Annotated in this window: 52 protein-coding genes, 1 tRNA gene and 1 pseudogene (1 of these 54 only partly in view); 28 read left to right on the plus strand and 26 right to left on the minus strand. The window is 70.2% G+C overall.

The window, feature by feature from the left end; all coding sequences use genetic code 11:
* The first annotated feature begins 556 nt into the window (after window positions 1–556).
* Window positions 557–919, plus strand: a complete 363-nt coding sequence (locus ACFY2Z_RS36510) for a hypothetical protein (protein ID WP_390748297.1) — start codon at window positions 557–559, stop codon at window positions 917–919.
* A gap of 1,170 nt (window positions 920–2,089) precedes the next feature.
* Here the strand turns inward: ACFY2Z_RS36510 and ACFY2Z_RS36515 are convergent.
* The 4 genes from ACFY2Z_RS36515 to ACFY2Z_RS36530 form a co-directional block, all read right to left on the minus strand.
* On the minus strand, window positions 2,090–2,317 hold the full coding sequence (locus ACFY2Z_RS36515) for an e9imm peptide (protein ID WP_390748298.1): 228 nt from the start codon (window positions 2,315–2,317) through the stop codon (window positions 2,090–2,092).
* Window positions 2,314–2,799: an NUDIX domain-containing protein gene (locus ACFY2Z_RS36520; protein WP_390748299.1), complete on the minus strand. Its 486-nt coding sequence runs from the start codon at window positions 2,797–2,799 to the stop codon at window positions 2,314–2,316. The genes ACFY2Z_RS36515 and ACFY2Z_RS36520 overlap by 4 nt, the downstream gene beginning before the upstream one ends.
* Window positions 2,800–2,818: 19 nt before the next feature.
* The gene (locus ACFY2Z_RS36525) at window positions 2,819–3,778 is read right to left on the minus strand and encodes an XRE family transcriptional regulator (protein ID WP_390748300.1); all 960 of its coding nucleotides are present in this window, start codon (window positions 3,776–3,778) and stop codon (window positions 2,819–2,821) included.
* A 225-nt stretch (window positions 3,779–4,003) separates the two neighbouring features.
* Window positions 4,004–4,078 (minus strand) — tRNA-Val (locus ACFY2Z_RS36530).
* A gap of 172 nt (window positions 4,079–4,250) precedes the next feature.
* Here ACFY2Z_RS36530 and ACFY2Z_RS36535 point away from each other — a divergent pair.
* Both ACFY2Z_RS36535 and ACFY2Z_RS36540 read left to right on the plus strand, forming a co-directional pair.
* Window positions 4,251–5,036, plus strand: a complete 786-nt coding sequence (locus ACFY2Z_RS36535) for a DUF4097 family beta strand repeat-containing protein (RefSeq protein WP_390748301.1) — start codon at window positions 4,251–4,253, stop codon at window positions 5,034–5,036.
* A 97-nt stretch (window positions 5,037–5,133) separates the two neighbouring features.
* On the plus strand, window positions 5,134–6,657 hold the full coding sequence (locus tag ACFY2Z_RS36540) for a hypothetical protein (RefSeq protein WP_390748302.1): 1,524 nt from the start codon (window positions 5,134–5,136) through the stop codon (window positions 6,655–6,657).
* A 68-nt stretch (window positions 6,658–6,725) separates the two neighbouring features.
* Here the strand turns inward: ACFY2Z_RS36540 and ACFY2Z_RS36545 are convergent, their stop codons facing one another.
* From ACFY2Z_RS36545 to ACFY2Z_RS36555, 3 genes are all read right to left on the minus strand, one after another.
* Window positions 6,726–7,847, minus strand: coding sequence for an amidase domain-containing protein (locus ACFY2Z_RS36545; protein ID WP_390748339.1), 1,122 nt, complete (start codon window positions 7,845–7,847; stop codon window positions 6,726–6,728).
* 175 nt (window positions 7,848–8,022) lie between these two features.
* Window positions 8,023–9,306 (minus strand): hypothetical protein, encoded by a 1,284-nt coding sequence (locus tag ACFY2Z_RS36550; protein WP_390748303.1) that lies wholly within the window; start codon window positions 9,304–9,306, stop codon window positions 8,023–8,025.
* A 57-nt stretch (window positions 9,307–9,363) separates the two neighbouring features.
* Window positions 9,364–11,574, minus strand: a complete 2,211-nt coding sequence (locus ACFY2Z_RS36555; protein ID WP_390748340.1) for a transglycosylase domain-containing protein — start codon at window positions 11,572–11,574, stop codon at window positions 9,364–9,366.
* Between the two features lie 539 nt (window positions 11,575–12,113).
* Between ACFY2Z_RS36555 and ACFY2Z_RS36560 the strand changes: the two genes are divergently transcribed.
* A complete protein-coding gene (locus tag ACFY2Z_RS36560; RefSeq protein ID WP_311698302.1) occupies window positions 12,114–12,335 on the plus strand; it encodes a zinc ribbon domain-containing protein in 222 nt (73 codons plus the stop codon).
* Window positions 12,336–12,374: 39 nt separating this feature from the next.
* On the opposite strand, the gene ACFY2Z_RS36565 is transcribed toward ACFY2Z_RS36560, so the two are convergent.
* Genes ACFY2Z_RS36565 through ACFY2Z_RS36575 form a run of 3 tightly spaced genes read right to left on the minus strand, consistent with a single transcriptional unit; the run spans window position 12,375 to window position 16,825 of the window.
* Entirely contained in the window at window positions 12,375–13,187 is an 813-nt protein-coding gene (locus ACFY2Z_RS36565) for an HAD family hydrolase (protein ID WP_390748304.1), read from the minus strand.
* Entirely contained in the window at window positions 13,184–15,658 is a 2,475-nt protein-coding gene (locus tag ACFY2Z_RS36570; protein WP_390748305.1) for a phosphoribosyltransferase, read from the minus strand. Before ACFY2Z_RS36570 ends, ACFY2Z_RS36565 begins: the two co-directional genes overlap by 4 nt.
* A complete protein-coding gene (locus ACFY2Z_RS36575) occupies window positions 15,659–16,825 on the minus strand; it encodes an HpcH/HpaI aldolase/citrate lyase family protein (protein WP_390748306.1) in 1,167 nt (388 codons plus the stop codon).
* Between the two features lie 233 nt (window positions 16,826–17,058).
* Between ACFY2Z_RS36575 and ACFY2Z_RS36580 the strand changes: the two genes are divergently transcribed.
* Entirely contained in the window at window positions 17,059–17,937 is an 879-nt protein-coding gene (locus tag ACFY2Z_RS36580) for a TerD family protein (RefSeq protein ID WP_390748307.1), read from the plus strand.
* A 31-nt stretch (window positions 17,938–17,968) separates the two neighbouring features.
* Here the strand turns inward: ACFY2Z_RS36580 and ACFY2Z_RS36585 are convergent, their stop codons facing one another.
* From ACFY2Z_RS36585 to ACFY2Z_RS36610, 6 genes are all read right to left on the minus strand, one after another.
* Complete coding sequence (locus ACFY2Z_RS36585) at window positions 17,969–18,700, minus strand: Tellurium resistance (RefSeq protein ID WP_390748308.1); 732 nt, start codon at window positions 18,698–18,700, stop codon at window positions 17,969–17,971.
* A gap of 173 nt (window positions 18,701–18,873) precedes the next feature.
* Entirely contained in the window at window positions 18,874–20,022 is a 1,149-nt protein-coding gene (locus ACFY2Z_RS36590; protein WP_311698296.1) for a DUF475 domain-containing protein, read from the minus strand.
* Between the two features lie 51 nt (window positions 20,023–20,073).
* Window positions 20,074–20,649 (minus strand): TerD family protein, encoded by a 576-nt coding sequence (locus ACFY2Z_RS36595; RefSeq protein ID WP_311698295.1) that lies wholly within the window; start codon window positions 20,647–20,649, stop codon window positions 20,074–20,076.
* Window positions 20,650–21,235: 586 nt separating this feature from the next.
* The gene (locus ACFY2Z_RS36600) at window positions 21,236–21,811 is read right to left on the minus strand and encodes a TerD family protein (RefSeq protein WP_311698294.1); all 576 of its coding nucleotides are present in this window, start codon (window positions 21,809–21,811) and stop codon (window positions 21,236–21,238) included.
* A 113-nt stretch (window positions 21,812–21,924) separates the two neighbouring features.
* Window positions 21,925–22,383: a peroxiredoxin gene (locus ACFY2Z_RS36605; protein WP_311698293.1), complete on the minus strand. Its 459-nt coding sequence runs from the start codon at window positions 22,381–22,383 to the stop codon at window positions 21,925–21,927.
* A 193-nt stretch (window positions 22,384–22,576) separates the two neighbouring features.
* Complete coding sequence (locus ACFY2Z_RS36610; protein WP_355907456.1) at window positions 22,577–23,014, minus strand: DUF3052 domain-containing protein; 438 nt, start codon at window positions 23,012–23,014, stop codon at window positions 22,577–22,579.
* A 427-nt stretch (window positions 23,015–23,441) separates the two neighbouring features.
* On the opposite strand from ACFY2Z_RS36610, the gene aceE reads away from it, so the two are divergent.
* Window positions 23,442–26,189 (plus strand): pyruvate dehydrogenase (acetyl-transferring), homodimeric type, encoded by a 2,748-nt coding sequence (gene aceE, locus ACFY2Z_RS36615; RefSeq protein WP_390748309.1) that lies wholly within the window; start codon window positions 23,442–23,444, stop codon window positions 26,187–26,189.
* 69 nt (window positions 26,190–26,258) lie between these two features.
* Window positions 26,259–26,393: pseudogene (locus ACFY2Z_RS36620) on the plus strand (two pore domain potassium channel family protein); the annotation flags it as partial.
* Between the two features lie 145 nt (window positions 26,394–26,538).
* Here ACFY2Z_RS36620 and ACFY2Z_RS36625 read toward each other — a convergent pair.
* Together ACFY2Z_RS36625 and ACFY2Z_RS36630 are read right to left on the minus strand one after the other, a co-directional pair.
* Window positions 26,539–26,877: a small hydrophobic protein gene (locus ACFY2Z_RS36625; protein WP_390748310.1), complete on the minus strand. Its 339-nt coding sequence runs from the start codon at window positions 26,875–26,877 to the stop codon at window positions 26,539–26,541.
* Between the two features lie 237 nt (window positions 26,878–27,114).
* Entirely contained in the window at window positions 27,115–28,743 is a 1,629-nt protein-coding gene (locus tag ACFY2Z_RS36630) for an MFS transporter (RefSeq protein ID WP_390748311.1), read from the minus strand.
* Window positions 28,744–28,855: 112 nt separating this feature from the next.
* Here ACFY2Z_RS36630 and ACFY2Z_RS36635 point away from each other — a divergent pair, with 112 nt between their 5' ends.
* The 3 genes from ACFY2Z_RS36635 (at window position 28,856) to ACFY2Z_RS36645 (ending at window position 31,887) form a co-directional block, all read left to right on the plus strand.
* The gene (locus ACFY2Z_RS36635; RefSeq protein ID WP_390748312.1) at window positions 28,856–29,497 is read left to right on the plus strand and encodes a TetR family transcriptional regulator; all 642 of its coding nucleotides are present in this window, start codon (window positions 28,856–28,858) and stop codon (window positions 29,495–29,497) included.
* A 239-nt stretch (window positions 29,498–29,736) separates the two neighbouring features.
* Window positions 29,737–30,954: an alpha/beta hydrolase gene (locus tag ACFY2Z_RS36640; RefSeq protein ID WP_390748313.1), complete on the plus strand. Its 1,218-nt coding sequence runs from the start codon at window positions 29,737–29,739 to the stop codon at window positions 30,952–30,954.
* Window positions 30,955–31,020: 66 nt separating this feature from the next.
* Complete coding sequence (locus ACFY2Z_RS36645) at window positions 31,021–31,887, plus strand: DUF4429 domain-containing protein (protein WP_390748314.1); 867 nt, start codon at window positions 31,021–31,023, stop codon at window positions 31,885–31,887.
* A 16-nt stretch (window positions 31,888–31,903) separates the two neighbouring features.
* Here the strand turns inward: ACFY2Z_RS36645 and ACFY2Z_RS36650 are convergent, their stop codons facing one another.
* Both ACFY2Z_RS36650 and ACFY2Z_RS36655 read right to left on the minus strand, forming a co-directional pair.
* Entirely contained in the window at window positions 31,904–32,920 is a 1,017-nt protein-coding gene (locus ACFY2Z_RS36650; RefSeq protein WP_390748315.1) for an aldo/keto reductase, read from the minus strand.
* Window positions 32,917–33,393, minus strand: coding sequence for a MerR family transcriptional regulator (locus tag ACFY2Z_RS36655; RefSeq protein WP_390748316.1), 477 nt, complete (start codon window positions 33,391–33,393; stop codon window positions 32,917–32,919). The genes ACFY2Z_RS36650 and ACFY2Z_RS36655 overlap by 4 nt, the downstream gene beginning before the upstream one ends.
* A gap of 95 nt (window positions 33,394–33,488) precedes the next feature.
* Between ACFY2Z_RS36655 and ACFY2Z_RS36660 the strand changes: the two genes are divergently transcribed.
* A complete protein-coding gene (locus tag ACFY2Z_RS36660; protein WP_390748317.1) occupies window positions 33,489–33,959 on the plus strand; it encodes a GNAT family N-acetyltransferase in 471 nt (156 codons plus the stop codon).
* 19 nt (window positions 33,960–33,978) lie between these two features.
* Window positions 33,979–34,800, plus strand: coding sequence for a serine hydrolase domain-containing protein (locus ACFY2Z_RS36665; protein WP_390748318.1), 822 nt, complete (start codon window positions 33,979–33,981; stop codon window positions 34,798–34,800).
* 82 nt (window positions 34,801–34,882) lie between these two features.
* Here the strand turns inward: ACFY2Z_RS36665 and ACFY2Z_RS36670 are convergent, their stop codons facing one another.
* Window positions 34,883–35,539, minus strand: coding sequence for a pirin family protein (locus ACFY2Z_RS36670; RefSeq protein ID WP_390748341.1), 657 nt, complete (start codon window positions 35,537–35,539; stop codon window positions 34,883–34,885).
* Between the two features lie 85 nt (window positions 35,540–35,624).
* On the opposite strand from ACFY2Z_RS36670, the gene fasR reads away from it, so the two are divergent.
* The 5 genes from fasR (at window position 35,625) to fabF (ending at window position 40,627) form a co-directional block, all read left to right on the plus strand.
* Window positions 35,625–36,830 carry a fatty acid biosynthesis transcriptional regulator FasR gene (fasR, locus tag ACFY2Z_RS36675; RefSeq protein WP_311698280.1) on the plus strand — a complete coding sequence of 402 codons (1,206 nt, stop codon included), beginning with the start codon at window positions 35,625–35,627 and terminating at the stop codon, window positions 36,828–36,830.
* A gap of 89 nt (window positions 36,831–36,919) precedes the next feature.
* Entirely contained in the window at window positions 36,920–37,834 is a 915-nt protein-coding gene (locus tag ACFY2Z_RS36680) for an ACP S-malonyltransferase (RefSeq protein WP_390748319.1), read from the plus strand.
* Between the two features lie 16 nt (window positions 37,835–37,850).
* Entirely contained in the window at window positions 37,851–38,882 is a 1,032-nt protein-coding gene (locus ACFY2Z_RS36685) for a ketoacyl-ACP synthase III (RefSeq protein ID WP_390748320.1), read from the plus strand.
* Between the two features lie 103 nt (window positions 38,883–38,985).
* Entirely contained in the window at window positions 38,986–39,234 is a 249-nt protein-coding gene (locus tag ACFY2Z_RS36690) for an acyl carrier protein (protein WP_043440034.1), read from the plus strand.
* A gap of 121 nt (window positions 39,235–39,355) precedes the next feature.
* On the plus strand, window positions 39,356–40,627 hold the full coding sequence (gene fabF, locus ACFY2Z_RS36695; protein ID WP_390748321.1) for a beta-ketoacyl-ACP synthase II: 1,272 nt from the start codon (window positions 39,356–39,358) through the stop codon (window positions 40,625–40,627).
* A gap of 119 nt (window positions 40,628–40,746) precedes the next feature.
* Here the strand turns inward: fabF and ACFY2Z_RS36700 are convergent, their stop codons facing one another.
* Window positions 40,747–41,241, minus strand: coding sequence for a DUF3145 domain-containing protein (locus tag ACFY2Z_RS36700; protein WP_390748322.1), 495 nt, complete (start codon window positions 41,239–41,241; stop codon window positions 40,747–40,749).
* Window positions 41,242–41,490: 249 nt separating this feature from the next.
* Here ACFY2Z_RS36700 and ACFY2Z_RS36705 point away from each other — a divergent pair, with 249 nt between their 5' ends.
* Together ACFY2Z_RS36705 and ACFY2Z_RS36710 are read left to right on the plus strand one after the other, a co-directional pair.
* Window positions 41,491–42,393: an SGNH/GDSL hydrolase family protein gene (locus ACFY2Z_RS36705; RefSeq protein WP_390748342.1), complete on the plus strand. Its 903-nt coding sequence runs from the start codon at window positions 41,491–41,493 to the stop codon at window positions 42,391–42,393.
* A 10-nt stretch (window positions 42,394–42,403) separates the two neighbouring features.
* Entirely contained in the window at window positions 42,404–43,375 is a 972-nt protein-coding gene (locus ACFY2Z_RS36710) for an aldose epimerase family protein (protein ID WP_390748323.1), read from the plus strand.
* A gap of 293 nt (window positions 43,376–43,668) precedes the next feature.
* Here ACFY2Z_RS36710 and ACFY2Z_RS36715 read toward each other — a convergent pair whose 3' ends face one another.
* Window positions 43,669–43,854, minus strand: coding sequence for a hypothetical protein (locus tag ACFY2Z_RS36715; protein WP_390748324.1), 186 nt, complete (start codon window positions 43,852–43,854; stop codon window positions 43,669–43,671).
* A gap of 33 nt (window positions 43,855–43,887) precedes the next feature.
* On the opposite strand from ACFY2Z_RS36715, the gene ACFY2Z_RS36720 reads away from it, so the two are divergent.
* On the plus strand, window positions 43,888–45,150 hold the full coding sequence (locus ACFY2Z_RS36720; protein WP_390748325.1) for a pyroglutamyl peptidase: 1,263 nt from the start codon (window positions 43,888–43,890) through the stop codon (window positions 45,148–45,150).
* On the opposite strand, the gene ACFY2Z_RS36725 is transcribed toward ACFY2Z_RS36720, so the two are convergent.
* Together ACFY2Z_RS36725 and ACFY2Z_RS36730 are read right to left on the minus strand one after the other, a co-directional pair.
* On the minus strand, window positions 45,137–45,940 hold the full coding sequence (locus ACFY2Z_RS36725) for an EI24 domain-containing protein (RefSeq protein WP_390748326.1): 804 nt from the start codon (window positions 45,938–45,940) through the stop codon (window positions 45,137–45,139). The two genes, ACFY2Z_RS36720 and ACFY2Z_RS36725, sit on opposite strands and share 14 nt — an antisense overlap.
* A 132-nt stretch (window positions 45,941–46,072) precedes the next feature.
* Window positions 46,073–47,095: an NADP-dependent oxidoreductase gene (locus ACFY2Z_RS36730; RefSeq protein ID WP_390748327.1), complete on the minus strand. Its 1,023-nt coding sequence runs from the start codon at window positions 47,093–47,095 to the stop codon at window positions 46,073–46,075.
* A gap of 105 nt (window positions 47,096–47,200) precedes the next feature.
* Here ACFY2Z_RS36730 and ACFY2Z_RS36735 point away from each other — a divergent pair, with 105 nt between their 5' ends.
* Window positions 47,201–47,653: a MarR family winged helix-turn-helix transcriptional regulator gene (locus ACFY2Z_RS36735; protein WP_390748328.1), complete on the plus strand. Its 453-nt coding sequence runs from the start codon at window positions 47,201–47,203 to the stop codon at window positions 47,651–47,653.
* A gap of 69 nt (window positions 47,654–47,722) precedes the next feature.
* Here the strand turns inward: ACFY2Z_RS36735 and ACFY2Z_RS36740 are convergent, their stop codons facing one another.
* Window positions 47,723–48,505, minus strand: a complete 783-nt coding sequence (locus ACFY2Z_RS36740) for a hypothetical protein (RefSeq protein WP_390748329.1) — start codon at window positions 48,503–48,505, stop codon at window positions 47,723–47,725.
* A 201-nt stretch (window positions 48,506–48,706) separates the two neighbouring features.
* On the opposite strand from ACFY2Z_RS36740, the gene ACFY2Z_RS36745 reads away from it, so the two are divergent.
* The 7 genes from ACFY2Z_RS36745 to ACFY2Z_RS36775 all read left to right on the plus strand — a co-directional run.
* Entirely contained in the window at window positions 48,707–49,864 is a 1,158-nt protein-coding gene (locus ACFY2Z_RS36745) for a mandelate racemase/muconate lactonizing enzyme family protein (protein WP_390748330.1), read from the plus strand.
* Window positions 49,861–50,865, plus strand: a complete 1,005-nt coding sequence (locus tag ACFY2Z_RS36750) for a zinc-binding dehydrogenase (RefSeq protein WP_390748331.1) — start codon at window positions 49,861–49,863, stop codon at window positions 50,863–50,865. Before ACFY2Z_RS36745 ends, ACFY2Z_RS36750 begins: the two co-directional genes overlap by 4 nt.
* Before the next feature lie 129 nt (window positions 50,866–50,994).
* The gene (locus tag ACFY2Z_RS36755) at window positions 50,995–51,960 is read left to right on the plus strand and encodes a hypothetical protein (RefSeq protein WP_390748332.1); all 966 of its coding nucleotides are present in this window, start codon (window positions 50,995–50,997) and stop codon (window positions 51,958–51,960) included.
* A 50-nt stretch (window positions 51,961–52,010) separates the two neighbouring features.
* Window positions 52,011–53,120, plus strand: coding sequence for a multiple monosaccharide ABC transporter substrate-binding protein (gene chvE / locus ACFY2Z_RS36760; RefSeq protein ID WP_390748333.1), 1,110 nt, complete (start codon window positions 52,011–52,013; stop codon window positions 53,118–53,120).
* Window positions 53,121–53,163: 43 nt separating this feature from the next.
* Window positions 53,164–54,714 (plus strand): multiple monosaccharide ABC transporter ATP-binding protein, encoded by a 1,551-nt coding sequence (gene mmsA / locus ACFY2Z_RS36765; protein ID WP_390748334.1) that lies wholly within the window; start codon window positions 53,164–53,166, stop codon window positions 54,712–54,714.
* Complete coding sequence (mmsB, locus tag ACFY2Z_RS36770; RefSeq protein WP_390748335.1) at window positions 54,711–55,955, plus strand: multiple monosaccharide ABC transporter permease; 1,245 nt, start codon at window positions 54,711–54,713, stop codon at window positions 55,953–55,955. Before mmsA ends, mmsB begins: the two co-directional genes overlap by 4 nt.
* Window positions 55,956–56,010: 55 nt before the next feature.
* Window positions 56,011–56,070, plus strand: partial view of an aldose epimerase family protein gene (locus ACFY2Z_RS36775; RefSeq protein ID WP_390748336.1) — the beginning only. 1,095 nt of this gene lie beyond the right edge of the window; only the first 60 of its 1,155 coding nucleotides appear in the window; its start codon is at window positions 56,011–56,013; the stop codon falls past the right edge of the window.

A 56,070-nucleotide genomic window follows, 5' to 3' on the forward strand; every position in this document is an offset into this window, starting at 1 on the left:
ACTCCCGTACCAGTGAAGTCAGGATGATTAAGAGATCACGCAGTGGCCCGCTTTTGATCCGCCGTCCGTGGCCCTCATTTCACCCGTCGACGACAGGCACCACGCCAGTGCCGCGTTGGGCCGTCGAGCACCGCTACCGTCCGCCGTCGTTGCCGTCAGCGCTGCCGTCACTGCCGAACCTGGCGCTGAGCGAGCACCGCTTTAGGAGTTCGCTCCGAGCCTGTTCCGGCCGCGGCCGCCGATGGGGACGATGGCCAAACAGGGGTGCTGGTGTACGCCTTCGTCCGGCATCGTTGATGTCAGCTGTGGATGTCAGGAGTCCTCTGGTGTTCCTCAACTTAACTTCGCTGCTGAGCACCTGCGCCCCTTCACGGTGTGCCGTCTCTGAGCAGGGGCGGGGCTGTCGTCGACTGTCGTCAGTTGTCGCCGACGATCGCCCCCGGACGGCCCACAGACGGCCCGGCTCAGAGCCTCCAAGGCCGCTGACCCAGGGTGCGATCTGCCGGAGAGGGGGCCGATATTCCTCCCCTGACCAGGGGCTATACCATCCCGCGTCATGAGACGATCAGTAACTGCGCTGTTGAGCGCGGCGGTGGCAGTTGTGCTTGCGGGCGGTGGGTACGCCATAGGCGCGGGCGGCCAAGATGGCGCAACCGCGAAATGCGAACAGACCACGCGGGAATTCGCGAAGCGCGCCAACGAGCTCAAAAGGGAGGTGCAGAAAGAAGACGACCGCTGGCAAGTGGTCACAGCGCAGACCGAGATCCTTGCCGGGGTCGTGAAGCAAAACTCGGCCTGTTTTGATGCGGGGACGCGCTCGGCTGCGGAGGTCGTCCAGCGGCTTTCCGGGGGAGCGCAGGACGCGGCCCGGTGTGACCTGATCGGCATCAAGGCCACAGACTGCTCGGTCGAGTCCTGATGACACGAGCCGAACGGCGTGTACGGCGGAGTCCTGTTCGCGGGTGGGGAAGGCGGCAATCCAGCGGGGGGCCACAGACTCCCCGATGACGGACGCCGACCCGGCAGCGATGGCGGCACCCGTGCAAAGGCTTTGAGGTCCGTGCTCATCCTTATCAGGTCGATCACGGCGCCTTCCGCACCCTGTACTTCGCCGGGAAAGCGGCCGGCCGCCGAAGTGCGCCGGAATCCGACCCTGTTCGCGGCTGTTGGTGTCAGCCGCTGGCGTCAGACATCAGTGGCTCACTTGACGGTCGCCCTGGCCAGGGAGTAGCGGCACTGCTCAATCTGCGTTGCCAGCATGACGAGCCTTGGCGAACGTTCCAGCCTGGAGCTGAAGCACCGCACCGAGCACGATGACCCCCAGGGCAATGGTGGAAACAACCATCCCCGCTCCGGAAGAGAAACCGAGGAGTTTAGCTCCGCCGTCCAGGACGAAACCGCCACCCATCGCTATCCGACCCCAACCAGCCCTAGGCGATCGCGCGTACTCTGCGATTCCCCGGCTGCCGGTCAAGGTCAACACGCCCAGGACTACGACAAAGCAGCCGGAGCCCAACATGATCCACGCAGACATGGCACCCCTCCACAGGGAGACTACTGCCCAGGCGCGGCTGCGGCCTGGTGGTGCCGTAAAGCACTGGTACAGCTCGTGCCAAGCCGCACCCGCTTCCCTCCTCAGCCCACCATCCACCCCAGCTCCCATCCCGTCTGCCGTCGGCCCACACACCGTGGAGCGGGCGTGGTTCAGGGCGTCCAGGTGGAGCGCGCCACTGTACGAACGACCTGGACGCCCTGGGCCGCGTCTGCTCGGCTCTGCCTGGGTCGATGGCAGACGGGATGGGAGCCCCCACGCACGCCACCGCTCGCCAGCACCCGCGAACGGCGCCCCCGCCATCCCGGAGCCTGAGCGCCCCCGCCGGAGGCTGTTCTGACCGTGGCCGCTTCTCTGCGGTGATCGACTCATGCCCCGGCTAGCCGCGTGGGCGCGCGTCGGCGCAGCGCGGGCGGAGCGGGCCGAAGGCAGGAGCGTCGCCCGCAGCGGAGCCGGGAGCGCGCCCGGCGGAGCGGAGCGCAGCCGGCTTGATGAAGTAGGGAAAGTCTTACCGCGCTCTGATCACAGAGCGAGTGATCACAGAGCGAACGGCTCGTAGGCCAGTGCTCGGTCCACGACCTTCTGGGCCGTCAGCTGCGGATCGAAGTCCCAGAAGACGTAGTCGCTGATGTGTGGGCAGCCGAGTCCGCGTCTCAGTGCTGCGATGATCTGGGCGGCTTCTGCCTCGTCGGCGTAGTCGGCGTCCATGAGCCGCTGAACGAGGAGGATGCCTTCCTCCCGGCTCATGTTCCGCGGTGTCGTCATGCCGCCTCGCTGCCGGGCTTCTGTCCGTGTTCGAGGTAGATCGGTGCGGCTTCGTTTCGGGCCTCGGCCGCTGCGAGGATACGTCGGGCCAGTCGCGGGATCGTGCGCTCGGCGATCTGCTCCGAAGAGACGAACGCGAAGCTCTTCAGCTCCTCGGGCTGCAAGGTGATCGCTGCCAGGTCGTCCTGGCTGAGCTGGCCGCCGTCGAACAGGTAGAGCACCTTGTCGCCCTCGGCCTCGTTGGGGGCCCAGTCGACCGCGAGCAGGCGCCCGATGGGCGGTGTGATCCCCAGCTCCTCCTGGACCTCACGGATGGCGGCGTGCAATGGGGACTCGCCGGTCTCGACGTACCCGCCGGGGATCTCCCAGTAGTCCTTGTAGGAGGGCTCCACCATGAGGACCCGCCCGGTGGCATCAAAGAAGAGCGCACCCGCTGCCATACGCGGGTGCGCCATCTTTGCTTCGTGTGCATTCGGCGCCATGCAGCCGAGGGTACCCAGCTCAGACGACATGCAGCCTCTTCGCCAGGTCCGCCAGATCGCGGCTCGGCCGGCCTCGCTGGTTCCGGACCCAGGTGAGGACGAGCTCACGTGCCAGGTAATGGCTTCGCACCTGCTCAGGCGCCCAGCTCTCCGCTTCGAGGACCTTGGCCAGTGCGTCGTCCATCCGATTGTGGGCGCTGAGCGCTCGGGCGACTTCGAGGTTGTGCCGGGTCCGGCGCTCGGTCGGCAGGCTGCTCGTGTCGATCTGCGGCCCCAGGTCCGCCGCGATCTGCATGTCCCCCAGCTCTGCGGCCGTGGCCACTCGATGGATAGCTACGTTGGTCGGGCCGAAGGCGGTCCACACGTGATTGGCGTCAGTGCCGAGACGCTGCGCCGCCCGGTCGGCCTCGGCGAGGAACGTCTGAGTCGTGGCGCGGTCCTCCGCGCGGGCCGCTGCCATGGAGCCGGTGAGAAAGAGGGTTCCGTAGATCGACAGGAACTCGGGGCTCGCGTCGCCCAGGCCGGGACGGAGGTACTCCCCTGCGTCTCCGATGAGTTGAGTGGCGGCGTCGAACCGGCCGTTGGACAGCAGGCAGTGAGCCACGGAGCGGAACAGGGAGCCGGTCATCACCGCGTTGCCGGACTGCTGGGCCGCTGCCAGTCCGCGGTCGGCCGCGATCCATGCGAGGTCGGTCTCACCGAGCTTGGTCAGGACCATGGCCGCGCCCTGGTAGGTCATCGCCATCAGCTCGTGCGCCTGCTCGCGTTCCATCTGGCCGAGTACGCCGGTGCCGGCCGAACCGGGCTTGTCTTCCTCGGCGCCCGGGGTGGTGTCCTGCGGCGGAACAACTTCCGACGGATCTGGCTCCGTGCCCTCGCAGCGACCGGCCTCGATGGCGTCCGCTTCCATGATCTGCGGCACACCGGCAACACCCTCCGCGACCGGTGGCGCGACCACCAGGGAGCTGATGCATCGCATGGGCCACTCGTCCGTGCGAGCAGCGCTGATCTATCAGCACCTCGTGAACGGCCGCGACCACCAGATCGCCGACTACGTCGACGGTCAGATCAGGAGGGTGAAGCAGCCCCCTCACGGCCCATCTGGCACGTAAGTGGCACGACGGCTGTGAGCGGCCGGGAAAGGTCAAGGCCCAGGCTTCCGGGTTCTCCCCCGCTGACCTGGGCCTTTGGCATGTCCTGGGACTGGTGGGCGCGGACGGTTTCGAACCGCCGACATCCGCCTTGTAAGGGCGGCGCTCTACCGCTGAGCTACGCGCCCTGGACGAGTCGACAGCCTACCTTGCCCTGGGGGATACCCCGCAAACCCGAATGCGGAGGAGGACCGGGGGATAGCCCCCGCAACGATCCGGTGGTCTGCCGCATCCTCTCGGTGATCGCGGATGCGTACGGTCGTAGTGCATTCGGTTTTCGGCTCTCAGGGGGACAGTGCCATGGCTCGTGCAGTGACGCACAAGGGACCTACGCGGCGTGCTCGGGCGCTCGCCCTCACCGGTCTCGTGGCGACGCTCGTCGCGACGGTGGGCGCGTGTGGGAACGACGCCGGGGACGACCCGCACCCGGACCACCGCTCCTTCGCGCTGCGCGGTCATACGCTCACGGTGGACTCCGACGACTCGGCGCTGGAGATCGTTCCGGCCGACGTGGACAAGGTCGAGGTCACGCGGTGGTTCCGGGGCACCGTCGTGGCCGGGGGGAACCCCCGGGTGACCTGGGCCATGCGGGACGACCGGCTCGTCCTGCGGCTGAGGTGCTCCGGCCTGATCGCGGACTGCTCCGCCAGACATCGGATACAGGTGCCCCGCGGGATCACCGTCCGTGTCGAGGAGGGCGACGGCAGTGTGCGGGCGCAGGGTTTCAAGGAGGCACTGAGCATCCGGACGCGGGACGGTTCGGTGCGGGTGACCGACTCCTCCGGGCCGCTGACGCTGCAGAGCGGCGACGGGTCGGTCAGCGCGACGGGGGTGGGCTCGCGACGTGTGTACGCCACGACGCGGGACGGCTCGGTCCACCTGGAGCTGGGCGCCGTGCCCGACCTGGTGCGGTCGAGCAGCCAGGACGGCTCGGTCACCATCGGGCTGCCGCACGACAGATACCGCGTGACCACAGGCTCCCGGGACGGCTCGGTCCATGTCTCCGTACCGCGCGATCCCGCCAGCTCGCACGTGGTCGAGGTCCGGACGTCGGACGGGTCCGTCACCGTGCGGGAGGCGGGGTAACAGGGCGGGGACAGAGGCCAGGCATTCGGGCACACTGTGAACCGACCGGCCCGTGTGTTCGTCCTCAACCGGTGGGAGAATGACTCCGGCAGGGCGGATGACAGCACGGGAGAGGGATGTGACGGCCACACCATCACGGGCCACACCACCGCAGCCGTGCACGCCTTTTGCGCCAAGCGGGCACCGCCGTCCCGCCCCCGGCGACCCCAGCGGGTCGCCGGCGGGCACCTCGCCGCAGCACATTTCGTCGCCCGTCGGCCGTACGACCACCGTCCGCACCGGCCGCCCCGGCACCGCGCCCACCGCCGTCCGTGACGTCCTTGCTCTGCTCGCCCTCCCCCTCGTCGCCGCTCTGGTGGTTCCCGCGGCGTTCGCCGGGGGCGGGACGCGGCGGTGGTTCGGGGGGCGGGCCGAGGGGCTGCGGGCCGAGGCGCAGGCCGCCAAGGACGCCGCGGCGGCCGCGTTCTACGAGCTCGACACCGCCCAGCGGGATCTGAGGATCTCGATCGAGACCATCACCGCCGTCGACGACTCCCCCGCCGCCCGTCGCGTCCTCGCCGACTTCGAGGCGCTCGGGCAACGCATCGACGAGGTCAGTCACCGGTACATCGAGGCCGTCGACGCGCACGATCTCGACCGCGTCGATCTCGAAGCCTCCGTGGCCTCCCGCGCCCGGGCCGATCTCGTCGCCGCCAAGGACGAACTCGGCCGGGTCAAGCAGGAGCTGGATCGTTTCGGCGAGAGCCTCGGGCCGCTGCTCGGCAAGGCCGAGACCCAGCTGGCCCGGATCGCGCCGGCCGTGGAGCGCGCCCGCCAGGCGCTGCTCGCCGCCAGCAACGCCCTGGACGGCACCCGGACCTCCGGGCTCCGGGCCGACGACCTCGCGGCGCGGCTGGCCGCCCTCGCCCCGGAGCTGACCAAGCTCAACCAGGGCGCGGGAGCGCACGGCGTGGCGGGGACCCTGGAGCGCGCGGAGCGGGTCACGCGGGAGGCCGAGGCGGTACGGGTGGAGGCCGCCCGGCTGCCGGAGCGGGCCGCCGAGATCGATCACCGGCTGGTGTCCCTGCGCACCCGGGCGCAGGCGCTCACCACGCGCGCCGGGCAGGTGGACCCCGTGCTGAGCGAGCTGCGGCGGCGGTTCGCGGCCGCGTGCTGGCAGGACCTCCAGCAGGTGCCGGAGCAGGCCGCCGAGGCCGTGCGGCAGGCGGAGCAGAAGCTGAGGGACGCGCAGTCGGCGCGGGACGCCCAGCGCTGGGCGGACGCGGCATCGCTGCTGTCGACGGTTCGGGCGCTGCTGAACACGACGGACGAGGCCGTGTCCGCCGCCGGGGACCGGCTCACAAGGCTCAACGCCGTGCAGAAGGATCCGCAGCAGGAGATCGAGCGGACCCGCTTCGCGATCCGGGACGCTCAGCGGCTGGCCATGTCGGGCCGGTCGACGCCCGATCCGCGGCATGCCCGCCCGCTGGACGACGCCGTGGCCCGGCTGGAGCGCGCGGTCGCCACGCTGGAGGGCCGTCACCCCGACTACTGGCACTTCCTGACGGAGACCGAGGCGGTGCGGCAGACGGTGGCCGGGGTGGTCACCCAGATCCGGGAGGAGCGGGGGGCCGGTCACTGAGCCCGTCCCGCCGGGGGGAGCGGGGGCCGTCACCGCTCGGGCCCGGCCCCCGCTCCGAAGGGCACCGGTCAGGTCCGGTAGGCGTAGTACGCAGCGTTCGGGTACGACGCGATGATGCTCGCCACCGACCTGTTGTAGGTGTTGGTGGAGTGGTACGTCACGTACGGCACGCCCTGCGGGCTGCGGTAGGTGACGATCATGGAGTGGTCCTTCGACCCGTCCTTGTTGAAGTCCATCTGCAGCACGTCACCGACGTCCGCCTGGTAGACGTTGGCGAGGCTGGTGACCCGCTTCGAGGACAGGGCGAACCACGAGAACTCGTTGACGCCGACGAACGAGTCCGACTGGATCTCGGAGTTGCCGAACCACTTGTGGAAGTCCGTCCCGTCGCCGGGGACGTGCTTCCAGCCGCCCGCCTTCAGGGACTGGCTGACGAAGTTGGTGCAGTCACCGCCGTCGGCCTCCCCGTTGAAGTCGGGGTAGTCGGGGTTGTAGTGGTTCCAGTACTTCTGCGCGTACGCCGCCATGGCCTTGTAGTCGTAGCCGGTGCCGGAGAAGCTCTTCGGCTTCGCGGGCGCGGGCCACGTGGTGGCGGCGCGGGGCGCGTCCGGCGGACCGTCGTCGGTGCGGACCTGCGGCTTCGCGACAGCCGGCTTGGCGACCTGGTTCACCGCGAGGTAGCCGTCGTCGGTGTCTCGGATACCGGTGAGCTGCCAGTCGCCCTGACGGTCGGCCTTGAAGGTCAGCTCGTGGTGGGCCTGGAAGCCGGTGGTCTTCGGCTCGTTGCCCTTGGTCTTCGCGTACGTCAGCGTCGTGGTCTCGGTGACGTCGACCGTGGCGCGTCGGCCCTTGACCTGCGTGGCGTCCAGCTTGACGCTGGTGCTGGCGGCGCTGTACTTCTCGCCCAGCTTCGCGAGGCGGGTCTGGCGGCCGCGCAGCTCCGACAGCGCGGAGTTCTCCTCGTGCGACTGCGTACCGGACAGACGCACCTTGCCGGAGAAGCCGGACGTCAGCTGGTGCCGGCTCTTCTCCTGGCCGCTCTTGGCGTCCACCAGAGCGTTGGTGCGGTCGGTGAAGACCGCGTCGGCCAGCCGCTGGAAGGTGGCCTTGGTCGCCGGGTCCACCGTCGGGTCGTCGGTCACGGCCGCGCCCGCGCTCCAGTTGGGGAGCAGGGCCACTCCCGCGACCACCGAGGCGGCTGCCGCGGTGACTATGGAGGCACGACGCCGGCTACGGCTCAATCTTCTTGATTTCAATGATGTTTCCCCTCTACGCCGGTACACCTACCGGACGACGGCATCTTCGCATGGCGTGTACGCCGGTTGTGAAGGGGGATGCACAAGTGGAACCAAGGGTTTACAGGCGTCACTTGACCACCGACGACCAGTCCGGCGACTGCGCGGGATCCAAGGCGCGCAGGCGTTGCAGGGTCTCCGGCTTCTGAACGTCGAGCCAGTCCGCCAGCTCCCTGAAGGAGACGCACTTGACACCCTTCTTCGTACACACGTTCTTCACGACCTGGTCGACGGCCTTCATATAGATGCCGCCGTTCCAATTCTCGAAGTGGTTACCGATGAACAGCGGCGCGCGGCTGCCGTAGTAGACGCGATTGAAGCCGTTCATGTACGAGTTGACGGCCATCTGCTCCCACTGGGAGTACTTCGAGGGGTCGCCGTGGACCTCGCCGTTGGACTGGTTGTAGAGGAAGTTGAAGTCCATCGACAGCGCCTGGACGTTCTCCGAGTACGGGAGCAACTGGAGCGGGAAGTCCCAGATGCCGTTCTTCTTCGTCGGCCATATCTGGAAGTCGCCCGGGGAGCTGGCGTCGTAGCGCCAGCCGTAGCTCTTGACGGCCTTCAGCAGGTTCGGCTGACCCTCCAGGCAGGGGGCGCGCCCGCCGGTGACCTCCTTCTTGAAGTCGAAGGGCAGGGGCGGGATGTCCTTGTAGCCGGTGTTGGTCTTCCAGTTCTCGACGAAGGAGTAGAACTGGTCGATCTCGCTCTTCCACTCGTCGACGCTCCAGTCGCCGCCGCCCTTGGCGCCGCAGAAGTGGCCGTTGAAGTGGGTGCCGATCTCGTTGCCCTCGTCGTACGCCTTGCGGAGCTGCTCCAACGTGGTGCGGATGTGCTCGTTGGTGGCGTAGTCGATCGCGGCGGCGCCCACCGGGTGCTGCGGCGGGTGGTAGAGGTCCTTCTTGTCCTTGGGCAGCAGATAGATGCCCGTGAGGAAGAACGTCATATGGGCGTCGTACTGCTTCGCCATCTCACGGTAGTGGGAGAAGAGTTGGTCGTCGCCCTGCAGGGCGCCGTCCCAGGAGAACACGACGAACTGGGGCGGTTTCTCACCGGGTTTGAGCGGAACCGCCTTCAACTCGCCCTTCTGCGGGCCGGTGTACGAGGTCGAACCATCCCCGATGATCTGCGTCTTGCCGTCCCACTTGGGCTCGGCGGCCTTGGCACCGGTGCCCTTGCCCTCGTCCTTCCCGGGCCTGGTGGAGGCGGTCGCGGCGGTGCTGTCCGGCCGGGACACCGCGAGGAAGGTGATCGTGACGGAGGCGACGGCGAGGAGGACCGCCAGGGTCACACGGCCGTTGATACGGGAGAAGCGGGACGGGCGTGCTCGGCGGCGACGAGCGTTTCTCGTGGTCATGGGCGGCTCGTTCTGCGAGGAGAGGGGTGGACGCGTGCGGTGTCTCGGTCGTCGGCGTCAGCCGAGCGGTCTCAGGGCGTTCGACCAGATGCCGTAGGGGACGGCGGCGGCGATGCCGTCGAGTCCCTTGAGCGGCAGTGGCTCAAGGCTCTTGGACAGGTCCATGCGGTAGAGGACGACCGCGGTGGACACGGATGCGGTCGTGCCGACGTACCAGGAGGCGGTGTCCTCCGGTGTCGTGCCGGCCTTCCCGGCCACCTCGACCGAGGCGGGGGCCCCGGCCGGGTGGGCCAGCCGGAAGGACTCGTCGAGCGCCTCGGTGACCTGGCGGGCGACCGTGGCGCCGACCGCCCGCTGGGCCTTCGGCGTCTTCAGGGCGACCGTGCCACCGTTGCGCGTGATACGGCGCACCGAGTAGGGCTCGGTGTGCAGACCGTCCGCGGCGAAGGTGGCGTACCCGCTCGCCATACGGATGGCGCTGGGCGTGGAGTTGCCGAGGGACAGCGCGGGAACCTGTGAGCCGATGCTGGAGGAGAGCAGTCCGGACGCCTCCGCGGTCTGTCGCACCTGGGCCAGTCCGGTGTCCATACCGAGCTGCATGAACGGTGTGTTCACGGACCGGGCGAGCGCCTGGCCGAGGGCGATCGGCCCATAGGACTTCTTGCCGTCGTTGTGGGCGGCGACCTTCTTGCCGTTGCGGTCCCAGTACGGCCCCTCGGGCGTGGTGACGGGGACGCCGTCGTTGCCGTCGTACACCGACTCCGGGCTCACCGGGGTCGTGGGCCCGCCACGGGTCTTGTGGACCCCGTGCTCCAGGCCGGCGGCGTAGACGAACGGCAGGAACGCCGAACCGGCCGGTACCGTCGCCGCGTTGGACTCGTTGTAGCCCTGTGTGCGGTGGTCGGGACCGCCGTAGACGGCGAGGATCCGTCCGTCGTCGGCCACCGAGGCGGCGCCGTAGTGGGCGGTCTTCGCCAGGGCGGCATGACTCTGCCCGGCCTGCTTGCGGGCCTTGGTCACGGCGTCCGTGAGCGCGTCCTCCCGCTTGCGGTCGAAGGTCGTGTAGATCTGGTAGCCGCCCAGGTCGAACTGCTGGTCCGAGATGCCTGCGGACTTCTTCGCGTACTGCGAGGCCAGTTCCACCAGATAGTCGCTCTGCTGGCCGGTGTCGTAGAGCGGGTTCTGCTTGAGCGGCTCGGGGAACGTCTTGTACTTCGCCCGCTCGGCCGGCGTCAGCTTGCCGATCTTGACCATGCGGTCGAGGATCCAGGACCAGCGCTCCACGGCCCGGTGGTGGTTCGCCTTGTTCAGCGTGGGGTCGTAGAGGCCGGCACCCTTCAGCAGGGAGGCGAGGAAGGCGGCCTCGCTCGCGTTGAGCTGACTGACGTCCTTGCCGTAGTAGGCCTGGGAGGCGCGCTGGATGCCGTAGGTGCCGCGGCCGAACCAGCTGGTGTTGAGATAGCCCTCGAGGATTTTGTCCTTGCTCATCCGGTTGTCGAGCTTGAGGGCGATCATCGCCTCGGTGAACTTGCGGCTGACCGTCTGGTTCTGGGTCAGATAGACGTTCTTGACGTATTGCTGGGTGATGGTGGAGCCGCCCTGGGTGTCACCCTCGCCGACCGTACGGTACAGAGCACGGCTGATGCCTTTGATGGAAATGCCCGGGTCGGTGTAGAAACTCTCGTTCTCCGCCGCGAGCACCGCCCAACGGACCTGCACCGGTATGTCCTTGAGCGGCATCGCCTGCCGCTGCACCCAGCCGGTACGGGCCATGGGGGTGCCGTCGGACCAGAAGTAGACGTTGTCCTGCTGTGTGGCGTACGAGTTGAGGTTGTCCGGTATGTCCGTGGCGGCGTAGGCGATGACCAGGAACGCCCCGCTCAGCCCGATCGACCCCAGCACGGCTCCGAGCCACTGGCGCCAGGAAGGCACCCAGCGCCGCCAGCCGGCGCGGCCCGGCCGCGGATACACCGGCTTGAGCTTGCGGGCGTAGGGCGCGGCCTTCTGGGCGTAGGGCGCGAGCTTCGCGGTGAGCGGTGCGAGGGCGGTGGTGACACGAGTGAGGGCCGACGGCGGTGCGGCCTTCTTGCGGGCGGCGCGCCGGCCGGTCGGCTCCGGCTTGAAAACGCGCAGTTGCACGGTGGCGTCCGGCGGCGGCGTGGCCGCGTCCGCCTCACCGCGCGCCGCGGCACCGCGGCCCGGCGGCGTCACGGCCTTCAGTTGCATGGTGGAGTCCGGGGGCAGAGCCGCCCCGGCCTTCAACTGCATGGTGGTGTCGGGAGGCAGGGCCGCCCCCGCCTTCAACTGCACGGTCGCGTCCGGAGGCAGGTCCACCCCGGCCTTGAGCTGCATCGTGGCGTCCGGGTCGAAGGACCCCTCGGCCCGGGACCTGCCCTCGGCGGGGCGCTGTCCGGGCTGACCCGGCGTCGCCCGGCGGTCGTGCGGACGGTCATCGCCCTCGTTAGCCACGATGCCCCCCGGTGTACACACGGACCCGGTGACACCGGCCCCCTATTCGCTGCCATGCCTCGGTCACGACTGCGTCTCCCTCCGCACTCGGTGTTGCGCGCGCGGGTAGAAACGGCGGCCACGCATGTGGCAGCGAGCCCCCCTCACGACCTTGCGGCTCACCGCGGCTCATATAAATTATCAGCGACCTATGTGATGTCTCGGGTCAGGAGCGGCACCGAAGTGGCCATGTCGCAAATATTGGGGAGATCTTAAGGAGATTCTCCGGGTCGCCACACAGGCAGCCCCGCTCCTTCGCCGTCCTGTGACCTTCGGGAACCGCCGGTTAGTCTGTGCGCATGCCTCGCTACGAGTACCGCTGCCGTACCTGCGGCGACACGTTCGAACTCAGCCGTCCCATGGCGGAGTCCTCGGCCCCCGCGACCTGCCCCTCGGGCCACGACGACACGGTGAAGCTGCTGTCCACGGTGGCTGTCGGCGGCACGGCCGCCACCCCCGCGCCGGCCCCCCGAGCAGGCGGCTCGGGGGGCGGATGCTGCGGCGGGGGCTGCTGCGGCTGAGCCTCAGAGCTTTGGCTGAAACCTGTAGCCGCAAGCCTTCTACGCCTGATGCGCCGCCTTCAGAAACTCACGCAGGATGCGCTCCCCGGCCGCCACGCCCCGCTCGGGCAGGGCGCTGATTCCCGGTGCCGTCCAGTCGGCGTCGGCGAGTTCGCCGTGTCCGGGACGCCAGCCGAGGTCGGCGGCGAGCAGCAGGTCCGCGTCCAGCAGGGAGTCCCCGGCGGCCAGCGTCAGCGAGGCACCGGTGCGGCGGGCGACCTCGCGCATCGCCGCGCTCTTGGTGAGCGGCTTCGGCACGGCGTAGATCTTCCGGCCCTGCAGCGACACCGTCCAGCCGCGGTTCTCCGCCCAGACCGCCAGCTCCTTGACCCACTCCTCGGGCAGCAGCTCGCGCTCCACCACGAGATAGACGAACAAATCCTCGGCGGCCCGGTGCTTGCGTACCCAGGCCGGGTCCGCGGTGGCCGCCAGATGGTCCCGCACCTCGGCCAGCGGCGCGCACTCCTCCGCGAGCCGGGCGAGCACCGCCGTGTACCAGTCGTGGTCGGAGACGCCGTCGACGAGCAGATGGCCGCCGTTGGCGCAGATCGCGTACGGCGGCGTGGGGCCGGGCAGATTGATGCGCTGGTACTGCTTGCGGGTGCGGGTCGTGGTCGGCACGAACACCGTCCGGTCACCGAGTTCGGTGAGCAGCTGCGCCGCGGTCTCGGTCATGTACGACAGCGGCTTGCTCTCGTGCACCTCGACACACAGCAGCCGGGGCGCCCTCGCGTCCGGCATGGTGAGCGCGAGCGCCGCCGACGAGTAGATCAGCGTACGGTCGAGGTCGCTGGCGACCAGCACGGGGCTCATGCGGTCACCGCCCGGCCGTCGGCGCCGGTGGCGCCCCGCGTGTACCGGGGGTGGATCAGGCCCACGCAGGTGTACGGGAGCCCGTCCACCTCCTCCACGGGTACGCCCCGCTGCTCGGCCAGCAGGCGCACATGACCGAGGTCGGCCCCTGCCCCGGACCGGGCCAGGATCTTCCAGGGCACCCGGCGGAGCAGTACCCGCGTGGCCTCGCCGACGCCCGGCTTCACGAGGTTCACATCGTGGATGCCGTACTCCTCGCTGATGCGCTCCACCGCAGCCCAGCCCTCCCAGGTCGGGGTGCGGTCGGCGGCGAGCAGTTCCTTGGCCTGCGCGTCGACGGCCTCCTCGACCTCGGCGAAGCGGGCGGAGACGGCGTCCAGGAAGGCGACGGAGACGTCCGCCGCGGCGAGTTCGCGGTAGAACTTGGCGCCGTGGTAGTCGTGCGGTCCGACCAGGTCGGCCCGCAGCACGGTGCGCGAGATCAGTCCGGACACCGTCGAGTTGAGGCAGGCGGACGGGATGAGGAAGTCCTCCCGGGTGCCGTAGGTCCGCACGCACGAGCCCGGGTCGGCGAGCACCGCTATCTCCGGGTCGAAGCCGGTGACGCCTTCCGACTCCTCGAACCGGCGTATCGCTTCGGCGAGTTCCCGGGTGATGGCGCCCTTGCCGGTCCAGCCGTCGACGAACACGACGTCACGGGGGTCGTGGTGCTGGGCCAGATAGCGCAGCGCGTTGGCGTCGATGCCCCGGCCGCGGACGATCGACACGGCGTAGTGCGGCAGGTCGAGGCCGTGCCGGGCTTGCGCCCACCGGCGCATCAGCACGCCGACGGGGGTGCCGGCCCGGGCGAGCGAGACGAGGACCGGCCGCGGTGACCGCTCGGCGAGCACGGTCTCGGTGACCACTCCGACGGCCTGTGCGAGCCGGGCGGCCGAGGCGTCGAGGGCCGTGCGGAACAGCTCCTGGTACTGCTCGCTCGGCTGGTACTCCACCGGCAGCGACTCGGCGTAGTGCGCGCCGCCGCTCTGCACGGCCTCCTCGCGCTCCTCGGTGGGCGCCTCCAGGCGGACGTCCGAGAGGTCCTGCAGCAGCCAGCCGACCTCGTCGGGCGCATACGAGGAGAAGGCGGGGCCGCGGAGGGGCTCGGACAGCATGGCGGGCCTTTCGGGGTCGTACGGGGGCGCGGGGACGTAACTCGGGACGACCGCGAGCAGGACGTGCGGGGTGTGGGCGGCGAGCCGGTCGAGGAGGCCGCCGGGCGCGTGCAGCGCGGGGGTGTCGGCCGTCGAGTCCACGACGGCCACGACGGCGTCGAAACCGGCGTCCGCGACGTTGTAGGCGTAGCGCTCGCCGGGGCCGTCGGCCGGGTCGTCATGGGCGGGGAAGACGATCCGGGTGCGTATGGCGTAGCCGGGGTCGTCGACCGCGAGGACGGGCGAGCGGGTGGTCGTGGAGTAGCGCACCTCGCCGTCCTGGAGCCGCTCCAGCGCGTGGGCGAGCCGGAGCGGCGCGTACATCAGCTCCTCGGAGCCGAGCACGAGCACCCGCCGGGCCCCGGCGGGCAGTGCGGCGGCGAGCCGCGCGGCCATGGCGGGCAGGGCGCTCTCCAGACGCGCCCGGTGCCCGGGGGTGAACCCGTGCCGTCCGCCGTCGGGCAGCCCGCTGGGCCAGTCGAGCGCGACCCGGGTGACCGTGCCGTGCGCGGGCCGGTCGGGCACCGCCGACTCGTGCCGGGACACCAGCTCCCGGCCCTTCTCCAGGACGTCCCCGGGCAGTCGTACGGTCCCGGCGGCGGCCGTGACCAGGTCCACCCGGGCGCCGATCTCCCGGGCGAAGTCGTCGAGCCGTCCCAGGTCGGCGGGCGAGCGCATGTCGACGAGGGCGACGACGACGTACCGCTTCCTCGGATAGCGCTCGTGCAGGTCGCGGATCGTGTTCATGACGGTGTTGCCGGTGGAGAACTCGTCGTCGACCAGGACCAGCGGGCCGTCGCCCGCCAGCAGCGCCGGGTCCTCCGGGAGCAGCAGATGCGAGGTGGCATGGGAGTGGGACTCCTCGAAGCCGCCCGCGCGCGCGACGCCCTCGACCGGGCGGCGGGTGGAGTGCAGATAGGGCGCGAGGCCGAGGCCGTCCGCCACACAGTGGCCGAGGCCGGTGGCCGTCTCCGCGTACCCCAGCACGACGGCGCGTCCCGCCTCGTCGGCGCCCAGCAGGTCCCGCACCCGGCGGCCGAGCGTCAGCCCGTGGCCGTGGACGACGGACGGGGACTGCGGGACGTGCTTGCCCAGCACGTTGGAGACGAGCAGATGCGCCCGCCTGGGATTGCGCCGGAGGGCGAGCCCCAGCAGCTCGGTCAGCCGCTCGTCACCGACGAGTTCCACCCCGAGCCGCTCGGCGACCCAGGTCCCGGACCAGACCACGTTCTTCCTCGGTTCCTCGTCAGTACGACGGTTGGACGGTGGCTTCGGCATTCAGCGCGGCACCCCGGCGGCCAGCAGCTCCACGAAGCCGATGTCCTCGTTCGCGACGCCGAACACCTCGGCCCGCTGGAGGGTGCGCTCGGCCCAGGCGCGGTGCGGCTTCACCTCGTTCATCTTGTTCGTGTACGCGGAGCGCAGTACACCCCCGCCGAGGCGCTCGGGCCGCAGGATGTCCTGCGCGTCGCTGTACTCCTCGTGGCTGACCACGGACAGTGCGTGCACGGGCATCACGTGCGAGGGGTGGATGCAGGTCTTGCCGAGCAGGCCGTTGGCGCGGTCGAGGGCGATCTCGCGCAGCAGCCCGTCCATGTCGTGCTCGATCAGCGCCTCGCGCAGCTCCTCGACCTCGCCCTCAAGGAACGGGCTGCGGCGCAGCTGCGGTTTGAACATCCGCTCCTGGGCCCGGAAGTACTCCCAGACCGGCCCGGTCACCGTGAACCCGGTGCCGTCGGCACGCCCGAGCACATTGACCACGTCGGCGATCACGGAGGCCACGATCTGGACGTCGTACGCCGTCATGTCGGGCGCTCTGCGCAGGCCGTAGGCGGAGCAGAAGTCGGTGACGCCGAGGCGCAGCGCGAGGACCCGGTCGCGCCACTTGTCGACCGTGCGGAAGATGCCGTTCAGCGCCTCCCGGCGTGTCTCCAGGTAGAGCAGGTCGGGGGACTCCAGGACGGGCATGGCGAACAGCCGGTGTCCGCTCCCCGTCTCCGCCGCGGTCAGCGCCTCCATGAACAGCACGCCCCGCTCCTCGTTGAACTTCGGGAGGACGAAGCCGGAGAGCAGCCGCACGGCCGGGCCCAGCCGGGCCACCAGGTCCGGGATCTGCGCGGGGACGCGGACGCGGATGAACAGCAGCGGCAGTTCCGCGCCGGGGAGCGCGGCGAGACGGGCGAACTGGCGGACCAGGTTCTCCTCGGCGTCCACCACGTCCGCGTCGTCGATGGAGTCCTCCAGGCACAGCACCATCGAGACCACCCCGCGGCCGGCCTGCTTGAGCACGTCGTCGGCCAGGTGCGGCCGGGTCGCCGGGCTGTACAGGGTGGCGCCGAGGGCCGCCGCGAGCACGGGGGCGGGCGAGTCGGCGGTGAAGACGGCCGGCTCCCGATGGAAGAGACGCTGCCGCTCCCCAGGGGCGATATGCCCGAAATGACGCATGAGACTCCCCCGTGGCGCTGGACGACCCGGACAATGGTGGCTGGACGACCCGAAAAGAGGTGGCCGGTAATAGTACGTAGAACTCCATGTCATGGGTTCCCGTCGGGCATGAAGTTCAGGTAACTCGGCTGTGTCGGTGACCGGTCGGTGGTATGCGGGGGGTGTGCGACACCGCGCCGGAGGGCACCACCCCCGCGTTGTCGTGACCAGGACCGAGAGGGCAGGATGACGCCATGACGCACGCGATGCTGAAGGGGTCGAACGTACCGCTCAAGGCCGCCGCGGTACGGGCGGTACTGCGGTGGGCGCCGGGACAGGGCACCCCGGACGTCGACGCCTCGGCGCTGCTCCTCGGTCCTGACGGACGGGTGCGGTCCGACGAGGACTTCGTCTTCTACAACCAGCCCCGGCACCCGTCGGGGGCGGTCCGGCTGCTCGGCAAGAAGCGGGAGACGGAGGGGCTGACCGACACGATCCAGACGGATCTGACGGGGGTCGAGCCCGGCGTGGGCCAGATCCTGCTGGTCGCCTCCGCGGACGACGTCCCCTTCGACCAGGTGCGCTCCCTGTGCGTCCTGCTGTACGACACGTCCGCCGCCGACGCCGAACCGCTCGCGTACTTCGACATCAAGCCCGAGACGGGCGCGGAGACGGCGCTGATCTGCGGGGAGCTGTACCGGCGGGGCGACGGCTGGAAGTTCCGGGCGCTCGGTGAGGGCTACTCCAACGGGCTCAAGGGCCTCGCGAACGACTTCGGCATCTCGGTCGACGAGACGGAGGCCCCGCCCGCCGGCACCGGTCAGCTGCCGACGGCGACCACGGCCTCGGCCCTCGCGGCCACGGCGTCCGTCCCCGCGCCGCCCGAGGTGTCGGCGCCGCTGCCGCCGGAGCAGCCGGTGGTGCGCCAGCCCGCGTACGGGTATCCCTCGGAGCCCGCGACACAGCCGGCCTACGGCTACCCCCAGCCGACCGCCCAGCCGGCGTACGGCTACCCGCAGCCGGAGACCGCCGCGGTGGCCGCACCGGCCTACGGCTATCCCCCCACGGCCGCGCCCGTGCCCGACCCGGACTTCGAGCTGCCGCCGCAGGGGCCGCAGTTCATCGGGCGGTAGAGCCGGCAGCGGCGCGGCGGGCAGCCGTCGGTCACGCCTTGGCCTTGTAGCCCCGCCCCCACTGCAGGCCCCACCCGTACAGGCGGTCCAGTTCCGCCTGGAAGCCGTATACGAACTTCACCTCGCGGCGGACGATCAGCTCGCCCTTGATGTTCTCTATCAGCACGACGGCGCAGGAGCGGGCCTGCGGGTGGCGCTCGTCCAGGCCGATCTCGATGCGCGGGCCGCTGCTGGGGTAGAGCGTGACGACGGCGTGCGTACGGTCGAACGCCGGCGTCTGGTCGTAGATGTAGACGAAGACCAGCAGCCGCTTGAAGTCGTCCCGGTGGTCCAGATTGACGAAGATCGTCTCACCGGTGCCGGAACCGAACCGGTCGTCGCCGCTGAGTTTGATGTAGGGCGGTTCGTTCAGCTCCCCGAAGAAGTTGCCCAGCGGCTGCACCACGCCCTTGGAGCCGTCGCTCATCTCGTACATGCAGCCCAGGTCGAGGTCCACGTTGACCATGCTCTGGGTGTGGGCCTGCACCACCTCCGGGGTGAACAGCCGCAGGGGGTGGCGCAGCAGACCGCCCCGCTCGGGGCCGCCGATGTCGGAGGTCCGCATCCGCCACGACAGGTTGATGCGCAGATTGCCGGTCGCCGCTCCCTGCTTGGTGAGCGAGACCCGGTGGTGCCGTTTGGTCAGCTCGATCGCGTTGGTCGCCGCGCTGCCCGAGTCGAAGTCGGTCGCGCGCCCGCGCCACGCGCCGTCCCAGAAACCCATGTCCGCCCCCCAGTGCCTGTGGTTCAACAGCCGCGGGGCGGCCGCCGAGGACGAGTCCTCACGGCCGCCCCGAACAGAGCGTTCCTCATCGGGGCCCGGTCCACACCACGCGGCAGCCGCAATCGGCGAGCGAGCCGACCGGGCGTGCGCAGACGGACCGAGCCCCAGGGGCCCTACACCCCGGACGAGACCTCAGTCAGCTCGTCCGAGGTCGTGCCTTTTCCCTCGGCCGCGGCGAGCGCCTGATTGCGGCGCACCGAGGACCAGAAGGACCAGCCGATCAGGACGACGCCGACGAGACCGGTGATCACCTCGTTGATCTCGTACTGGATGGTGACCATGAGGATCACGGCCAGCGCGCCGATCGCGTAGTGCGCGCCGTGCTCCAGGTAGACGTAGTCGTCGAGGGTGCCCTGGCGGACGAGGTAGACGGTCAGCGACCGGACGTACATCGCGCCGATACCGAGGCCGAGCGCCATCAGGATGATGTCGTTGGTGATGGCGAAGGCACCGATCACACCGTCGAAGGAGAAGGACGCGTCCAGGACCTCCAGGTAGAGGAACATGAAGAACGCGGCCTTGCCCGCCAGCAGCACCGCCGAGCGGTCCTTGCCGGTGCGCCGGGCCTCTTCCTCCTCCTCGTGCTCACGCTCCTCGTCTTCCTCAAGCCGGTCCTCGAAGAAGCCGGACAGGCCACCGACGATCAGATACGTGATCAGACCGGCGATACCGGAGATCAGGACCGTCTGCGCCTTGTCGACGTGCGCGCCGCCGTGCTGGTGGGCGTGGGTGGCGAAGGTGAAGGAGGTGATCAGCAGGACGACCAGGGAGATGCAGACCGACAGCATGTCGACCTTGCCGAGCTTGGCGAGCGGGCGCTCGATCCAGCGCAGCCACTGGATGTCCCGGTCCTCGAAGATGAAGTCCAGGAAGATCATCAGAAGGAACATCCCGCCGAACGCGGCGATCGCGGGATGCGCGTCGGTCACGAGCTGCTGGTACTGGTCCTTGTCGGTCAGCGCCAGATTCACCGCGTCTATCGGGCTCTTCTTCGCGGTGATGGCGACGATCACGACCGGGAAGACCAGTCGCATGCCGAAGACCGCGATCAGCACACCCACCGTGAGGAAGATCTTCTGCCAGAAGGCATTCATCTTCTTCAGGATTCCGGCGTTGACCACAGCATTGTCGAAGGACAGCGAGATCTCGAGGATGGACAGGATCGCCACGATGCCCAGGGCGGTCCACCCCCCGTAGAGGACCGCTGCGGCGAGGCCGACCGCGGTGACCACGAACGACCAGCCGAAGGTTTTCAGAAGCACTGGCTACCCAATCCGTATGTGTAGGGGGCTCCCCCGTCGCCGTACCCGGCTTTACGAAACGTTGACTCCGAAGTCTAGAGCGATCCCGCGGAGACCGGATGCGTACCCCTGTCCCACGGCCCGGAACTTCCATTCGCCGCCGTAGCGATAGAGCTCGCCGAAGATCATCGCGGTCTCCGAGGAGGCGTCCTCGCTCAGGTCGTAGCGGGCGAGTTCCTGCCCGTCGGCCTGGTTCACGACCCTGATGAAGGCATTGCTGACCTGGCCGAAGGTCTGACCGCGCTCATCAGCCAGATGAATGGAGACCGGGAAGACGATCTTGTCGCACTGGGCCGGCACCTTGGCGAGATCGACCAGGATGGTCTCGTCGTCGCCGTCGCCGTCGCCCGTGAGGTTGTCGCCGGTGTGCTCCACCGAGCCGTCGGGGCTCTTGAGCTGGTTGTAGAAGACGAACCATTCATCGCCGAGGACCCGGCCGCCGCTGCACAGGAGCGCACTGGCGTCGAGGTCGAACGGGGCTCCGGTGGTGGAGCGCGCGTCCCAGCCGAGTCCGATCATCACATGTGTGAGGTTCGGCGCGGCCTTGGAGAGGGAGACATTGCCTCCCTTGGCGAGCGTGACGCCCATGTTGCTGGTCCTCCCCGAGATACTGCGTCATCCCCGGGGGCGGAGACCCCCGGCGGTCGGGGGCCGGTCCCCCCAGTGGTCATCCTGCGACATGAGGGCGGAACCCTCGGCGGTCGGGGGGTGGCTCCCCCGACGAACGGGGGCGGAAACCCCCCGACGAGCCAGGACGGCTCTGCCACGGCGCTCGGTGACGCAAACCGCCCGATGGGCGGAGCCGGCACCTACCGCCGAGCGCGGGCGCCGGGCACCCGGTCCACGGCGGCGGACCGCCACCGGTGGCTACGGCAGCTCCCGGCCGACGGGACAGGAACGACTGCTTCCCCACCGACGGACGCGGACGGCCGACGGAGGCGTCCACTCCCCGCCCGGACGGCCGAGACCCGTGGAGGGGCGCAGACGGCCGCCTCCCGCCGACCGAGACGGACGGCACCGCCCGGCGGACGAGAAACGATCCTCCTCCTACGTCCGGCGCCCTGACGGGAGGGCGTCACACGTCGGCAGGTCCCGGTCCGGGTGGGTCCTGGATCCGCCCGGTCCAGGATCGGGTCCTGGGCCGGGCCGTATCCGGGTCCGTCGTCGGCCTGGATCAGACGTTCACGCCGAAGTCCTGCGCGATGCCGCGCAGTCCCGAGGCGTAGCCCTGGCCGATGGCGCGGAACTTCCACTCCGCGCCGTGGCGGTACAGCTCACCGAAGACCATGGCGGTCTCGGTGGAGGCGTCCTCGCTCAGGTCGTACCGTGCGATCTCCTGCTGGTTGGCCTGGTTGACGACGCGGATGAACGCGTTGCGCACCTGCCCGAACGACTGCTGGCGGTTCTCGGCGTCGTAGATCGAGACCGGGAAGACGATCTTCTCTACGTCCGCCGGGACGGTGGCGAGGTTGACCTTGATCACCTCGTCGTCGCCCTCGCCCTCACCGGTGAGGTTGTCGCCGGTGTGCTCCACCGAGCCGTCGGGGCTCTTGAGGTTGTTGAAGAAGACGAAGTGCTGGTCGCTGACGACCTTGCCGGACGGGTTCAGCAGCAGAGCGCTGGCGTCCAGGTCGAAATCGGTGCCGGTCGTGGTGCGGACATCCCAGCCCAGACCGACGAGGACCGCGGTCAGACCGGGGGCCTCCTTGGTCAGCGATACGTTGCCGCCCTTGCTGAGGCTGACTCCCACGAGTCCTCCCATTGGTGTCCGGGGGCAGGGAGCCCCGTCGTGCGTTGGTGTCGGATCAACGAGTCGATCCTAGTGACGGGTTCCCACGCCCTGCAGGCCTTGGAACCGAAGAATCACAGGGTGTCGAGCGCCTTCACGTACTCGTTCAGGTCACGGGCGTCCGGCAGATCGTTGACGACGGTCCACCGCACCACGCCCTCCTTGTCGATGATGAAGGTCCCTCGCACCGCGCAACCCTTCTCCTCGTCGAAGACGCCGTACGCGCGCGAAGTGTTGCCATGCGGCCAGAAGTCGGACAGCAGCGGGTACTCCAGGCCCTCCTGCTCGCCGAAGACGCGCAGGGTGTGGATCGAGTCGTTGGAGACGGCGAGCAGCTGGGTGTCGTCGTTGACGAACTGCGGCAGGTTGTCGCGCAGCGCGCACAGCTCGCCGGTGCACACGCCGGTGAAGGCGAACGGGTAGAAGAGCAGCACCACGTTCTTGTGGCCGCGGTAGTCGGAGAGCCGCACGGTCGCGCCGTGGTTGTCCCTGAGCTCGAAGTCGGGGGCCTTGTCGCCGACCTGGATCGCCATGGTCCTGCTTCCCTTCGGTGAGGCTGTTCGGGTGGGAACCACCCTACGCAGCGATCACCGCGGGCCCACGGACGGGCTGAGCGATGTCAGCCCGTCCGGCGTGCACGGACGAGGCCGTTCGGGCGGCCGGTACGGATCGGGGGCACACCCCCGCACGCGGCCGCCCGCGGTGTGGGTCACCGCCGGCGGAGCGTCAGCGCTTGGACTTGGCCGCCTTCGGCGTCACCAGACGCGACCCGCTCCAGTCCTTGCCCACGCTGACGCTCTTGGACGCCGACAGGCCCGCCGTCGTCGCGGCTTCAGAGATGTCACTCGGCTCCACGTACCCCGTACGCCCGGTCTTCGGCGTGAGGAGCAGGATCGAGCCACCCTCTTCGATGTACGTGGTGGCATCCACCAGCACGTCGGTCAGGTCGCCGTCCTCGTCGCGGAACCACAGCACGACGGCATCAGCGACGTCGTCGTACTCCTCGTCCACGAGCTCGCTGCCGATGACTTCCTCAATGGACTCGCGGAGCTCCTGGTCGACGTCGTCGTCGAAGCCGATCTCCTGGACCACCTGCTCGGGCTGGAACCCCAGCCTCGCGGCAGGGTTCGTCCGCTCCTCCGCGTGGTCCGCGGTCGCGCTCACGGGTTGCCTCCTGATCATGTCTTGGTGATTATCTCAGCCACGCGCGTACGCGAAGCATTGGCCGTAGTCCACACGGGCGGGACGGATCGCGCAAGTACCCGGCCGTTCAGACCGCCGAAACGGTGACGATCCTGGCCGTGTCGTCGCAACTTCAGGCACCGTATCGCGCCCGACGGTGATCTACACCACACCGTTCTGCCCGGTTTGCGCATTCCGGAATCCTCCATGGGTACGAGACTCGAATGGCTTTGCGACATAGATCACCGACCGGGCCTATCGTCGCGATTTGGTCGGGGACCGCCCGCGAAGCCCTGTTCTCCGTCATGGTTACCTCGCGGTAGAGATGACGTTTCGCTCGCGCCAGGTACACGATGGGGAGCGGCGCAGGCACATGCCAGAAGTGGCCCTCTGACAGGTAAGGAACAGCGTGGCTTCCGGATCCGATCGCAATCCGATCATCATTGGCGGCCTTCCGAGTCAGGTTCCTGACTTCGACCCCGAGGAAACCCAGGAGTGGCTCGACTCCCTCGACGCCGCCGTGGACGAGCGCGGCCGAGAGCGGGCCCGCTATCTGATGCTCCGTCTGATCGAGCGGGCGCGCGAGAAGCGCGTGGCCGTGCCCGAGATGCGCAGCACGGACTACGTCAACACCATCCCCACCAAGAGCGAGCCGTTCTTCCCCGGCAACGAGGAGATCGAGCGCAGGATCCTCAACGCCACGCGGTGGAACGCGGCCGTGATGGTCTCCCGCGCCCAGCGGCCCGGCATCGGGGTCGGCGGCCACATCGCGACCTTCGCCTCCTCCGCCTCGCTGTACGACGTGGGCTTCAACCACTTCTTCCGCGGCAAGGACGAGGGCGACGGCGGTGACCAGGTCTTCTTCCAGGGCCACGCCTCGCCGGGCATCTACGCCCGCGCGTATCTGCTGGACCGGCTGAGCGAGAAGCACCTGGACGGCTTCCGCCAGGAGAAGTCCAAGGCGCCGTACGGCCTGTCCAGCTACCCGCACCCGCGGTCCATGCCGGACTTCTGGGAGTTCCCGACGGTCTCCATGGGCCTCGGCCCGATCGCGGCGATCTACCAGGCCCGGATGAACCGCTACATGGAGGCGCGCGGCATCGCGGACACCTCCAGGTCGCACGTGTGGGCGTTCCTCGGTGACGGCGAGATGGACGAGCCGGAGTCGCTCGGCCAGCTGTCGATCGCCGCCCGCGAGGGCCTGGACAACCTGACCTTCGTCGTCAACTGCAATCTGCAGCGCCTGGACGGCCCGGTGCGCGGCAACGGAAAGATCATCCAGGAACTGGAGTCGGTCTTCCGGGGTGCCGGCTGGAACGTGATCAAGCTGATCTGGGACCGCACCTGGGACCCGCTGCTGGCGCAGGACCGGGACGGGATCCTGGTCAACAAGATGAACACGACGCCGGACGGCCAGTTCCAGACGTACGCCACCGAGTCCGGCGCGTACATCCGCGAGCACTTCTTCGGCGACGACCACCGGCTGCGCGCGATGGTCGAGAACATGACCGACGACCAGATCCTGCACCTGGGCCGTGGCGGTCACGACCACCGCAAGATCTACGCGGCGTTCCAGGCGGCCAAGGAGCACAAGGGCCAGCCGACGGTGATCCTGGCCAAGACGATCAAGGGCTGGACGCTCGGCCCCAACTTCGAGGGCCGCAACGCGACGCACCAGATGAAGAAGCTGACGGTCGACGACCTGAAGCACTTCCGCGACCGTCTGCACCTGCCGATCTCCGACAGGGACCTGGAGTCCGGCCTGCCGCCGTACTACCACCCGGGGCGGGACACGGAGGAGATGCAGTACATGCACGACCGGCGCAGGTCGCTCGGCGGGTATGTGCCGACACGCGTCGTGCGCTCCAAGCCGCTGCAGCTGCCGGGCGATGCCGCGTACGCATCCGTGAAGAAGGGCTCGGGCCAGCAGTCGATCGCCACGACCATGGCCTTTGTCCGGCTCCTCAAGGACCTGATGCGGGACAAGGAACTCGGCAGGCGGTTCGTGCTGATCGCGCCGGACGAGTACCGCACGTTCGGCATGGACTCGTTCTTCCCGACCGCGAAGATCTACAACCCGCTCGGCCAGCAGTACGAGTCGGTGGACCGCGATCTGCTGCTCGCCTACAAGGAGTCGCCGACCGGGCAGATGCTGCACGACGGCATCTCGGAGGCGGGCTGCACGGCCTCGCTGATCGCGGCGGGTTCGGCGTACGCGACACACGGCGAACCGCTGATCCCGGTGTACGTCTTCTACTCGATGTTCGGTTTCCAGCGGACCGGCGACCAGTTCTGGCAGATGGCCGACCAGTTGTCGCGCGGTTTCGCCCTGGGTGCGACCGCCGGTCGTACGACCCTGACCGGCGAGGGCCTGCAGCACGCGGACGGACACTCCCAGCTGCTCGCCTCGACCAACCCGGCGTGCGTGGCCTACGACCCGGCCTACGGCTACGAGATCGCCCACATCGTGCAGGACGGTCTGCGCCGGATGTACGGCAGCTCGGCGGAGCACCCGCACGGCGAGGACGTCTTCTACTACCTCACCGTCTACAACGAGCCGATCCAGCAGCCGGCCGAGCCCGCGAACGTGGACGTCGAGGGCATCCTCAAGGGCATCCACCGGATCAGCGAGGGCACCTCGGGCACGGTGCCGGCGCAGATCATGGCGTCGGGTGTGGCGGTGCCGTGGGCCCTTGAGGCGCAGCGGATCCTCGCCGACGACTGGAACGTGCGGGCGGACGTCTGGTCGGCGACCTCCTGGAACGAGCTGCGGCGCGAGGCCGTGGCGTGCGAGGAGCACAACCTGCTGCATCCGGAGGAGGAGCAGCAGGTCCCGTACGTGACGCGGAAGCTGGGCGGCGCGGAGGGCCCGTTCGTGGCGGTGTCCGACTGGATGCGGTCGGTTCCGGACCAGATCGCGCGCTGGGTGCCGGGCGCCTACCAGTCCCTGGGCGCGGACGGCTTCGGCTTCGCGGACACGCGCGGTGCGGCCCGCCGCTACTTCCACATCGACGCCGAGTCGATCGTGGTCGCGGTGCTCACCGAGCTTGCCGGGGCGGGCAAACTGGACCGCTCGGTGCTGAAGCAGGCCATCGATCGCTACCGGCTGCTGGACGTGACCGCGGCCGGCCCCGGGGCGCCGGGCGGCGACGCGTAGGCGCCGCGGCAGGATGCCTGCCCGGACGGATCAGGGGCGGCGGGGACGGCTGTCCTGCCGCCCCTGCCCGTTGTCCTGGTCTGGTCGCCGGCCGTGCCGGTGGTGGAGCGGGAGCCGCCGAACGGGAACATCAGGACGCCGGGCGACGCCGTGTGGCGGTCGTTCACGACGATGACGACCGTGGAACACGGGGTGCGCCGACCGAGGAGGTACGAGCGCTGCGGACCGAGGTCGCCACGCTGTCGGAGGTGTCCGTGCCTCTCGCGCAGGCGCATGACAAGGGGGGCCCCGGCCGTAGAGGGTGAGCGACACCCTCTGGCCGAGGACCCGTCCGGCTCCGCCCCTCGGGTCAGAGCAGTCCGTTCCCGGGGCCGGCCAGCCAGACGATCGCCAGCAGCGTGTCGATCGCGCCCAGGACCAGGGCGACCACGGCCGACAGCGGGCGGCTGCCCGCCCAGCTACGGCCCATGGCCAGCCAGCCGCAGATCACCGCGACGGGTCCGAGGATGATGCCGAGGGCGAAGAAGCCCGCGATCGCGCAGACGAGTCCGACGACCCCGAGCGTTGCGCGATCCGACCCTCCCCCAAGTTCTCGGCTTCCCTCGAACAGGGGGGACCCCCATCGTGACCACATCCGGCCCCGCGAGCGGGGGTACCTGCGCGTGCCGTGTCCATAGCCCGCCATCATCAACTCCCTGAACTCGTCGGTCCGTTCGGGCTTGATGTGCGGGTGCCCCCGTCTCCCCCACCGATTCCTGCCTGCGCGCTGCCCCCCTCCAGCAGCGCGCCGCAGCCCGGCCGTCCTTGGTCCGTACGCCCCAGCCGTACGAAGGACGTGATCCACTGTGGCCTGCGGCGCGCACCCGATGGGAGGGATCTTTAGCGCGTTCACCCTGATGGGTGAACGCGCCCGCGGAACGGCGTGTCAGATGTGCGCGGCCCCCGCGCCCGCCTCCGCGTTGTCGCCCCGCTTGGTGAGCAGCGCGACCAGCACCGCGACGGCCGCGACACCCGCGGCCACCAGGCAGGCCAGGCTCATGCCGGAGATGAACGTGTCGTGCGCGACGCCCGCGATCTTCGCTGCGATCGGGGCCGGCGTGCCCTTCTGCACCGGCGCGACACCCTGCTGGACCAGCTGCGAGACCTGGTCGAGCTGGGCGGGGGCGAGCGGCGGCAGCTTGGCCGCGGCCCAGTTGCCCGGGAGGTCGCTGTCCACACGGGAGGCCATGACCGCGCCCAGGACCGCCGTGCCGAGGCTTCCGCCGATCTGCATCGCAGCCTGCTGGAGACCGCCGGCGACGCCGGACAGCTCCATCGGCGCGTTGCCGACGATCACCTCGGTGGCGCCGACCATCACGGGGGCGAGGCCGAGGCCCAGCAGCGCGAACCAGACGGACATGACGCCGCTGCCCGTGCCCGCCTCGAGCTTCGACATGCCGAACATCGCGATCGCGGTGAGGAGCATGCCGCCGGCCAGCGGGATGCGCGGGCCGGCCTTGGTGATCAGCAGGCCCGCGAGGGGGGAGCCGACGATCATCATGCCGGTCAGCGGCAGCAGATGCAGGCCCGCGTTGACCGGGCTCATCCCGTGCACGTTCTGGAGATAGAAGGTGACGAAGAACAGACCGCCCATGAAGGCGATCGCCATGAGGACCATCAGGACGACGCCCGCGGACAGCGGCACCGAACGGAACAGCCCGAGCGGGATCAGCGGCTCCCGCACCCTCGTCTCCCAGACGGAGAAGAGGACGAAGCCCAGCACGGACGCGCCGATGAACAGCCAGGTCTTGCCGTCGCCCCAGCCCCAGGTGGGCGCCTTGATGAGCGCCCAGACCAGACAGAACATCGCGCCCGACAGCAGCCCGATGCCGAGCAGGTCGAAGGAGCGCGGCGCGTTCTCGGCCCGGTGGTCGAGGAGGATGAACAGACCGAGGACGAGCGCGAGCGCGCCGACCGGCACGTTGATGAAGAAGACGGACTGCCAGCTGACGTGCTGGACGAGCAGGCCGCCGAGGATCGGGCCGCCCGCGGTGGAGGCGCCGATGACCATGCCCCAGATGCCGATCGCCATGTTCAGCTTCTCGGCCGGGAAGGTGGCCCGCAGCAGGCCGAGGGCGGCCGGCATCAGCAGCGCGCCGAACAGGCCCTGGAAGACACGGAAGGTCACGACGAGGGCGATGCTGTCGGACAGGCCGATGGCGCCGGAGGCACTGGCGAAGCCGACCACACCGATCAGGAACGTCTGCCGGTGACCGAAGCGGTCGCCGAGCTTGCCCGCGGTGATCAGGGTGACCGCGAGGGCGAGGAAGTAGGCGTTGGTGATCCACTGGACGTCGGAGAAGCTGGCGCCGAGGTCCTTGGCGATGGCCGGGTTGGCGATGGCCACGATGGTGCCGTCCAGCGCGACCATCATCACGCCGATGGCGACAGAGACGAGGGTGAGCCACGGATGTCCACGCAGGCCGCGGTCCGGGGCCCGCTCCTGCGGTGCTGCCGACGGGCCGGAAGTCCTGTCCCCCGGTTCCGTCGCGTCGACGGTGGTCTGACTAGTCATGTTTTCGAGGCTAGTGACAGTCACTGACAGTTGACAAACCAATTCACAAGTCAGTAACTGTCACGTCATGTACCGATAGCCCGAACCGGGCGGATGAACGGAAAGAGGACCGATGGAGACGGCGTCGCGGCCGGGACTGCGAGAGCGCAAGAAACAGCGCACCCGGGACGCACTGCTGCGGGCCGCCCTGGAACTGTTCACCACCAAGGGCTACGAGGCCACGACCGTCGACGAGATCGCCGAGGCCGCGGACGTGTCGCAGCGCACCTTCTTCCGTTACTTCGCCGGCAAGGAGGACGCCGTCTTCTTCGTCCAGTCCCTGGCGGAGTCGCACTTCGTCGAGGCGGTGCGCGCTCGGCCGCCCCACGAGGCGCCGCTGGAGGCGCTGCGGCAGGCGATCCTGGAGGGCTGGGACAGCATCGGCGAGGCCGTCGAGGAGATCATCCCCACCGAACTCCATCTGCGCGCCTATCGGTTGATCGAGTCGACACCGGCCCTGTTCGCCACCCATCTGCGCCGCTCGGCGGAGTTGGAGGAGGGCATCGCCCGCATCATCGCCGATCGCGAGGGCCTCGACGTGGACGCGGACCCGCGCCCGCGCGTCGCGGTGGCCGTGTTCGGCGGAGTGATGCGCGTCACGGAGCGGCTGTGGTGCGCGGGCCAGGACATCACCGTGGAGGGGCTCCGCGAGCTGACCGCCCGGCATCTCGACGCGGTGGGCCCGGCATTGGCCGAGAAGTGGCGCACGAACTGAGCCGTTCACACCCCGCTGATCCCGTACGCGTCAAGTGAATTCCCGTCAGACCGGACACCGGGACGGCCGATGGAGTGAAAGAACGGTGACACGGCGTACCAAGTGGCGTGCATCTCATCGACGCAGTGTGACGATCAACCCTAAAGCGCGCCCGTTTTGCCGGAATTGAAGGGTGCGAAACGTGAGACGCGTCACTCGGTTAACGCGAGACACTCCCGTTCTCCTAGTGTGTCCTTCCAGTGACTTCCTTCGACACCTCCCCGCAACTCAACGCCTGGCGCGCGCTGCTCGCGCTGGCCGTGGTCTTCGTGATGCTCGCGACGACCGGCTGGACCGCCGTGCGCAGCCATCCCGGAGCCACGCCCCTCGCGGCCTCGCGCTCGGCATGGCAGCACGGCAGGATCGCCGGACACGAGCTGCCGGACCCCGAGGGGTCCCCCGCGCAGCTGGCCCGCTTCTTCGCCTCGCTCAGCGCCCGTCAGCGTGCCCGGCTCGCCCACCGCTATCCGCTCGCGGTCGGCAACATGAACGGGGCGCCGGTACGGCTGCGCTACGAGGCCAACCGCATCGCCCTGGACCACCAGCGCAAGGTCGAGCGCGCCCGGATGCACGACGACCGGCTGTCGTCGGTCGGGCAGCAGGAGGCGGGGCGTCTCATGCACCGCTTCGAGGCGCTGATGACCGAGGGCCGGCAGATCCTGGCCTTCGACCCGGAGGGCCCGGGCCGGATCGCCGAGGTCTTCGGCGACCTGGACACCGCGCGGCGGGTCTCGGTCGTCGTCCCCGGCGTGGACACCGACCTGCTCACCTTCCAGCGCACCTACCGCATGTACTCGGCACCCGTCGGCATGGCCCAGTCGCTCTACGCGGCGGAGCACGCGGCGAACCCCGGTACGCCCCCGGCCGTGATCGCCTGGGCCGACTACACCTCGCCGGGGGGCATCGGCGTGGAGGCGGCAACCGCGATGCGCGCCGAGGAGGGGGCCGTACGGCTCGACGCCCTGGTCCGCGCCCTGCCCGGCAGGTCGTCCGTCCAGCTGTACTGCCACAGCTACGGCTCGGTGCTCTGCGGTGTGGCCGCGCACACCCTGCCGTCGCGGGTGTCCGACATCACCGTGGCGGGCAGCCCCGGCATGCGCACCGAGTCGGCCGCCGGGCTGCACACCACGGCCCGGGTGTGGGCGATGCGCGACGCCGACGACTGGATCCAGGACGTGCCGTATCTGGAGCTCGGAGGCCTCGGTCACGGTGCCGATCCGGTCTCGCGCGGCTTCGGGGCACGGGTGCTGTCCGCGCAGGGAGCGAAGGGGCATCCCGGATATTTCGCGCCGGGCACCGAGAGCCTGCGCAACTTCGCCGAGATCGGCGTCGGCGCATACGACTCGGTGCACTGCGCCGACGACACCGACACCTGCCGGGCGGGTTTGTCCGGCACGGTGGCGGCCGGACGCGCGTAGAAATACAGGAATTGCGGTCTGCCCGGGGAGGCGACGGAGGAGCGCGTGCCGCATACGATGAGCCGCATGGGTGACGTACTGGCCGGATTTCATGCCGTCTGGGAGTTCGAGTCCGACTCCGTGCTCATCCGCTTCGAACGGGGGATCCGTTCGCCGAAGCTGTTCCAGGCGCTCGGCGAACGCCGGGTCCCCCTGGAGGCGATCGCGGGGGTGACTGTGACTCAGGGCAGACGCGGAACCGTCGTCCTGCGCGCGGTGCCCCGGCCCGGTGCCGATCCGCTGATGGAGGCGGCGGCCGGACAGCTCAAGGAGGGCGCGGACCCCTACCGGCTGGTGCTGCCCCCCGACCGCCAGTCCCTCGCCGAGTACTGCGCCGACGAGCTGCGGTCCCTGATCACCGAGGACGACACCCCGGCCGAGCGGTTCCTGGTGGCGCCGCCCGAGACACCGCTGCACTTCAAGGCGTACGACGGGAAGGCGTCCTTCGACGGCCGGGCGGTGTCCTTCCGGTGGTCCTGGACGGGCGCGTCCTCCGCCAAGTGGAAGGCCGGCGACCAGAGCTTCCCGGTCAGCGCCCTCAGCGGGGTCGAGTGGCGCTCCCCCGAGGCCCTGGACGGCCATCTGCGGCTGCTGCGGCGGGATGCCACCGCTGCCGACGCCGGGCAGCAGGTGCCGCCGGACCAGGACCCGGGCGCGGTCGTCTTCGGCCTCGGCTACGGCCCGGTGCACGAGTCGCTGCCGTTCGCCGCCGCGGTGCTGGCCGCGGTGCGGACCGCCGGGCCCTCGGCCGGCCCCGCCGCGATACCGGCGGCGCGCCGGGACCCGGCGGACATCGCCGAGCGGATCCGCCACCTCGGGGAGCTGCACGAGGCGGGGCTCGTCACGGACGAGGAGTTCTCCACGAAGAAGGCGGAGCTGCTGGCGGAGCTCTAGGGGGTGTCTGCCACCCTTACTCCCGCCCCGCCGACGCGAACGTCATGTCGGGGTAGCGGTCGCCCGCCACCTTGGCCGCGATCGGCTCCAGGAGCGCCAGTTCCTCGTCCGTCAGGACGATCCGGGTAGCCGCCACGTTCTCCTCCACACGCGAGCGCCTGGTCGTGCCCGGGATCGGGACCACCGGGAAGCCGTGCACCGCGCTCTGCTGCTGCACCCAGGCCAGCGCGATCTGGGCCAGGGAGACCCCGTGCGCCTCGGCGACCGTGCGGACCGGCTCCAGGAGCCTGACGTTGGCGGCCGCGTTCTCGCCGGTGAAGCGCGGCATCGTACGGCGGAAGTCCTGGTCGGTGAGGTCCGTGCCGGCGTCGGAGAACGAGCCGGTGAGGAATCCCCGGCCCAGCGGCGAGTACGGCACCAGGGCCACACCCAGTTCCCTGGCGGCCGGCACCACGTTCGCCTCGATGTCCCGGCTGAACAGGGACCACTCCGACTGCACGGCGGCGATCGGGTGGACGGCCTGGGCCGCGCGCAGCTCACCGGCGGTGACCTCGCTCAGCCCGAGGTGCTTCACCTTGCCCTCGTGCACCAGCTCCGCCATGGTGCCGACGGTCTCCTCGATCGGCACCCGCACATCGCGGCGGTGCATGTAATAGAGGTCGATCACCTCGACGTCCAGCCGCTTCAGGCTGGCCTCGACACAACTGCGGATGTAGGGCGCGTCGTTGCGGATGATCCGCTTCATGGTGTCGTCCGGCGAGGTCGAGATCGCGAACTTGGTGGCGATGACGAGCTCGTCCCGGTGTGCCTTGAAGAACGGCGACAGGAACTTCTCGTTCTCCCCGCCGCCGTAGAGGTCCGCGGTGTCGTAAAGGGTGACGCCCAGCTCGAACGCCCGCTCCAGGGCGGCGCGCGACTCCCCGGCGTCCGAGGGCCCGTACGCCCAGGTCATCCCCATGCAGCCGAGGCCCTGCACGCCCACCTCGGGGCCGTCGCCGCCGAGGTGCGCCTTCGCGATCCTGCTGTCCGTCATCGGGGCCTCTCCGACGCCAGGGCGCGCCCGGCGTCCGCGTAGAAATCGATCTTGCGGTTGAGCACCGCGAGCGTGTCCTGGAGTTCCGTGATCCGGGCGAGCACGTCCCGGCGGGTCGCCTCCAGGAGGTCGTAGCGTTCGCCGTAGGTGTGATCCCCGGCACGCACCAGCTCGGCGTAGCGCACCATGTCGGCGACGGGCATGCCGGTGAGCCTGAGCTTGCCGACCAGATCGAGCCAGTCGAGGTCGGCGTTGCAGTAACGGCGCTGCCCGGTGTGGGAGCGGTCGATGTGGGGCATCAGCCCGATCCGCTCGTACCAGCGCAGGGTGTGCGCGGTGAGGCCGGTGAAGGCCACGACCTCGCTGATGGTGTAGCTGTCCTGTCCGTCGGGACGGGGATGCCGCTTGGGCGGTACGGAGCAGACGTCGGTCACGTGGTCGGCCGCCTCGGCCATGGTCTCCATCACCGTCATGGGCTCCACGCTAAAACGTTGGAGTGCACTCCAAGCAAGCGGAACCCGTGAAAACACCGAGACCGGTGCGGGCTCACGTGATTAGCGTGCACGTCATGAGTCTCGTACGCCGGGCCGTGCCCGAGGATGCCGAAGAACTGCTGCGCCTGCGCCAGGTGATGCTGGATTCCCTGTTCACCGCCGATCCCTCCACCCGGTGGCACACGGAGTCCCTGCCGACCCTGCGCCGGCGGCTCGGCGCACCGGACGACGGCTTCGCGGCGTTCGTGATCGACCATCCCGAGCGGCCCGGGGCACTCGCCGCGATCGTGGTGGGCACCATCGAGTACCGGATCGGGCGGGCGGGCAATCCGCACGGCCGGGTGGGCCATGTCTTCAGCGTCGCCACCGATCCGGACGCACGCCGCCGGGGCTACGCCCGCGCCTGCATGGAGACGCTGCTGGACTGGTTCCGTGAGGCGGACGTCCGGCAGGTCGATCTGAACGCGTCCGCGCAGGCCGAGCCGCTGTACGCGGCGCTCGGCTTCGTCCGCAAGCCGGACCCCTCGATGCGGCTTCAGCTGTGAGCCGCATAGGCTCGTTCACATGTCCCTGCAGAGCCTGGCGCTGATCGAGAACTGGCCCGTCCCCACCGCCGCGGCGGCGGTCGTCCGTGCGGACGGCACCGTGCTCGGCACGCACGGGCCGGTCGGCCACCGCTTCCCGCTGGCCTCCGTCACCAAGCCGCTCGCCGCCTACGCGGTGCTCGTGGCCTACGAGGAGGGCGCCGTCGAACTGGACGAGCCCGCCGGGCCGCCCGGCTCGACGGTGCGCCATCTGCTCGCGCACACCTCCGGTCTCGCCTTCGACGAGCACCGCGTCACGTCGGCGCCCGGGGAGCGACGGCTGTACTCGAACGCCGGGTTCGAGGTGCTGGGCGACCATGTGGCGAAGGCGACGGACATCAGGTTCTTCGAGTACGCGCGGCAGGCGGTCATGGAGCCGCTCGGTATGGACTCGACGAGCCTCGACGGCTCCCCGGCAAAGGACGGCGTCTCGACGGTCGCCGATCTCGTGCGCTTCGCCGCCGAGGTCCAGGCGCCCCGGCTGCTCGACCCCCGCACGGTCGCCGAGGCGATGACCGTGCAGTACCCGGGCACCAAGGGCGTGCTACCGGGCTACGGACACCAGAACCCCAACGACTGGGGTCTCGGCTTCGAGATCCGCGGCGCCAAGTCGCCGCACTGGACGGGGCGTTCGTCCTCGCCCAGGACCTTCGGCCACTTCGGGCAGTCGGGCACGTTCCTGTGGGTCGACCCGGACGCGGGTGTGGCGTGCGTCGCACTGACGGACCGGGCGTTCGGGTCGTGGGCGATCGAGGCGTGGACGCCGTTCACGGACGCGGTGCTGGCGGAGCTGCGGGGCTGAGCAGCCGCCGGGTGCGCCGGGCACACCTCCCCGGACCGTGAAGACGGGCCGGCCCCCGCAGCCGCACGGCCGCTCCCCCTCCTTATCCGGCCATCTCCCACAGCAGCAGTTCCGCCCCCGTCTGTGCCCCCACCGCCTCCAGGTCCTTCGCGTCCCTGATCCGGGCCGAGTCCCCCGGGCCCAGCTCCTGCTCGCCCAGCCGTACGCCGCCGCGCACCAGGTGCGCGTACACGAACGCCGCGTCCGGCACCGCCGTGCGCTCTCCCGGTGCCAGCCGGCGGACATGGAGCATCGCGCCCGCCTCGGGGACCGCGTACGGCGTGGAGTCCGCGATGCCGTGGACCACCTCGTGGCAGGGGTCGCCGCCCGGCTGTCCGGGAGCCAGCCACATCTGGACGAAGACCAAAGGGACGTCGCCGTCGTTGCGCTCCACATGGCGGACGCCACCCGCCGCGCTCAGCCGCTGGACGTCGCCGGGGCGGACCACCGACCGGTGGCCCGTCGAGTCACGGTGGGTCAGCTGCCCCTCCACCACCCATGTGACGATCTCGGTGTGGCTGTGCGGGTGCTCGTCGAAGCCCGCGCCCGGCGCCAGCCGCTCCTCGTTGCACGCGATCACCGCGCCGAACCGGAGGTTGTCCGGGTCGTAGTGCGGGCCGAAGCTGAAGGCGTGCAGGGACTCGATCCCCGCGGCCGCATCCCCTCCGCGGTAGCGCTCACCGGCGCGCCGTACGTCCATCACAGCCACCACCGTAGTCCCGCGCGTCTCGCCCTCCGGGACCCGGCGCCGCACTGCCCCGTCCCGATAAGGCACTCTTGTCCCCGTGCCCGAACCCGAAGCCACCCACCCCGAGCCCGCAGCGCACTCCGTCCACCCGCATGCCGCGACCCTGAAGCGGCTGGAGAAATCGTCCGGAAGCCTCGCCGCGCAGGCCATCGCGCGCATGGACGAGACACTCCCGTGGTACCGGGCGATGCCCCCGGAGAACCGTTCGTGGATCGGCCTGGTGGCGCAGGCGGGCATCGCCGCGTTCACCGAGTGGTTCCGGCACCCGGACGCCCCGCAGGCCATCTCCACCGATGTCTTCGGCACCGCGCCGCGCGAGCTGACCCGGGCCATCACCCTGCGGCAGACCGTGGAGATGGTGCGGACGACCATCGAGGTCATGGAGTCCGCCATCGACGAGGTGGCCGCTCCCGGCGACGAGTCCGTGCTGCGCGAGGCGCTCCTCGTCTACGCCCGGGAGATCGCCTTCGCCACCGCCCAGGTCTACGCCCAGGCCGCCGAGGCACGCGGTGCCTGGGACGCCCGGCTGGAGTCGCTGGTGGTCAACGCCGTGCTCAGCGGGGAGGCCGACGAGGGGGCCGTGAGCCGGGCCGCCGCGCTCGGCTGGAACTCGCCCGAGCATGTGTGCGTGGTCCTGGGTACGGCACCCGACGGTGACAGCGAGCTGACGGTCGAGGCCATCCGGCGGGCCGCCCGCCATGCCAAGCTCCAGGTGCTCACGGGTGTGCTCGGGGACCGGCTCGTCGTGGTGGCGGGAGGCAGCGACAATCCGCTCGCCGTCGCCAAGTCGCTGATCGGCCCGTTCGCCGCCGGACCCGTCGTCGCCGGGCCGATCGTGCCCGACCTGCAGGCCGCGACCCGGTCCGCGCAGGCCGCGGCGGCGGGCCTCAAGGCGTGTTCCGCCTGGCAGGACGCACCACGCCCGGTACTGGCGGACGATCTGCTGCCGGAGCGCGCGATCGCCGGTGATCCGAGCGCCCGCGAGCAACTGGTGGAGGAGATCTACAGACCACTGGAGGAGGCGGGATCCGCACTCCTGGAGACCCTCAGCGTGTATCTGGAGCAGGCGTCCAGTCTGGAAGGTGCCGCCCGAATGCTCTTCGTTCACCCGAACACCGTGCGCTACCGGCTCCGACGTGTGACTGACGTCACCGGATGGTCGCCTTCTGATGTACGCTCCGCGTTCACGTTGCGGATCGCACTGATCCTGGGGCGTCTGGCCGAGGGAGATCCCCAGACCTAGCCTTTTGTCGGGGGCCCACAAAACCCCCTGCTGTTCTTCGTCCTTGTCCCCACGGGCGGCGCTGGCCGTCCCCAAGAGAGAGTGTGAGAGTGCTCGTACTCGTCGCTCCCGGCCAGGGCGCCCAGACGCCCGGCTTCCTGACTCCCTGGCTCGACCTCCCCGGTGCCGCCGCCCGTGTCGCGGCATGGTCGGACGCCATCGGGCTCGACCTCGCCCACTACGGCACGCAGGCCGACGCCGACGCCATCCGCGACACCGCCGTCGCCCAGCCGCTGCTGGTCGCCGCGGGTCTGCTGTCCGCCGCGGCACTGGGTGACATCACCCCCGGTGCCGTCGCCGGCCACAGCGTCGGCGAGATCACCGCGGCCTCCTTCGCGGGCGTCCTCGACGACACGGCCGCGCTGATGCTCGTCCGCAAGCGGGGTCTGGCCATGGCCGAGGCCGCCGCCATCACGCCCACGGGCATGTCGGCGCTGCTCGGCGGCGAGCCCGCGACGACGCTCCCGCACCTGGAGAAGCTGGGCCTGACCCCGGCGAACGTGAACGGTGCCGGGCAGATCGTCGCCGCCGGCACCCTGGAGCAGCTCGCCGCGCTCGGTGAGGACAAGCCCGAGGGGGTGCGTCGCGTGGTGCCGCTGAAGGTGGCCGGCGCGTTCCACACCCACCACATGGCGCCCGCGGTGGACCGGCTCGCGGAGGCGGCCGAGGCGCTCGCGCCCGCCGACCCGCGCGTCACCTACGTCTCGAACAAGGACGGTCAGGCCGTCGCCACCGGTGCCGAGGTCCTTCAGCGGCTGATCGGCCAGGTCGCCAACCCGGTCCGTTGGGACCTGTGCATGGAGACCTTCGAGAAGCTGGGCGTCACGGCGCTGATCGAGGTGTGCCCCGGCGGCACCCTCACGGGCATCGCCAAGCGCGCGCTGCCGGGTGTCCAGACCCTGGCCCTGAAGACCCCTGACGACCTCGACGCCGCTCGCGACCTCGTCGCCGAGCACAGTGCCTGATTAGGAGCCCGAGAGCATGTCGAAGATCAAGGCACGGAAGGGTGCTCCGTACGCGCGCATTCTCGGGGTCGGCGGCTACCGTCCGGTCCGGGTCGTGCCCAACGACGTGATCCTGGAGAAGATCGACTCCTCCGACGAGTGGATCCGCTCCCGCTCCGGCATCGAGACCCGGCACTGGGCGAACGACGACGAGACCGTCGCCGCGATGTCCATCGAGGCGGCGGGCAAGGCCATCGCCGACGCCGGGATCACCGCCGAGCAGATCGGCGCGGTCGTCGTCTCCACCGTCTCGCACTTCAGCCAGACCCCGGCCGTCGCCACCGAGATCGCCGACAAGCTCGGCACCGACAAGGCCGCCGCCTTCGACATCTCGGCCGGCTGCGCGGGCTTCGGCTACGGCCTCACGCTCGCCAAGGGCATGATCGTCGAGGGGTCCGCCGAGCACGTCCTCGTCATCGGCGTGGAGCGGCTGTCGGACCTGACGGACCTCGAGGACCGGGCCACCGCCTTCCTGTTCGGTGACGGCGCGGGCGCGGTCGTGGTGGGCCCCTCCGAGGAGCCGCACATCGGCCCGACCGTCTGGGGCTCGGAGGGCGACAAGTCCGAGACCATCAAGCAGACCGTGCCGTGGAACGAGTTCCGGCTGGGCGACGTCTCCAAGCTCCCGGTGGACAGCGAGGGCAACGTCAAGTTCCCCGCCATCACGCAGGAGGGCCAGGCGGTGTTCCGCTGGGCCGTGTTCGAGATGGCGAAGGTCGCCCAGCAGGCGCTGGACGCGGCCGGGATCACCGCGGACGACCTGGACGTCTTCATCCCGCACCAGGCCAACGTGCGGATCATCGACTCGATGGTGAAGACTCTCAAGCTGCCGGAGCACGTGACGGTCGCGCGTGACGTGCGCACCACCGGAAACACCTCGGCCGCCTCGATCCCGCTCGCGATGGAGCGGCTCCTGGCGACCGGCGAGGCGAAGAGCGGCGACACCGCGCTCGTCATCGGCTTCGGGGCGGGTCTCGTGTACGCCGCGACGGTCGTTACCCTCCCCTAGGCACTCCGTGCCGGATCATCCGGTCCGGTACGGGAGCAACACACACCTACCGCTGACGCGGTGGGCGCCACACCCTCTGGAAATCTACGAAGGAGCGCCTGACATGGCCGCCACTCAGGAAGAGATCGTCGCCGGTCTCGCCGAGATCGTGAACGAGATCGCCGGGATCCCCACCGAGGACGTCCAGCTGGACAAGTCCTTCACCGACGACCTGGACGTCGACTCGCTGTCCATGGTCGAGGTCGTCGTCGCCGCCGAGGAGCGCTTCGACGTCAAGATCCCCGACGACGACGTGAAGAACCTCAAGACCGTCGGCGACGCCGCCGAGTACATCCTCAAGCACCAGGCCTGATCGACCGATCACCTGGGCAGACAGCCCGGCACCGGGCCGGCGGCCCGGTGACTTGGGCCGTTGCCCCGCCACCCGGCGGTGGCGCCGCTGAATCCTCGTATCCGTTGGAGAAAGAATTCCCGTGAGCTCGACCAATCGCACCGTGGTCGTCACCGGTATCGGCGCAACCACACCGCTGGGTGGCGACGCGGCCTCTACCTGGGAGGGCCTGGTCGCCGGCAAGTCCGGAGTCCGTCCTCTCGAGCAGGACTGGGCCGCCGAGCAGGCGGTCCGCATCGCCGCACAGATCGCCGTGGAGCCGTCGGAGGTCATCCCGCGGCCGCAGGCCCGCCGGCTGGACCGCTCGGCGCAGTTCGCACTGATCGCGGCCAAGGAGGCCTGGGCGGACGCCGGTTTCACCGACAGGGCGGGCGAGGACGCCAGCGTCGACCCCGACCGTCTCGGCGCGGTCATCGCCTCCGGCATCGGCGGTGTGACGACCCTGCTCGACCAGTACGACGTGCTGAAGGAGAAGGGCGTCCGCCGTGTCTCCCCGCACACGGTCCCGATGCTGATGCCGAACGGCCCGTCCGCCAACGTGGGCCTGCTCGTCGGCGCCCGCGCCGGTGTGCACACCCCGGTCTCCGCCTGCGCGTCGGGCGCCGAGGCCATCGGCTACGGCATCGAGATGATCCGCACCGGCCGCGCCGACGTCGTCGTCGCCGGCGGTACGGAGGCGGCCATCCACCCGCTGCCGATCGCCGCGTTCGGCAACATGATGGCGATGTCCAAGAACAACGACGACCCGCAGGGCGCCTCGCGTCCCTACGACGTCGACCGCGACGGCTTCGTCCTCGGCGAGGGCGCGGGCGTCGTGATCCTGGAGTCGGCCGAGCACGCCGCCAAGCGCGGCGCCCGCGTCTACGCGGAGGCGGTCGGCCAGGGCATCTCCGCCGACGCCCACGACATCGTGCAGCCGGAGCCCGAGGGCCGCGGTATCTCGCACGCCCTGCAGAACCTGCTGGACCACAGCGACCTGAACCCGGCGGAGATCGTGCATGTGAACGCGCACGCCACCTCCACGCCGGCCGGTGACATCGCCGAGCTCAAGGCGCTGCGCAAGGTCTTCGGCGACGACGCCGACCACATGGCGGTCTCCGCGACCAAGTCGATGACCGGTCACCTGCTCGGCGGTGCGGGCGGTGTGGAGTCGGTGGCGACCGTCCTCGCGCTGTACCACCGGATCGCCCCGCCGACGATCAACATCGAGAACATCGACCCGGAGGCCGAGGCCAACGCGGACGTCGTCCGCGGTGAGGCCCGCAAGCTGCCGGTCGAGGGCCGTATCGCCGCGCTGAACGACTCGTTCGGCTTCGGCGGCCACAACGTGGTCCTGGCGTTCCGCACGATCTGATCCGGACCGCCGCCCCGGCGAGTCATGCGAAAGGGCCCCCACCAGCCGGTGGGGGCCCTTTCGTACGAACGGGGGACGGGGAGTGGACACAGGACGGTCCACGGCCGGGTGACGGGCGGTCAGACGACCTGGTGCAGCCACCGCACCGGCGCGCCCTCGCCCGCGTAGCGGAAGGGTTCCAGCTCGTCGTCCCAGGGCTTGCCGAGCAGCTTGGCGAGTTCGCCCTCCAGCTCGCTCTCGCCGCGCTGGGAGCGCACCAGGGCGGCGCGCAGCCGGTCCTCGGGGATCAGGATGTCGCCGTGGATGCCGGTGACCGCGTGGAAGATCCCGAGATCGGGGGTGCAGCTGTAGCGCTCGCCCTCGGCGGTCGGGCACGGTTCCGCGGTGACCTCGAAGCGCAGCAGGTGCCAGCCGCGCAGCGCGGAGGCGAGCTTGGAGGCGGTACCGGCCTCGCCCTGCCAGGAGAACTCGGATCTCCAGGTGCCGGGCGCGGCGGGCTGCCGGATCCAGTCGAGGTTGACGCGCGTGCCCAGCACGCCCGCGACTGCCCACTCGACGTGCGGGCACAGTGCGCGTGGCGCGGAGTGCACGTACAGGACTCCACGTGTCGTCACCTGAACCTCCGGGCAGACCGCGACATCTTGTAACTTTACGGAACGGGCGTGGCAGGGCGGCCACGGGGCGAGGCTACCGTGCGGCGGCGCAAGGAGTGTGACGTACCGTCGGTCCAGGTGCTCCCAAACCCCGAGGTTTCACCCAAGGGGACGCGGGACTGACCCAGCGTGTTCGAAGCGCTGCCGAACGACCGCGGAGGAACCGTGCACGGACCGACCGCCGGGTACGACGAACGAGGGGACCAGGGGATGCGGAAACGGGGCCGTGGCTCTCGGGCCGTCGTCGCGACGGCGGTGGCGGCCGTCGTGGGGCTCGCCGGCTGCGACGCCTCCGGGGGCGGCGGGGCCACTCCGCAGGGCAGCACCGCACAGGCGCATCCCTCGCCGCGGCCCACCCCGGTCTGGAACCGCGCCCCCGGCTCCATCGCCGCCGTGGGCGACTCCATCACGCGCGGCTTCGACGCCTGCACAGTGCTGTCCGACTGCCCCGAGGTGTCGTGGGCGACGGGCAGCGACACCACCGTGGACAGTCTCGCCGTACGGCTGCTCGGGGCGACCGGGGCCGCGGAGCACAGCTGGAACTACGCGGTGACCGGGGCCCGGATGGCGGACCTGTCCGCGCAGATCGCCCAGGCCGTGCCACAGCGGCCGGATCTGGTCACGGTGATGGTGGGCGCCAATGACGCCTGCCGTTCCACCGTCTCCGCGATGACCCCGGTGGCCGGCTTCCGCAAGCAGTTCCAGACGGCGATGGACTCCCTGCGCGCGTCGCTGCCGAAGACGCAGGTGTACGTGTCCAGCGTGCCGAACCTGAAGCGGCTGTGGTCGCAGGGCCGCACCAGCCAGCTCGGCAAGCAGGTGTGGAAGCTGGGCATCTGCCCGTCGATGCTGGGCGACGCGGACGCGCTGGACGCACGGGCGAGCAGGCGGCGCGATGCGGTGCAGGAGCGGGTGGAGGCGTACAACCGGGTCCTGCGGGAGGTGTGCGCCAAGGACCGGCGGTGCCGCTTCGACGGCAACGCGGTCTTCGACTACCGCTTCGGTACGGGGCAGTTGAGCCAGTGGGACTGGTTCCACCCGAGCCGGGACGGCCAGGCCCGCCTGGCCGAGATCGCCTACCGCACCGTCACCGCGAAGAACCCCGTGACCTAGTGTTTCCCACATGAGCGAACCATTCGGCACACTTTCCGACGGCACCCCGGTCCACCGCTGGACGCTGGAGCGGGGCGGGGTGCGGGTGCGGGTGCTGTCGTACGGCGGGATCGTGCAGTCGGTCGAGGTCCCGGACCGGGACGGGCAGCGGACGGACGTGGTGCTGGGCTTCGCGGACCTGGAGGGCTATCTGCGCCATCCCGAGCCGTTTCTGGGGGCGTTGGTCGGCCGCTACGCCAACCGCATCGCGGGTGCCCGCTTCACGCTGGACGGGCACACCCACACCCTGGAGGCGAACGACGGCCCGAACACGCTGCACGGTGGCCGCCACGGCTTCGACAAGCGGGTGTGGCACATGGACCCGGTCGAGCACGGGGTACGGCTGTCGCGGGTGAGCCCGGACGCCGAGGGGGGCTTCCCGGGGCGGCTGGAGGTCTCGGCGACCTACACCCTCGACGCACAGGGCGCGCTGCGGATCGCCTACGAGGCCGTCACGGACGCGCCGACGGTGGTGAGCCTGACGAACCACTCGTACTGGAACCTGGCCGGCGCCGGGCACGCGGGCGGGCACGAGCTGCGGATCGCCGCGTCCCGGTACACCCCGGTGGACGGGCAGCTGATCCCGGCCGGCCCGCCGGCGGACGTGGACGGCACCCGCCTGGACTTCCGGGCGGCGCGCACGGTCGGCTCGGGCTACGACCACAACTTCGTCCTCGACAAGGGCGTGACCGAGGCCCCGGTCGAGGTCGCCGAGCTGAGCGACCCGGCGTCCGGGCGAGTGCTCACGGTGGCCACCACCGAGCCCGGGCTCCAGCTCTACACGGCGGACCACCTCGGCGCCCCGCTCTCCCCCGGCGCCGGGATCGCCCTGGAGACCCAGGCCTTTCCGGACTCGCCGAACCGCCCGGACTTCCCGAGCACGGAACTCAGGCCGGGCGGGGTGTACACGTCGGAGACGGTCTACCGCTTCTCGGCGCGTTAGGGCCTGTCGTCAAAGTCGCGTGGTCGCCCGAAGGGCGGCCCTGCGGCGTCAGGTGCGTGCCCTGGGTGCACTGCTCGAAGAGCTCGGGGGAGTGCCGGGCGGAAGCCCTCGCACTGGAGGTACGTGGGGTTCCGCCCGGTGCGGCGGCGGGGGCACCGCCCGCGCGAGCGAAGCCGAGCGTGCATGGCGTCGCGGGGCAGGCGGGAGTCTGACGACAGGCCCTGGAGCGGGCCACGAGCCCCGGTCCAGGGTCAGGTCCCGGACCGGGGCTGCTCATGGGAGGCCCCTCCAGGTCAGACGTTAATCGTCGGGATGACGCGACGGTCGTCGATCGGGCGTTCGGCCGCGACCTCGTACGAACCCTTCACAAACGCCACGCGGTGCCGCCGGGCGGGCCGGGGCGGGGCGCGCTCCCCCAGGTGACGCACCATGGCCCGCGTCACTTCCGTCACGCGATACTGCGAGGCGTCCGGCACCACGCTCCCCACGGCGACGGAAGGGCGGCAACTCCCGTGCATGCGATACGCGTTCGGATCGGCATCCTCGGACTGGCCCTGCTGGCGGGCCTCGCGGCCCCGAGCACCGCGACGGCGGACACGGCCCGCACAGCGACGGTCGAGGAGCAGCGCCTCGACGGGGCCGTCCCCCAGGAGATCCTCAGACGCTCCGGCTTCGACTCGGCGGCACCGCGGCTGGCGCGGGAGCTCGCACAGGCCCACTCGTACGCGCAGGCCGAGCGTGCCGTCGTACGTCAGGGGTCCCTTCTGTGGCGGCGGGCGGTGGACCGGGCGCAGGGGCGGGGCCCCGCCGGCGGTGACCTGAGCCGTGACGACGACCGGCCGCTGTACTGGGCCCGCCTCGGGATGACCCGGGAAGTGCGGACCTGGCAGCCCGGCTTCGGGCTCTCCGACGGCCGACGGACCCGGCTGCTGTCCGAGTTGGAGGTCACCTCACGCGGGCAGGACGCAGTCCGCTATCCGCACGGCCGGGCCGTGAGGCGGATCCTGGTCACCGGTTTCGACCCGTTCACACTGGACCGGGACATCCGTATCTCCAACCCGTCCGGGGCCACCGCGCTGGCGCTCGACGGCACCACGATCCGCACGGCGGACGGCCCGGCCCGCATCGAGGCCGTCGTCTTCCCGGTGCGCTGGCAGGACTTCGCCGATCAGGCCGTGGAGCGCGCCCTGCGGCGGTGGCTGCCGCGGGTGGACCTCTTCACGACGGTGAGCCAGGGACGGGTGGGCCGCTTCGACGTGGAGCGGACCAATGGGGCATGGCGGGGCGGCTTCCCGGACAACGACGGCATCGGCCGCACGGAGACGATCCCGGTGGCCGAGCCGGCCACCCAGCCGCAGTGGACGTCGACGACCCTCCCGTACCAGGCGATCACGTCGGCCGCCACCGGGCGTTTCCCGGTCTACGACCACACGGAGGTCACCGAGGTCCCGGCGGGCGGCGGCGATCCCGTCGTACGGCCGGACGGACCCACCCCGGGGTCGTCGGCGCGAGCCGGGGGCGGCGGCAACTACCTCTCCAACGAGATCGCGTACCGGGCGACGCTGCTGCGGGACCGGCTCGGGCTGCACGACCGGCTGCCGGGCGGCCATCTGCACACCCCGGTCCTGGAGTTCGGGGCGGGGAACACGGACCCGGCGACCGGGACCGTCACCGACCCCGCGTTCGTGCGGAACCGGCTGGACATCATCGCGCAGGTGCGGGCGATCGTGACGGTGGCGGCGGACGCGACGTTCGGCGGGATCAGGAGCCGCTGATCCGCTCGCCCTCGGGGGCGTCGGCGTCGTCGGCGTCCCCGGCCGTCTCCTCGCCCAGCAGATCGCGGGCCAGCAGGGTGGCGCCCGCGACAGCGCCCGGCATCAGGAAGACGGCGACGAAGGGCACGAGGAAGGCGATTCCGAGGGGGGTGCCGAAGCCCCAGACGAGCAGCTTGCGGGAGCGCAGCAGCCTCAGCCGGGCGCGGAGTTCGACGCCCCGGCGCTGGAGGGCGACGGCGGTGAGTTCCTCGGCGAGGAAGAAGCCGGTGACGAAGAAGCCGATCACCGGGACGACGGTCTGGCCGACGAACGGCAGCAGACCGAGGGCGAAGAGCAGCAGGCCCCAGAGCGAGGCGCGGACGAGGATGCGCAGACTGTCGCGCGCCGATATCCACAGTTCGCGGTGGAGGGGCAGACCCGACTGCGGGGCGCTGCCGTCCGGGGAGACGTCACGGTCGACCCGCTCCGAGAGGCTCTCGTAGAAGGGCTGGCCGACCAGCAGGGTGACGGCGGTGAAGGTGAGGACGGCGAGGAGCAGGGCCAGGGCGAACAGCACCACGGTGAGCAGACCGCGGAAGAGGCCGAGCCAGGGGCTCGGCCAGCCGTCGGCGAACGGGGTGGCCCAGGTGACGGCGTCCTCGCCCCAGACGGCCAGCGCGGCGAGCGCGGCCGCGTAGAGCACCAGGGTTATCAGCCCGGGGAGCAGGCCGAAACCGTACTGTCTGCCGTTCCGGGCCACCCATCGCTGGCCCGCGAGAAGATGACCGAATCCCACCCCGAGATCACGCATGGCGGAGACTTTACCGAGCCGCATCCCACCGCCCGAGGCCGGGCCGGACAGGAGCGGAGGCCGCACCCCACGTCCAAGGGCACGGCCTCCGTCGTACGCAACGACCCTGGTCGGCGCACGTCACGGCTTCGGTCAGAGCTTGACGATCATCTTTCCGATGTTGTCGCCGCGCAGGACGCCGAAGAACGCCTCCAGGTTGTTCTCGATGCCCTCGACGACGGTCTCGCGGTACTTCAGCTCGCCGGAGCGGACCCAGCCGCCGACCTCCTGGACGAACTGCGGCTGCAGGTCGTAGTGGTCGCCGACGAGGAAGCCCTCGATACGGCCGCGGGTCTGGATGAGGCGGGACAGGTTCTTCGGGCCGGGCGCGGGCTCGGTGTTGTTGTAGACCGAGATCATGCCGCAGACCGCGATGCGTCCGTCCCGGTTGAGGGAGCCGATGGCGGCCTCGAGGTGGTCGCCGCCGACGTTGTCGAAGTAGACGTCGACGCCGTCCGGCGCGGCCTCGCGCAGCTGCTCGCTCACCGGCCCGTTCTTGTAGTTGAAGGCCGCGTCGAAGCCGTACTCCTCGATCAGGAGCTTGACCTTCTCGTCCGAACCGGCGGAGCCGATGACCCGGGAGGCGCCCTTCAGCTTCGCGATCTGCCCGACCTGGCTGCCGACGGCGCCCGCGGCACCCGACACGAAGACGGAGTCGCCCTCCTTGAAGGCGGCGGTGCGCAGCAGGCCGGCGTAGGCCGTGAGGCCGGTCATGCCGAGCACGCCGAGGTACGTCGACAGCGGCGCGGCCTCCGCGTCCACCTTGACGGCGGTCTCGGCGTTCACGACCGCGTACTCGCGCCAGCCGAGGAAGTGCAGGACGTGGTCGCCGGGCTCGATGCCCTCGACGCCTGAGAGGACGACCTCGCCGACCGCGCCGCCCTGCATGGGCTCGTTCAGCTCGTACGGGGCGGCGTAGGACTTGGCCGCGCTCATCCGGCCGCGCATGTAGGGGTCGACGGAGACGTACTTGTTCCGCACGAGCAGCTGCCCCTCACCCGGCTGTGCCACCTCCGCCTCGACGAGGGCGAAGTCCTCGGGCTCGGGCCAGCCGACGGGGCGGCTGAGCAGGTGCCATTCACGGCTGACGGCGGGGAGGGCGGGGGTCTCGGACATGGGGGCCTTTCCTCACGTGCACGTTGGGCACGAATACTTCAGTACCTGAAACAACGATGCTCCTAAATATTTCAGCCTGTCAAGTAAGGAGGTAATCTGGAAGGCATGGCCGCGCAGAAGACACCCCGGATGGACTCCCTCACGATGGAGGTCCTGGACCTCATCGGATCGGTGGTGGCCCGCTTCCACGAGGAGTACGAGGAGGCGGCGGCCGAGCATGCCCTCACCGGGGCGCAGGCGCGACTGCTGGGGCTGCTGTCGCTGGAGCCGCTGCCGATGCGGCGGGTGGCGCAGAAGCTCAAGTGCGAGCCGTCCAACGTCACCGGCATCGTGGACCGGCTGGAGGCGCGGGGGCTGGTGGAGCGCCGCCCGGACCCGGCGGACCGCCGGGTGAAGGTCGCGGCTGCGACGGAGGAGGGCCGCCGGGTGGCCCGCGGCCTGCGGGAGTCCCTCGACTTCGCCCGCGAACCCCTCGCCGGGCTGTCCCACGAGGAACAGCTGGCCCTGCGGAATCTCCTGCGCCGGATGCTGGGGGACGCCCCCCAGAACGAGGAGTGACGACCGCCCCTACGACCGCCCCCGCGGCCGTTCACACGGACGCTGCCGCCGAGCGCCAGGAGCCAGGACCTACGTGCACCACCAGAGGAACCGATTGCACGTTTTCGTCGGCGACGGGGTGGGGTGCGGGTTCGTCGGCGTCGGATGTGCCGTCGGAGTCGCGCTCGGGGCCGTGGTCGCCGTCGCGGTGGGCGTCGGGTCCGGGCGGCCCGGCAGCCCGGTCGGGGTCGCCGACGGGGTGACCCCGTCCTTCCCCTTGTCCTTGTCGGACTTCTTGTCCTTCGCGGACGCGGACGCCGAGGGGGAGGCGGAGGACGAGGCCGACGACGAGACCGCACCGCCGGTCCCCGCGCCCGCGGTGCCCTTGGACGGCCCGGTCGTCTCCCCCGGGGCGGCCCCGCCGTCCACGGTCTCGTCCCCGGCGGTCGCGGTCTTCGGGGTGGTTCCCGGGGCCTCGACGCCGAGTTCGGCCAGGCTCAGCCCGCCGGCCGCCAGCAGCAGCCCGGCCCCCACGAACAGCACCCGCCGCCGGCGCCGCCGGTGCGCGGCGGCCTTGCGGTCGCGACGGCCGGAGCGCGTGTCACGGCCCTCGTCACGGTCACCGGCCGCGCCGCGCCCCTGGGCGCGCCTGCGGTTCTGTGCCCGCCCGGGTCGCGCGGCGCGGCCCTCGGCGGACGCCTCGTCGTCGTCGGACCCGCTGTCGTCGCGTCCGTCGTCACCGTGGGGGGCGTGCTCGATGGGGCGCGCGGCGCCGTTGTCGGCGTACGCACGCAGTTCCTCGACCGGAGTGCCGCACCCCGGGCAGGCGAGGGCGCCGTTGAGGTGCCTTCGGCACGGGTGGCAGTAGTCCATGACGCCGGAAGACTAAGTTCCACAGACGTCACGTTCCTAGGCCGCACGGTGAATGTTCTGTGGGGAACCGAAAAAATTCTCGAAAGTCTTGCCGAAACCGTTACCAGTGCGCCCCATTGACACCCCCCACACCCCCTCCTTACTGTCACGCCAACATTTCGAACGTGTGACGAAATCTCGAACAGCGGAGGGGCAACTGCCGTGCGCATCACCGGAATCAGCACACACGTGGTCGGGACGCCGTGGCGCAACCTGACGTACGTTCAGGTGCACACCGACGAGGGCCTCACCGGAGTCGGCGAGACCCGGATGCTGGGCCGTACCGACGCGCTGATCGGCTATCTGCGGGAGGCGGAGGCCAATCACCTCCTCGGTTCGGACCCGTTCGCCGTCGAGGACCTCGTCCGCCGCATGAAGTACGGCGACTACGGCCGCGCGGGCGAGATCGTGATGTCCGGCATCGCGGTCGTCGAGATGGCCTGCTGGGACATCAAGGGCAAGGCCCTCGGCGTCCCCGTCTGGCAGCTGCTCGGCGGCAAGGTCACCGACCGGGTCAAGGCCTACGCCAACGGCTGGTACACCACCGAGCGAACCCCGGAGGCGTACCACAAGGCCGCCACGGAGGTGGTCGCCCGTGGCTACCGGGCCCTGAAGATCGACCCCTTCGGCACCGGGCACTTCGAACTGGACCACGAGCAGACCCGCTACTCCGTCTCCCTCATCGAGGCGGTCCGGGACGCGATCGGGCCCGACGTCGAGCTGATGCTGGAGATGCACGGGCGCTTCTCCCCCGCCACCGCCGTCCGGCTGGCCAAGGAGATGGCGCCCTTCCGGCCGGCCTGGCTGGAGGAGCCGGTGCCGCCGGAGAACCTCAAGGCGCTGAAGAAGGTCGCCGAGAAGGTGGACCTGCCGGTCGCCACCGGTGAGCGCATCCACGACCGGATCGAGTTCCGGGAGCTGTTCGAGAACCAGGCCGCCGACATCCTCCAGCCCGATGTCGGTCATATCGGCGGCATCTGGGAGACCCGGAAGCTGGCCGCCACCGCCGAGACCCACTACATGCTGGTCGCCCCGCACAACGTGGGCGGCTCCGTGCTCACCGCGGCCTCCCTCCAGGTCGGCTTCACCTCGCCGAACTTCAAGATCCTGGAGCACTTCAACGACTTCGCCGACGCGGAGATCAAGAAGGTGGTCAAGGGCGCGCCGGAGGTCGTCGACGGCTACTTCCACCTCTCCGACGCCCCCGGCCTGGGGGTCGAGCTGGACACCGACGCGGCGGCGGAGTTCCCGCAGCAGCAGGCCCGGTTCGACCTGTGGGCCGACGGCTGGGAGCAGCGCCGGCCGAAGGGCACCGAGTGAGCACCGCGGTCGTCGTCGAGGGGCCCGGCGAGCACCGGCTCGTGGCGCACGCGCCACGCGATCCGGGCCCCGGCGAGGCGCTGGTCGACGTGCACGCGGTCGGCATCTGCGGCAGCGACCGCGAGGTGTACCAGGGCAACCGGCCCGAGGGATATGTCCGTTATCCGCTCACCCCCGGCCATGAGTGGTCCGGCACGGTCCGGTCCGTCGGCGCCGGGGTGCCGGGGTCCCTGGCCGGCCGCAAGGTCGTCGGGGAGGGCTTTCGCAACTGCCAGGTCTGCGACCGCTGCCACGCGGGCGAGACGACGCTGTGCACCTCGGGGTACGAGGAGACCGGCTTCACCCAGCCCGGCGCGATGGCCGCCACGCTGACCCTGCCGGCCCGGCTGCTGCACATGCTGCCGGACGACGCCGATCTCACCGCCGCCGCGCTCCTGGAGCCCGCCGCCTGCATCGCGGCCGCCGCGCTGAAGGCGAACGCGCAGCCCGGCGAGCGGGTCGCGGTGGTCGGCACCGGCACGCTCGGCATGTTCGCCGTGCAGTTCCTGACGGCCGTCTCCCCGGCCGCCCTGCTGGTGGTCGGCAGCGGACGGGACCGCGAGGCCCTGTCCCGGCAGTTCGGCGCAACCGACTTCCGCACCCGGGACCAGACGCTCCCCGACGACATCGACGTCGTCATCGAGACCGCCGGGTCCGCGTCCGCGGCGCGCACCGCCGCCGGTCTGCTCAGGCGCGGCGGACGGCTCGTCCTGACGGGCATCCCGGCGCCGGGCGCCGAGGGACTCGACCCCACCGACCTCGTCGTACGGCAGCTGGAGGTGCACACCGTGTTCGGGGCGCCGCCGGACGCCTGGGCGCACACGGTGCGGGTCTTCGGCGCCGGGCTGCTCGATCCGCTGCCGCTGGTCACGCACGAGCTGCCGCTCACCGAGTTCCCGGCGGCCATCGAGCTGGTGGGGGCCGGGGATCCGAAGGTCGGCAAGGTCCTGCTGCGGCCTTGACGCCTTCCGGAGGCGTACGCCGGTACGGAGTCACCTGACAGCTCCGTACCGGCGTGGGCCCGGCCCTCCCACACCCCAAGCCACGAACGATGTTCGAAATACCGAACACGCGAACACGAAGGACACCTCGTGACCGACTCCGCTACCGCCGCCCGCAGGCCCGGTGAGCAGGCCCTCGCCACGCTCGGCCTGGCCGGGCCCGCCCTCTCTTCCGCCGACGCCTCGCCCCACACCTTCCCGGGGGGCGGCCGCTGGCGCACCGAGATCCCCTCGTGCGAGGGGCCCGAGGCGCTGGCGGTGGTCCTCAAGGAGTCCTCGCGGCTCGATGTGCCGATCCACCGGATCAGCCAGGGCAGCGGCGTATGGATGCTGACCGACGCCGAGATCACCGAGATGGTCGAGGCCACCCGCGCACGCGACATCGAACTCTGCCTGTTCACCGGCCCGCGCGGCACCTGGGACATCGGCGGCTCGGTCCGTTCCGACTCGCGCGGCGCCGGCCTGCGGGCGCGCGGTCACGACGCGGTGGCCGGATGCGTCGAGGACGCCGTACGGGCCACCGAGCTGGGCGTCCAGTGCCTGCTCGTCGCCGACGAGGGCGTGCTGTGGACCCTGCACCGCGCCCGGCAGGAGGGGATCATCCCGGCCGACACCACCCTGAAGGTCTCGGCCCTGGTCGGCCCGGTCAATCCGGCTTCGTACGCCGTGTACGAGCGGCTCGGCGCCGACTCGGTCAACGTCCCCAGCGATCTGACACTGCACCACCTGACGGAGATCCGGAGGGTCTCCGCCGCCCCCATGGACATGTACATCGAGGCCCCCGACGACCTCGGCGGCTATGTGCGGATGTACGAGGTCGCCGAGCTGATCCGGCGCGGCGCACCGCTGTACCTGAAGTTCGGCCTGTCCAAGGCGCCCGGGATCTACCCCTACGGGACGCATCTGCGGGACGTGACCCTGGACACCGCCCGGGAGCGGGTGCGGCGCGGCCGGCTCGCTCTCGACCTGCTCGCCCGGCACGGCGCGGACGGCGGCATGGCGCCGCTCGGCTCCCGGCTGCCCGGTTCGCTCAACCGATTCCCCACCGGCGCCTGAACCGCCGGCCGCACCCCTCTCCACGACGAGTAGAACAAGGACTGATCAGCATGCGTACTCGCAGAGCCGCTCTCACCGCGATAGCCGGCGCCGCCTCCCTGGCCCTCACCCTGACCGCCTGCGGCCAGAACGGCTCGGGCGGCAGCAAGGAGGGCACGGGAAGCGCCAAGGGCGGAACCATCGGCATCGCGATGCCGACCAAGTCCTCCGAGCGCTGGATCAACGACGGCAACAACGTCGTCAAGGACCTCCAGTCCAAGGGGTACAAGACCAAGCTGGTCTACGGCGAGGACGACCCGGACACCCAGGTCTCGCAGATCGAGAACCTGATCACCCAGGGCGTCAAGGGCCTGATCATCGCGGCCATCGACAACAAGTCGCTGAACAACGTGCTGCAGCAGGCCGCCCAGGCGAAGATCCCGGTCATCGCCTACGACCGGCTGATCCTCGGCACCAAGGACGTCGACTACTACGCCTCGTTCGACAACGAGAAGGTCGGCGTGCTGCAGGGCACGTACATCGTGCACAAGCTCGGCCTGGACAGCGGCAAGAAGGGCCCGTTCAACATCGAGCTGTTCGCCGGGTCGAACGACGACAACAACACCAAGTACTTCTTCGGCGGCGCGATGAGCGTGCTCCAGCCGTACATCGACAAGAAGGAGCTGGTGGTCAGGTCCGGCCAGACCAAGCTCAACCAGGTCACCACCCTGCGCTGGGACGGCACCACCGCGCAGAAGCGCATGGAGGACGTCCTCACCTCCGCCTACAAGAGCGGCAAGGTCGACGCTGTGCTCTCGCCCTACGACGGCATCTCGATCGGCATCCTGTCCGCGCTGAAGTCGGACGGCTACGGCTCGGGAAGCAAGCCGCTGCCGGTCATCACCGGCCAGGACGCCGAGCTCGCGTCGGTGAAGTCGATCATCGCCGGTGAGCAGACGCAGACCGTCTACAAGGACACCCGCCAGCTCGCCAAGGTCGCCGCGGCCATGGTCGACGACGCCCTCAACGGCAAGACGCCGCAGACCAACGACACCAAGACCTACGACAACGGCACCAAGGTCGTCCCCGCCTACCTGCTCCAGCCGGTGAGCGTCGACAAGGCCAACTACGAGGACGTCCTGGTCAAGGGCGGCTACTACACCGACGCCCAGCTGAAGTAGCCGACGCATCCCCCACCGACCGCAACGACTGGAAGGCACGACCATGGCGGGACCCGTCCTGGAAATGCGCTCGATCGTCAAGACCTTTCCCGGCGTCAAGGCGCTGTCGGACGTCAATCTGACCGTCCGGCGGGGCGAGGTCCACGCCATCTGCGGGGAGAACGGCGCCGGCAAGTCGACCCTGATGAAGGTCCTCTCCGGCGTCCACCCGCACGGCAGTTACGAGGGGGACATCCTCTTCGAGGGAGAGATCTGCCGCTTCAGGGACATCCGGGCGAGCGAGCAGCACGGCATCGTCATCATCCACCAGGAACTGGCGCTGGTGCCGTATCTCTCCATCGCCGAGAACATCTTCCTCGGCAATGAACACGCCACCCGCGGGTTCATCAACTGGAACGACACGCTCAGGCACGCCACCGAACTGCTGCGCCGCGTCGGCCTCGACGAGCACCCGGAGACCCGGATCACCGACATCGGCGTGGGCAAGCAGCAGCTCGTGGAGATCGCCAAGGCCCTGTCGAAATCGGTGAAGCTGCTCATCCTCGACGAGCCGACGGCGGCCCTGAACGACGAGGACAGCGGCAAACTCCTCGATCTCATCCTGGAGTTGAAGAACCAGGGCATCACCTCGATCATCATCTCCCACAAGCTGAACGAGATCCGCCGGGTCGCCGACTCGGTGACGATCATCCGCGACGGGCAGTCCATCGAGACGCTCGACGTGAAGGCGCCGGAGACCACCGAGGACCGGATCATCAGCGGCATGGTCGGCCGCGACCTCGACCACCGCTTCCCCGAGCGCACGTCGTACGAGGGAGCGGCGGACGCGGCCCCGGCCCTGGAGATCCGCGACTGGACCGTGCTCCACCCGATCGACCAGCAGCGCAAGGTCGTCGACGACGTGTCGATCGAGGTGCGGCGCGGGGAGATCGTCGGTGTCGCGGGGCTGATGGGCGCCGGCCGCACCGAGCTGGCGATGAACGTCTTCGGGCGCACCTACGGCCGGTACGCGGGCGGCACGGTGCTCAAGGACGGCGCGGAGATCCGTACGAAGACCGTCGCCGAGGCGGTCGGGCACGGCATCGCGTACGTCACCGAGGACCGCAAGCACTACGGCCTCAACCTCATCGACACCATCAACCGCAACATCTCGCTGACCGCGCTCGGCAAGGTCGCCAAGCGCGGGATCGTCGACGAACACGCGGAGCGCCAGGTCTCCGAGGGCTTCCGCACGTCCATGAACATCAAGGCGCCGACGGTCTTCGAACCGGTCGGCAAGCTGTCCGGCGGCAACCAGCAGAAGGTCGTCCTCAGCAAGTGGATCTTCGCCGGTCCGGACGTGCTGATCCTGGACGAGCCCACGCGCGGCATCGACGTGGGCGCCAAGTACGAGATCTACACGGTCATCGACCAGCTGGCCGCGCAGGGCAAGGCGGTCGTCTTCATCTCCTCCGAGCTGCCGGAGCTGCTCGGCATGTGCGACCGCATCTACACGATGGCCGCGGGACGGCTGACAGGTGAGGTGCCGCGGGCCGAGGCCACGCAGGAAGTGCTGATGCGCCACATGACGAAGGACAAAGAGGTAACCCGATGAGCACGGATGTGACCGCCAAGACCCCGGCCCCCGCGCCGCCGGGCAGGAGCGGATCGGCCACGGGCGACGGCCTGCTCCGGCTGGTGCTGAACGGCCTGCGCCGCAACATGCGGCAGTACGGCATGCTGATCGCGCTCGGTCTGATCGTCGTCCTCTTCCAGATCTGGACCGGCGGCGACCTGCTGCTGCCGCGCAACGTCTCCAACCTGGTCCTGCAGAACAGCTACATCCTGATCCTCGCGATCGGCATGATGCTGGTGATCATCGCCGGGCACATCGACCTGTCGGTCGGCTCGCTGACGGCGTTCGTGGGCGCGTTCGCGGCCGTGCTGACGGTGCAGCACAGTGTGGCGTGGCCGATCGCCCTCGTGCTGTGCCTGCTGGTGGGCGCGGTCGCGGGGTCGGTGCAGGGCTATCTGATCGCCTATCTCGGCATACCGTCGTTCATCGTCACCCTCGCCGGGATGCTGCTCTTCCGCGGGCTCACCGAGATCCTGCTCAAGGGGCAGACCCTCGGCCCGTTCCCGGACGGGCTGCAGAAGCTCGGCAACGGATTCCTGCCCGAGGTCGGTCCGAACACCAACTACCACAACCTGACGCTGCTGCTCGGTCTCGTCCTGATCGCCGCCGTGGTGTGGCAGGAGGTGCGCGACCGGCGCCGGCAGCAGGAGTTCGCCCTGGACGTGCTGCCCGCGCGGCTGTTCGCGCTGAAGCTCGTCGCCCTGGTCGCCGCGATCCTCGCCCTCACGATGCTGCTCGCCAGCTACAACGGCGCTCCGATCATCCTCATCGTCCTCGGCGTCCTGGTGGTCGGTTACGGCTACGTGATGCGCAACGCCGTCTTCGGCCGCCACATCTACGCCATCGGCGGCAACCTGCCGGCGGCCAAGCTGTCCGGCGTCAAGGACAAGAGGGTCACCTTCCAGGTCTTCCTGAACATGGGCGTGCTCGCGGCCCTGGCCGGTCTGGTGGTCGCCGCCCGGCTGAACGCGGCCTCGCCGAAGGCGGGCGTGAACTTCGAGCTCGAGGCGATCGCCTCGTCGTTCATCGGCGGCGCGTCCATGAGCGGCGGTGTGGGCACCGTCCTCGGCGCGATCATCGGTGGTCTCGTCCTCGGCGTGCTGAACAACGGCATGAACCTCCTCAGCGTCGGCACCGACTGGCAGCAGGTCATCAAGGGCCTCGCCCTGCTGGTGGCGGTCGGCTTCGACGTGTGGAACAAGCGCAAGTCCGGTTCGTAGGTCAGCTCGGGCCCCGCCGGTCAGCGGCGGGGCCCATTCCTCACGGGAGCCGCACATGGAACTGAACAGACGCACGGTCATCGCCGGCGCCGCGGCAGCGGGTATCGCCGCGACC

The organism is Streptomyces sp. NPDC001222 (assembly GCF_042896945.1).
GTDB lineage: Bacteria > Actinomycetota > Actinomycetes > Streptomycetales > Streptomycetaceae > Streptomyces > Streptomyces gibsoniae.

Bases quoted from the DNA above. Each gene is read 5' to 3' on its own strand.
- ACFY2Z_RS36655 (WP_390748316.1), bottom strand. From the start codon at position 33,393: ATGACGGTGATGGAGACCATGGCCGAGGCGGCCGACCACGTGACCGAC.
- ACFY2Z_RS36570 (WP_390748305.1), bottom strand. From the start codon at position 15,658: ATGCCGAAGCCACCGTCCAACCGTCGTACTGACGAGGAACCGAGGAAG.
- ACFY2Z_RS36705 (WP_390748342.1), top strand. From the start codon at position 41,491: ATGCGGAAACGGGGCCGTGGCTCTCGGGCCGTCGTCGCGACGGCGGTG.
- ACFY2Z_RS36670 (WP_390748341.1), bottom strand. From the start codon at position 35,539: ATGGACGTACGGCGCGCCGGTGAGCGCTACCGCGGAGGGGATGCGGCC.
- ACFY2Z_RS36630 (WP_390748311.1), bottom strand. From the start codon at position 28,743: ATGACTAGTCAGACCACCGTCGACGCGACGGAACCGGGGGACAGGACT.
- ACFY2Z_RS36585 (WP_390748308.1), bottom strand. From the start codon at position 18,700: ATGGGTTTCTGGGACGGCGCGTGGCGCGGGCGCGCGACCGACTTCGAC.
- ACFY2Z_RS36605 (WP_311698293.1), bottom strand. From the start codon at position 22,383: ATGGCGATCCAGGTCGGCGACAAGGCCCCCGACTTCGAGCTCAGGGAC.
- ACFY2Z_RS36550 (WP_390748303.1), bottom strand. From the start codon at position 9,306: ATGACCACGAGAAACGCTCGTCGCCGCCGAGCACGCCCGTCCCGCTTC.
- ACFY2Z_RS36645 (WP_390748314.1), top strand. From the start codon at position 31,021: ATGGGTGACGTACTGGCCGGATTTCATGCCGTCTGGGAGTTCGAGTCC.
- chvE (WP_390748333.1), top strand. From the start codon at position 52,011: ATGCGTACTCGCAGAGCCGCTCTCACCGCGATAGCCGGCGCCGCCTCC.
- ACFY2Z_RS36595 (WP_311698295.1), bottom strand. From the start codon at position 20,649: ATGGGCGTCACGCTCGCCAAGGGAGGCAATGTCTCCCTCTCCAAGGCC.
- mmsB (WP_390748335.1), top strand. From the start codon at position 54,711: ATGAGCACGGATGTGACCGCCAAGACCCCGGCCCCCGCGCCGCCGGGC.
- ACFY2Z_RS36575 (WP_390748306.1), bottom strand. From the start codon at position 16,825: ATGCGTCATTTCGGGCATATCGCCCCTGGGGAGCGGCAGCGTCTCTTC.
- ACFY2Z_RS36520 (WP_390748299.1), bottom strand. From the start codon at position 2,799: ATGGCGCCGAATGCACACGAAGCAAAGATGGCGCACCCGCGTATGGCA.
- ACFY2Z_RS36555 (WP_390748340.1), bottom strand. From the start codon at position 11,574: ATGCAGTTGAAGGCCGGGGCGGCTCTGCCCCCGGACTCCACCATGCAA.
- ACFY2Z_RS36735 (WP_390748328.1), top strand. From the start codon at position 47,201: ATGGCCGCGCAGAAGACACCCCGGATGGACTCCCTCACGATGGAGGTC.
- ACFY2Z_RS36535 (WP_390748301.1), top strand. From the start codon at position 4,251: ATGGCTCGTGCAGTGACGCACAAGGGACCTACGCGGCGTGCTCGGGCG.
- ACFY2Z_RS36725 (WP_390748326.1), bottom strand. From the start codon at position 45,940: ATGCGTGATCTCGGGGTGGGATTCGGTCATCTTCTCGCGGGCCAGCGA.
- ACFY2Z_RS36650 (WP_390748315.1), bottom strand. From the start codon at position 32,920: ATGACGGACAGCAGGATCGCGAAGGCGCACCTCGGCGGCGACGGCCCC.
- ACFY2Z_RS36625 (WP_390748310.1), bottom strand. From the start codon at position 26,877: ATGATGGCGGGCTATGGACACGGCACGCGCAGGTACCCCCGCTCGCGG.
- ACFY2Z_RS36710 (WP_390748323.1), top strand. From the start codon at position 42,404: ATGAGCGAACCATTCGGCACACTTTCCGACGGCACCCCGGTCCACCGC.
- ACFY2Z_RS36515 (WP_390748298.1), bottom strand. From the start codon at position 2,317: ATGACGACACCGCGGAACATGAGCCGGGAGGAAGGCATCCTCCTCGTT.
- ACFY2Z_RS36560 (WP_311698302.1), top strand. From the start codon at position 12,114: ATGCCTCGCTACGAGTACCGCTGCCGTACCTGCGGCGACACGTTCGAA.
- ACFY2Z_RS36730 (WP_390748327.1), bottom strand. From the start codon at position 47,095: ATGTCCGAGACCCCCGCCCTCCCCGCCGTCAGCCGTGAATGGCACCTG.
- ACFY2Z_RS36740 (WP_390748329.1), bottom strand. From the start codon at position 48,505: ATGGACTACTGCCACCCGTGCCGAAGGCACCTCAACGGCGCCCTCGCC.
- ACFY2Z_RS36690 (WP_043440034.1), top strand. From the start codon at position 38,986: ATGGCCGCCACTCAGGAAGAGATCGTCGCCGGTCTCGCCGAGATCGTG.
- ACFY2Z_RS36525 (WP_390748300.1), bottom strand. From the start codon at position 3,778: ATGCGATGCATCAGCTCCCTGGTGGTCGCGCCACCGGTCGCGGAGGGT.
- ACFY2Z_RS36665 (WP_390748318.1), top strand. From the start codon at position 33,979: ATGTCCCTGCAGAGCCTGGCGCTGATCGAGAACTGGCCCGTCCCCACC.
- ACFY2Z_RS36580 (WP_390748307.1), top strand. From the start codon at position 17,059: ATGACGCACGCGATGCTGAAGGGGTCGAACGTACCGCTCAAGGCCGCC.
- ACFY2Z_RS36660 (WP_390748317.1), top strand. From the start codon at position 33,489: ATGAGTCTCGTACGCCGGGCCGTGCCCGAGGATGCCGAAGAACTGCTG.
- ACFY2Z_RS36635 (WP_390748312.1), top strand. From the start codon at position 28,856: ATGGAGACGGCGTCGCGGCCGGGACTGCGAGAGCGCAAGAAACAGCGC.
- ACFY2Z_RS36685 (WP_390748320.1), top strand. From the start codon at position 37,851: ATGTCGAAGATCAAGGCACGGAAGGGTGCTCCGTACGCGCGCATTCTC.
- mmsA (WP_390748334.1), top strand. From the start codon at position 53,164: ATGGCGGGACCCGTCCTGGAAATGCGCTCGATCGTCAAGACCTTTCCC.
- ACFY2Z_RS36540 (WP_390748302.1), top strand. From the start codon at position 5,134: ATGACAGCACGGGAGAGGGATGTGACGGCCACACCATCACGGGCCACA.
- ACFY2Z_RS36510 (WP_390748297.1), top strand. From the start codon at position 557: ATGAGACGATCAGTAACTGCGCTGTTGAGCGCGGCGGTGGCAGTTGTG.
- ACFY2Z_RS36565 (WP_390748304.1), bottom strand. From the start codon at position 13,187: ATGAGCCCCGTGCTGGTCGCCAGCGACCTCGACCGTACGCTGATCTAC.